This is a genomic window from Pseudomonas folii, assembly GCF_014357575.1.
In the GTDB taxonomy this organism is placed as follows: Bacteria; Pseudomonadota; Gammaproteobacteria; order Pseudomonadales; family Pseudomonadaceae; genus Aquipseudomonas; species Aquipseudomonas folii.
The window spans coordinates 1-57671 of record NZ_JACONW010000011.1; the positions used below are offsets into that span (position 1 = coordinate 1).

A 57671-nucleotide genomic window follows, 5' to 3' on the forward strand; every position below is an offset into this window, starting at 1 on the left:
ATCAATACCAGCGAGCCTCTCCGGCAGGGCGCTTCTTGAAGCGCTTCATGGTCCACATGTACTGGCTTGGATACGCCCGCACATATTTCTCCACCACCTGACTCATGGCCGCCGCCGACGTTGCAGTGTCGGTGCTGTACATGGCCTCGGGTGCAGCTTCCAGCACTACTTTGTAACCCGAACCGTCCGGCAGGCGCATGGCATGCAGGAACACGCCGACGGCTTTACCACCCGCCAGCATGTTAGGCACAAACTTGCTGGTCAGGGCTGTAGTGGCGAAGAACGGTACGAAAATCCCCGCTGATTCCGCTGGCTCTGGATCGGCCGGAATACCCACCGAGCCGCCTTTGCGCACTTCCTTGATGACGCTGAGAATGCCTTCCTTGGTGGACGCCGCCACACGGTTACCCAGTTGTACCCGCTGTTTGCGCAACAGGTCATCGACCGCCTTGAGTTTGGGCGGACGGTAGAAAATGATCGGCTTGCACTGGCTGCAGTAGAAGTGATTGAGCACTTCCCAGTTGCCCAGGTGACTGGTGATGCCAACGACGCCTTTACCGGACGCCAAGGCATCCTTGAGGACGTCGAGGCCTTCGACTTCACGCACCAGATCGATGGATTTCTGAGCAGGCCAGATCCAGGCACAGGCGCTTTCGGTGAGGGTTTTGCCGATGTCCATCAAGCTGCGGCCGACGAGACGCTCGCGCTCGGCAGGGTCCATTTCCGGAAAGCATTTAGCCAGATTGATGCGCGCAACCTCACGCGAACGGTTCGGCAGTTTCCACATCAACCAGCCGATGCCTGCACCGACCCACTGCACAACGCGCCAGGGCAACAAGGCAAACAGTCGCAATGCGCCCACCATGAGGGCACCTTTAAACTTTTCCACAGATCACTCCCCAAAACTCAAGGCGGCCATTGTAACCGTCAGCGGACCAAAACCGCGTATCGATCACAATCCACGGTATGGTCCATGACCATGCCGCTCGACTGCATGTAGGCATAACAGATGGTCGGCCCCACAAAGGTAAACCCTGCTTTCTTCAACGCCTTGCTCATGGCCTCGGCTTCTGGCGTGATGGCCGGGACTTCGCTGCGGTCCTTGCGATGGTTGATCTTCCGTTCACCGCCAACAAACGACCAGAGGAATTCAACCGGATCGTCCAGCTTCAACCACGCCTGCGCATTACGCCGGGCGGCGTTGAGCTTGAGACGGTTACGGATGATGCCCGGCTCCTGCATCAGGACGTCGATTTCAGCATCGGTCATGGCGGCAATCCGGTGCACATCAAACCCGAACATCACCTCGCGATAACGCGCGCGCTTTTTCAGAACGGTGATCCATGAAAGACCGGCCTGGAACCCTTCGAGCAAAAGCAACTCGAAGAGCTTCTGCGCGTCGCGCAACGGCACGCCCCACTCCTGATCGTGATAATCGATGTAAATCGGCTCTTCGTTGCACCAATAGCAGCGTGGCATAGGGCTTCCAAGGGTGGAGGTGCTGCTGAATCGGGTATACTCCCGCTCTTTAAATCGCAGCCCCAGTACAGGTGAATTTCGTGAGCCAGCCTACGCCAGCCGTGCGTACCTTCCAAGACTTGATCCTCGCCCTCCAGCAATACTGGGCCGAGCAAGGTTGTGTGGTACTTCAGCCCTACGATATGGAAGTAGGCGCCGGCACTTTCCACACTGCCACGTTTCTGCGCGCCGTAGGCCCGGAAACCTGGAACGCAGCCTACGTACAACCAAGCCGCCGTCCGACTGACGGCCGTTACGGTGAAAACCCGAACCGCCTGCAGCACTACTATCAGTTTCAAGTAGTTCTCAAGCCAAACCCTGATAACTTCCAGGAGTTGTATCTGGGCTCGTTGAAGCATGTCGGTCTGGACCCGCTGGTCCACGACGTGCGCTTCGTTGAAGACAACTGGGAATCGCCGACTCTGGGCGCCTGGGGTCTGGGCTGGGAAATCTGGCTCAACGGCATGGAAGTGTCGCAGTTCACTTATTTCCAGCAAGCGGGCGGCATCGAATGCTACCCCGTGACCGGTGAGATCACCTACGGCCTGGAACGTCTGGCGATGTACCTGCAGAACGTTGACTCGGTTTATGACCTGGTCTGGGCTGACGGTCCGTTCGGCCGCGTGACTTACGGCGATGTGTTCCACCAGAACGAAGTGGAGCAATCGACTTACAACTTCGAGCACGCCAACGTCGACAAACTGTTCGAACTGTTCGATTTCTACGAAAGCGAAGCCAAGCGCCTGATCGAACTGGATCAGCCGCTGCCGCTGCCGAGCTACGAAATGGTTCTGAAGGCTTCCCATACCTTCAACCTGCTGGACGCCCGTCGCGCCATCTCGGTAACTGCTCGTCAGCAGTACATCCTGCGTGTTCGTACCCTGGCTCGTTCTGTCGCTCAAGCCTATCTGATGGCTCGCGCCAAGCTGGGCTTCCCGATGGCTCCACCTGATTTACGTGACGAAGTGCTGGCCAAGCTGGAGGCGCAACAATGAGTGCTCAAGATTTCCTGGTTGAACTGGGTACCGAAGAGCTGCCACCGAAAGTGCTCAACACGTTGGCCGATGCGTTTCTGGCCGGTATCGAAAAAGGCCTGCAGTCTGCGGGGCTGACTTACAGCGCCAAGCAGGTTTATGGCGCACCGCGTCGTCTGGCCGTGTTGATTACCGACCTGTCCACGCAACAGCCGGATCGCAGCATCAACCTTGACGGCCCGCCACGTCAGGCGGCTTTCGACGCGGAAGGCAACCCGACTCAGGCGGCACTGGGCTTTGCCAAGAAGTGCGGCGTTGATCTGAGCGAAATCGATCAGAGTGGTCCCAAGCTGCGTTACAGCCAGAACATCGCTGGCAAGCCAACCGCGAGCCTGCTGCCGACTATCGTTGAAGACTCCCTGAATGACCTGCCGATTCCCAAGCGCATGCGCTGGGGTGCCCGCAAGGAAGAGTTCGTGCGTCCGACCCAATGGCTGGTCATGCTGTTTGGCGATCAGGTCATCGATTGCACAATCCTGGCCCAGACTGCTGGCCGTGAATCCCGCGGCCATCGCTTCCACCACCCGGAAAGCGTTCGCATCACCTCGCCAGCCAGCTATCTGAGCGATCTGCGCAACGCGTATGTATTGGCTGACTTCAACGAACGTCGTCAACTGATCACCAAGCGTGTCGACGAACTGGCGACCCAACACGAAGGCACTGCCATCGTGCCGCCAGGCTTGCTTGACGAAGTGACTTCGCTGGTCGAGTGGCCGGTTCCGCTGGTGTGCTCGTTTGAAGAGCGCTTCCTGGAAGTGCCGCAAGAAGCCCTGATCACCACCATGCAGGACAACCAGAAGTACTTCTGCCTGCTGGATGCCGACGGCAAGTTGCTGCCACGCTTCATCACCGTTGCGAATATCGAAAGCAAAGACCCACAGCAGATCGTCCTGGGTAACGAGAAAGTCGTTCGTCCACGTCTGACTGACGCTGAGTTCTTCTTCAAGCAGGACAAGAAGCAGAAGCTGGAAACCTTCAACGAGCGTCTGCAGAACGTCGTGTTCCAGGCTCAGTTGGGCAGCGTTTTCGACAAGGCTGAACGCGTTTCGAAACTGGCCGCATTCATCGCGCCACGTATCGGTGGCGATGCTCAACGCGCTGCGCGCGCCGGTCTGCTGTCCAAGTGCGACCTGGCCACCGAGATGGTGGGCGAATTTCCTGAAATGCAGGGTATCGCCGGTTACTACTACGCCAAGGCTGACGGCGAAACGGACGATGTAGCGCTGGCACTGAACGAGCAATACATGCCCCGCGGTGCAGGTGCTGACCTGCCGACGACCTTGACCGGTTCGGCAGTGGCCATCGCTGACAAGCTGGACACCCTGGTCGGTATCTTCGGTATCGGCATGCTGCCTACCGGCAGTAAAGACCCGTACGCATTGCGTCGTGCGGCGCTGGGTATCCTGCGCATTCTGATCGAGAAGCAACTGGACCTGGATCTGATCGAGACTGTGAAGTTTGCAGTGGGTCAGTTCGGTGCCAAGGTCAAAGCTGCCGGTCTGTCGGAACAGGTACTGGAATTCATCTTCGACCGCCTGCGTGCGCGCTACGAAGACGAAGGCGTTGAAGTGGCGGTTTACCTGTCGGTTCGAGCCCTGCAACCAGGTTCGGCGCTGGACTTCGATCAGCGTGTTCAAGCCGTTCAGGCGTTCCGCAAACTGCCGGAAGCTGCAGCACTGGCCGCGGTGAACAAGCGCGTGTCGAATCTGTTGAGCAAGGCTGAGGGCAACATTGCCCAGACCGTCGAGCCCAAGTATTTCGATAACGCTAACGAGTTCTCGCTGTACTCGGCTATCAAGCAAGCGGATCAAGATGTGCAGCCGATGGCAGAAGCGCGTCAGTACAGCGAGACCCTCGCACGTCTGGCAGCCCTTCGTGAACCGGTTGATGCGTTCTTCGAAGCCGTGATGGTCAACGCCGAGGACGCCAACGTGCGCGCCAACCGCTATGCGCTGCTGGCACGTCTGCGTGGCCTGTTCCTGGGTGTCGCTGACATCTCGCTGCTAGGCTGAAGAAGGGGCGCATTGTGAAGTTGCTGATCCTCGATCGGGATGGAGTCATCAATCACGACTCCGACGCTTACATAAAGTCGGTGGCGGAGTGGATTCCGATTACCGGCTCGATCGAGGCGATTGCGCAGCTGAGCAAGGCCGGCTGGACGGTTGCAGTCGCGACCAACCAGTCCGGCATCGCCCGAGGTTATTACGACCTCGCGACCCTGGACGCCATGCACGCGCGTTTACGTGAACTAGTGGCGGGGCAGGGTGGCGAAGTCGGTTTGATCGTCTATTGCCCACACGGGCCCGATGAAGGTTGCGATTGCCGCAAGCCGAAGCCGGGCATGCTGCAGACCATCGCCCGACACTACCAGGTGGAGCTGGCGGGAACGTGGTTTGTGGGCGACAGCAGCAGCGACCTTAAGGCCGCAATGGCCGTCGACTCACAACCGGTTTTGGTTAAAACCGGCAAAGGAGAGAAAACACTGGCAGGGTCGCTCCCCGTCAGTACGTTGGTTTTTGACGATCTCGCGGCCGTTGCCGCAGAACTTATCCACAATAGCGCTCCGCAAAACAACTAGCGGTACGCTTGATGAACGGGCACTTGCCCGCACGGTAAAAGCAACTATGTCGATCATCCAGGCAATCAGGACCGTTCTTTTCTACCTGTTGCTAGGCACCAGCTCTCTGCTGTGGTGCACGTTAAGCTTCTTCATCGCCCCGTTCCTGCCTTTCAAGGCTCGCTATCGCTTCATCAATGTCTACTGGTGCCGCTGTGCAATCTGGTTGACCCGAGTATTTCTGAATATCCGGGTTGAAGTGACCGGTGCGGAAAATGTCCCCAAGACGCCCTGCGTGATCATTTCCAACCACCAGAGCACCTGGGAAACCTTCTTCCTGTCACAGTACTTCTCACCACTGAGCCAAGTGCTCAAGCGTGAACTTCTGTATGTACCGTTCTTTGGCTGGGCGATGGCCATGCTGCGTCCTATCGCAATTGATCGTGAGAACCCCAAAGCAGCACTCAAGCAAATTGCGAAGAAGGGCGATGAGCTGCTCAAGGACGGTGTCTGGGTACTGATCTTCCCGGAAGGCACCCGGGTCCCGTTTGGCCAGGTTGGTAAGTTCTCTCGCGGGGGCACTGCCTTGGCGGTGAATGCAAACCTGCCCGTCCTGCCGATTGCGCACAACGCTGGCAAGTACTGGCCGAAGGAAGGCTGGGCGAAAAAGCCAGGGACTATTCAGGTCGTGATCGGCGAACCGATGTACGCAGAGGGCGAAGGCCCACGCGCCATTGCAGCCCTGAACGATCGGGTTCAAACCTGGAACGAAGACACTCAGAAAGCTTTGGGCTCAATCACCGTACCGGTGTCGAACAAGGAAGAAGCGGTTATCTGAGTTTTGTGGATAACCTGTGCACTGTTTTTGTTTTTTTCGTAAAAATCGGCGGCAAAGCCTTGGATTTACTGCTTATTTCCGATGCTCATTAAAGAGCCAAAAACGTGCATAAGTTTTTATGAGCGTCTAGAACCGACCTTTCGGGGTCGGTTTTTTATGTCTGGAATTTATGCGAATCCTTTATGCACATGAATAACACTATTACTGTTTAGTGCCACCCTCAGGTAACCCGGCTTTCACCTTTTCGTAGGCTTGGGTCATGACGTTCCAGGTTCTCGTATCAGCAGGGATCAGGTGCTCTATACGCAACGACTCCATGGTGACGTCTAGCGGCATACCGAATGTTGTAAACGTGGACATGAATTTCAATTCACCCTGCTTTGCGTTGATTCGGGTGAATAACAGCGGGGGTGGTTCATTGGTCAGCGCTAAAGATCCGCTTGGCACAGGCAGACCTTTCAAGAGAGCTGCCAATTTGTGATTACTCAAGCTCTCTCTTGCGGCTCTTTGCCAGGCCACTAACCTGACCTCGTCAACATTGATTAAATGGTCGCCTAACCCGCCGGGCTGCAATAGCGTTTCGAGCAGATTGAGTCCGTTGGCTGCAGCGGCATCAAGGCCTACCAGATCAAACAAAACTCCGACGCTTACATTCGCAGCCACCACATCCCACTCACTGCCCATGACAATGGCAGGGGCAGGGTTGTTGGCGTGAAGTAGATGAGTAATAGCTTCGCGAACCGCTTTCATACCCGGAGAGGTAAGGGGAGTTGCTTCGTAACGGGGCGCATAACCGGCCGCGAGAAACACTCTATTGCAATGCTCCAAGGGTGCCTCGAGCGCCGTCAGCAGGTTATGCAAAGTAGAAGGACCGGGTCTGGCACGTCCTGTCTCAATGCAACTCAGGTGGCGCTGAGACACGCCAGAAATCAAAGCCAGATCAAGTTGGCTCAATCGGGCCTGACGGCGCAATTGCCGTAACTGCTCACCGGCATCAACTGAGGGAACGGATCGAAGAAAAGGTAAGGGCTTCATTCATCGACTCTAACGGCGGGAGTTGAGGGAGTCCATGACCTGTGAGGTCATTGATCCTGTGGCGAAAATATCACTAACTTAGCTGGAAAGCTTATCGCTGATTGCTCAAGGAAGACTGATGAACAGACCCTACCTCGCATTGGCCACTTTGGTGGTTTTCTCGTTGTATACGGCGGGCACCATGTGGCTGTCTGAGCAATCACTAATCGCTTTCGGCATCGAGCTCATTTCCCGTCCAGACACTGCACAGGTGGTCGTTGACCTCTACTTGCTCGGTTTCCTTGCTTGCGTCTGGATGTATCGGGATGCACACGCTAGAGGTCATTCAACCGTATCGCTCCTTCCTTATTTTTTGATAACGGCCTTGTTCCTGTCGATCGGCCCACTGCTTTACATTGTGATCAATGGCTTCAGCAGAGCGTCGGCAGATATGGTTGATCATGGGGGAGGATCGGAAAAGGTGAGCTGAGGGGAAGGTCGATCTGTTGACGACACGAACTCATCGGTTTGCATAGCCAACGCTTCGCGAACAAGTTCCTACAGATGGAGCATCCGAGCCCTTGGAAAGTGCCATTGGACCAACCTGAGCTTCGACTCGATTCTGTTCCACGTGGAACACATATCATCTGTGGGACGTTCGCGGTGGGCTCTCGAAATCAGCGTTGTGGAATGTTGGTTAAAAAAAACCCCGGCTCAATGACCGGGGTTTTTGTTGGCTAACCGAGACAGACCTTTTAGAAGTCCAGGTTAGAAACCGCCAGAGCGTTACTCTCGATGAAGTCGCGGCGAGGTTCTACCGCGTCACCCATCAAGGTATTGAAGATCTGGTCTGCACCAATAGCGTCTTCAATGGTGACCTTGAGCATCCGGCGAACCGATGGGTCCATCGTAGTTTCCCACAACTGATCAGGGTTCATTTCACCCAGACCTTTGTATCGCTGGATGGTGTGACGCTTGGTGCTTTCTGCCATCAGCCAGGCCAAGGCTTCCTTGAACTCGGTGACTTGCTTCTTACGCTCACCACGTTGAACGTAAGCACCTTCTTCAAGCAGAGTACTGATCTGCAGGCCGAGAGCGGTTACGGTCTTGTAGTCGTTACTGCCGAAGAAGTCACGGTTGAAGGTCACGTAGTTGGACAGGCCGTGGGAGATCAGTTCGACCTCTGGCAACCAGACATTACGTTCGCGATCTTCACGCAGGCTGGCTTTGTAGACCAGACCCGACTTCTCACCTACACGCAGACGAGCGTCGAACAGCGCCAGCCAGGCTTGCATGCCTTCGTGGTCAGACAGCTGCTCCAGAGTGACAGGTGGCAGATAAACGAAGTGCTCGGTCAGCTCCTGCGGATACAAGCGCGACAGACGCTTGAGGGTCTTCATGACCATGCGGAAATCGTTGACCAGACGCTCAAGCGATTCACCGGAAATACCAGGTGCAGACTCATTCAGGTGCAGGCTCGCGTCTTCAAGAGCCGACTGGGTCATGTACTCTTCCATGGCCTCGTCGTCTTTGATGTACTGCTCTTGCTTGCCTTTCTTGACCTTATACAACGGCGGTTGAGCGATGTAGATATAGCCGCGCTCGATCAGTTCTGGCAGCTGACGGAAGAAGAAGGTCAGCAGCAGGGTACGGATGTGAGAACCGTCGACGTCAGCATCGGTCATGATGATGATATTGTGATAACGCAGCTTGTCGATGTTGTACTCATCGCGGCCGATGCCACAGCCAAGGGCGGTGATCAAAGTGCCGACTTCTTGCGACGAGATCATCTTGTCGAAACGCGCTTTCTCGACGTTAAGGATCTTACCCTTGAGAGGCAGGATCGCTTGGGTTTTACGGTTACGCCCCTGCTTGGCTGAACCGCCAGCAGAGTCACCTTCCACGAGATACAGTTCGGAAAGGGCAGGGTCTTTTTCCTGGCAGTCAGCAAGCTTGCCCGGCAGACCGGCGATGTCCAGTGCACCTTTACGACGGGTCATCTCGCGAGCCTTACGAGCCGCTTCACGCGCGCGCGCGGCATCGATCATCTTGCCGACAACTGCCTTGGCTTCGTTCGGGTTTTCCAGCAGGAAGTCAGAGAAATATTTACCCATCTCCTGCTCTACTGCGGTTTTAACCTCGGAAGAAACCAGCTTGTCTTTGGTCTGCGAGCTGAATTTCGGGTCCGGTACTTTTACCGAAATAATCGCGGTCAGACCTTCACGAGCATCGTCGCCGGTGGTCGCGACCTTGTGCTTCTTGGCCAGACCTTCCTGCTCGATATAAGCGTTAAGGTTACGCGTCAACGCAGAGCGGAAGCCCACCAGGTGAGTACCGCCGTCACGCTGTGGAATGTTGTTGGTGAAGCACAACAGGTTCTCGTTGAAGCTGTCGTTCCACTGCAAAGCGATCTCGACGCCAATGCCATCGTCACGCTGAATGTTGAAGTGGAAAACCTGATTGACCGCAGTCTTGTTGGTATTCAGGTATTCAACGAAAGCGCGCAAACCACCTTCGTACTTGAACAGCTCTTCTTTGCCGCTGCGCTCGTCACGAAGAACGATACCTACGCCAGAGTTAAGGAAGGAGAGTTCACGAATCCGCTTGGCCAGAATGTCCCAGCTGAAGTGGATGTTCTTGAAGGTCTCGGCGGAAGGTTTGAAGTGGATCTCGGTGCCGGTGGTATCGCTGTCACCCACAATACGCATGGGTTCCTGTGGAACACCATGAACGTAAGTCTGTTCCCAGATCTTGCCGCTACGACGCACAGTCAGCAGAAGCAATTCGGACAACGCGTTAACTACGGACACACCTACACCGTGCAGACCGCCAGATACTTTGTAGGAGTTGTCGTCGAACTTACCGCCAGCGTGGAGCACAGTCATGATGACCTCTGCTGCCGATACGCCTTCTTCTTTGTGCACGTCTACCGGAATGCCACGGCCGTTATCACGAACGGTAATGGATTCGTCAGGGTGGATGGTGATAGTGATGTCGTCGCAATGGCCAGCCAAAGCTTCGTCGATCGAGTTATCAACAACCTCAAACACCATGTGGTGGAGACCGCTGCCATCGTCAGTGTCACCGATGTACATTCCGGGACGCTTGCGTACGGCATCTAGCCCTTTCAGTACCTTGATACTGGAGGAGTCGTACGTTTGGTTTTCGCTCATGCAATCACTCCCGATGATCGTGGGTCTGGGTGATACGGCCTTGTTCCACGTGGAACAAAGCGACTGGCGTTTCCGTTTGCCAGCCGTCCCTCAATAATTCGTGGTCTACACAGGTAATGAAAACCTGGCAGCGTAAGTCTTCAAGCAAGCGGCAAAGCGCGCGGCGATGCTGGTCGTCCAGTTCCGAGGGCAAATCGTCGACCAGGTAAATACACTGACCGCGACGAGCCTGACTGACGAGATGGCCTTGGGCAATACGTAGCGCGCACACAACGAGTTTCTGCTGACCCCGCGACAAGATATCTGCCGCATTGTGCGCACCTAACCTGAGTCGTAAATCAGCTCGTTGTGGTCCTGCTTGCGTATGGCCCATCTGTTGATCGCGATGGAGGGAAGAGGCGAGCACAGCGCTCAAGTCTTTTTCCTTGTCCCATCCTCGGTAGTAGCTCAGGGTCAAACCCTCGAGTTCAACTAGCTCGCTGAGAGTCTGCTCGAAGACGGGTTTCAACGCTTTGATGTACGACCGCCGATACTCATCTATTTCATCGCTGGCCAGGCACAGTTCACGGTCCCAAGCCGCTTGCGAAGCGCCGTCAAGTGTACCATGCCGAAGCCACGAGTTACGCTGCTTGAGGGCCTTCTGGAGGCGCTGCCAAGTAGCCATGAAACGAGGTTCCACGTGGAACACTCCCCAATCCAGAAACTGCCTGCGGATCTTGGGCGCACCTTCGAGTAAGCGGAAGCTGTCGGGATTGATGAGTTGCAGAGGTAATGTCTCCGCGAGCTGCGCAGCGCTACGAGCATTCTGCCCATCTATGCGGATTTGAAAGTCACCCTGACGATCTCGGGAAACACCGAGATTGCTGTGCCCACCTTCAACCAGATCTACCTGGCCAAAGACCGTACAAGCCGGTTGTTCGTACTGGATCACCGGTAGCAGTCGAGCGCTACGAAACGAGCGGGCGAGGCCGAGCAAATGGATGGCTTCCAGCACGCTGGTTTTGCCACTGCCATTAGCGCCGTGAAGGATGTTGATACGGGGGGAGGGGGAGAAGGTCACCGGGTGCAGATTGCGCACCCCGGTGACCGAGACGCGACTAAGAGACATCTAGCTTCTGCTGAACATGGTTACAGGCGCATCGGCATAACTACATAAGCTGAGTCGTCGTTATCTGATTCCTGTACCAGCGCACTGCTGTTGGAGTCAGACAAAATCAGACGAACTTGCTCGGTAGTCATTACGCCCAGCACGTCGAGCAAGTAGCTGACGTTGAACCCGATCTCCAGCGAAGCGCCGTTATAGTCGACGCTGATTTCTTCTTCCGCTTCTTCCTGCTCAGGGTTGTTCGCCTGGATTTTCAGCTGACCGCTGGCCAACTGAAGACGGATACCACGGTACTTTTCATTGGACAGAATCGCCGTGCGGCTGAACGCTTCACGCAATGCCTGACGATCGCCCAACACAAGCTTGTCACCACCCTTGGGCAGCACGCGCTCGTAGTCCGGGAATTTGCCGTCAACCAGTTTGGAGGTGAACGTGAACTCGCCAGTGGTCGCACGAATGTGATGCTGACCCAGGACGATACTCACGATGCCATCTTGCTCGGTCAGCAGGCGAGCCATTTCCAGGATGCCTTTACGTGGAACAATCACCTGGTGACGATCAGCCTGTTCGATATCAGCAGTCATCGAGCACATGGCCAAACGGTGACCGTCGGTGGCAACAGCGCGAAGAATACCGGCGCTCACTTCCAGCAACATGCCGTTGAGGTAATAACGAACGTCCTGCTGAGCCATTGCAAAGCTTGTGCGCTCGATCAAACGACGCAACTTGCTCTGCACCAGGTTGAAGGTCAGCGAACCAGGACCTTCTTCAACAGTAGGGAAGTCATTGGCAGGCAACGTCGACAGCGTGAAGCGGCTACGACCAGCCTTGACGATCAACTTTGCATCATCGACCTTGATGTCGATCAGCACGTCGTTCGGCAGGCTTTTGCAAATGTCCATCAGCTTGCGGGCAGGGACAGTGATCTCGCCCGGCTCAGCAGGTTCTTCTAGCTGAACACGGCCAACGAGTTCGACTTCAAGATCAGTGCCGGTCAACGAGAGCTGCTGCCCTTCGACGACCAGAAGCACGTTGGAGAGCACCGGCAGGGTCTGGCGGCGTTCAACAACGCCGGCGACCAATTGCAGGGGTTTCAACAGGGCTTCGCGTTGAATGGTGAAATGCATGGTCTAGTCCCTTGCCTTAATAAGCTGCGCTGATGTCATCAAGTGGTCAGTGTACGCAGCAGGTTCTTGTAGTCCTCGCGAATATCCGCGTCGGATTCCTTCAATTCATTAATTTTTCGACACGCGTGCAATACAGTCGTGTGGTCGCGTCCGCCAAACACATCACCGATCTCCGGCAAACTGTGGTTGGTCAGCTCCTTGGACAATGCCATCGCCACCTGACGCGGACGGGCTACAGATCGGGAACGACGCTTGGACAACAGGTCGGAAATCTTGATCTTGTAGTACTCGGCGACAGTGCGCTGGATGTTATCCACACTCACGAGTTTGTCCTGCAGTGCCAACAGGTCCTTCAATGATTCGCGGATCAACTCGATAGTGATCTCACGGCCCATGAAGTGCGAGTGGGCAATTACACGCTTGAGTGCACCTTCAAGCTCACGCACGTTGGAACGAATGCGTTGTGCAATGAAGAAAGCCGCATCGTGAGGCAGATCTACCTTCGCCTGATCCGCTTTTTTCATCAGGATCGCGACGCGGGTTTCAAGCTCAGGAGGCTCGACAGCAACTGTCAGGCCCCAACCAAATCGCGACTTCAGGCGCTCTTCCAGCCCCTCAATCTCTTTCGGATACCGGTCGCTCGTCAGAATGACCTGCTGGCCGCCTTCAAGCAGAGCATTGAACGTGTGGAAAAACTCTTCCTGAGAACGTTCCTTGCGGGCGAAAAACTGAATATCGTCGATCAGCAATGCATCCACAGAACGATAGAAACGCTTGAACTCGTTGATCGCGTTCAACTGCAGCGCTTTGACCATGTCGGCCACGAAACGCTCCGAATGCAGGTAAACAACCTTGGCGTTCGGGTTCTTCTTGAGAAGATGATTACCCACAGCGTGCATCAAGTGAGTTTTACCCAGGCCGACGCCGCCATAAAGAAAGAGCGGGTTATAGCCATGCTTGGGGTTATCAGCCACTTGCCAGGCCGCAGCCCGGGCCAGCTGGTTCGACTTACCTTCGACGAAGTTCTCAAAAGTGAACGTGCGATTCAGATAGCTGGTGTGTTTGAGCGCACCTTCTACCTGGACCGTACGCTGTTCAGCACGAGCAGGGGCCTGTTGGGAACTGGCACCAGCCATTGGGTCGAAGCTGTCACGAGAGGGTTCGTCGTTAACCTGCGATGGCTGTACTGGTGCTGGGGCAGGGACTTGAGCGGGAGCGGGTGCCTGACTAACAGGCTGGCTCGCTGCTATTGCCTGCGAGGCCGCCGCAGCCAATGGCGCGTTCGGGGCCGCGCGAGGCGCAGAACTGCGCTTGCTGCCTATTAATAGAGAAAGCGCAGGTGCCATCCCTTGACCATGCTCCCCCAACAGTTCGAGCAAACGACCGAGGTATTTTTCGTTTACCCAATCGAGAACAAAACGGTTAGGTGCATAGACACGCAACTCGTCGCCTTCGGCTTCAACCTGTAGCGGACGGATCCAGGTGTTGAATTGCTGGGCAGGCAGCTCATCGCGCAAAAGCTCCACGCACTGCTGCCAAAGTTCCAATGACACGGACATCCCCTAGGTTAAAAGCCGGTGAGGCAAAAACAGCCGCCATTGTACCGACCGCGCTTGTACTTATCCACATGTAGGTGGCCTGTCTAACGGGATAAATCCGCAATTTATCTCGAATAAAACCGACCGACGGCTTGTGCATAAGCTCTGTGGATAACCCATCTTCAGCCCATTGCATAACTCGGGGTTGAAATCTGTGGATAAGCGACCTGTGGATAAAACGCCATTCCACACACAGGTTTTCCGACAGCGCAGCACAGGCAGAGCACCGTTTCTCGACAGTGTTGTCATCCTCTGTACAGCTTGTTTTAAAAGGGCTAAAGCAGGTTATCCACAGAGGATCGCCTGCATTGCTTTAATAAGCTCTATAAAGAAGCTTTAAATACTTTTCTTCTTTATTTCTATATCTAGGCAAGAAGCCAAACCACAGCCCCCGGGAAAAAATGATCCAGAAGCGGCCAGATAACTAAATGAAGGAAACGCTGGTTGGAAATTGACCTAGAGGCTTGCTTTCTCTAGAATCCCCGGTCTCTTAAAACGGGGGCCATTCCGGCCCGTTGTGGACGAACCAGGTAACACGCCATGAAACGTACTTTCCAACCAAGCACTATCAAACGCGCCCGCACTCACGGCTTCCGTGCTCGCATGGCCACCAAGAACGGCCGCGCCGTACTGTCGCGTCGTCGCGCCAAAGGTCGCGCGCGTCTGGCAGTTTGATAATCCGGCACTGGAGGTGAGTCAGGACTTCAGTCGGGAAAAGCGTTTGCTTACCCCCCGGCATTTCAAGGCAGTCTTTGACTCCCCTACCGGCAAGGTTCCGGGGAAAAATCTCCTGCTCCTTGCGCGCAATAACGACCTTGATCATCCCCGTCTGGGGCTGGTTATCGGTAAAAAGAGCGTCAAACTCTCCGTTGAGCGCAACCGCTTGAAACGCCTGATGCGCGAATCATTTCGCCACCACCAAGACAACTTGGTCGGGTGGGATATTGTGATTGTCGCGCGTAAAGGCTTGGGTGACGTAGAAAGCCCCGAATTGATTCAGCATTTCGGCAAGCTATGGAAGCGCCTGGCACGCAGTCGGCCGGTTCCAGAAGCAAAAACCGAAACTGTAGGGGTAGATAGTACCGATGCGTAAACTGGCGCTCGTTCCGATCCAGTTCTATCGCTATGCCATTAGCCCGCTGATGGCCAGTCACTGTCGTTTCTACCCCAGTTGCTCCTGCTACGCGTATGAAGCCATTGAAAATCATGGCCTTCTGCGCGGTGGCTGGCTGACCTTTCGTCGCTTAGGTCGCTGTCATCCGTGGAATCCCGGTGGTTATGACCCGGTTCCGCCTGTCCCTACCTCCCGTTCTTCTTCGATGGCCGAGTAATCATGGATATTAAACGCACGATCCTGATCGTCGCCCTGGCAATCGTGACCTATGTCGGGGTTCTGAAATGGAACCAAGACTACGGCCAGGCCGCCTTGCCGACTCAGAATGTTGCCGCCAGCACCCCTGCACCGGGCATTCCGGACACGGCTACTGGTGCAAAAACTTCTGCGAGTGCCGATGTTCCTAGCGCAAATGGCGAAGTAGCTGCACCGCTGGAAACTCCAGCAGCTGCCAGCAAAGACCTTATTCAGGTCAAAACCGACGTGCTCAGCCTGGAAATCGATCCAGTCGGCGGCGACGTCGTTCAGTTGAGGCTGCCTCTGTATCCACGTCGTCAGGACCATCCTGACGTGCCATTTCAGTTGTTCGATAACGGTGGCGAACGTACCTTCCTGGCGCAAAGCGGTCTGACTGGCAACAACGGTCCCGATGCCCGCCCGGCCGGTCGTCCGGTTTACTCGTCTGCACAGAAGAGCTATCAACTCGCTGATGGTCAGGAAAATCTGGTTGTCGACCTGAAGTTCACCGACAACGGTGTCAACTACATCAAGCGCTTTACCTTCAAGCGCGGTTTGTACGATCTGGTTGTGAGTTATGAAATCGACAACCAGAGCGCTCAGCCTTGGTCGGGCAACCTGTTTGCCCAACTGAAACGTGATGGCAGCGATGATCCTTCCTCCACAACTGCCACCGGTACCGCGACCTATCTGGGTGCCGCGCTGTGGACAGCCGGCGAGCCTTACAAAAAAGTGTCGATGAAAGATATCGACAAGGCTCAGCTCAAGGAAACCGTCCAGGGTGGTTGGGTTGCATGGTTGCAGCACTACTTCGTAACGGCGTGGATCCCGAGCAAGGACACTGCCAACGCAGTTCAGACGCGTAAAGATAACCAAGGCAACTACATCATCGGTTTCACTGGCCCGGCTGTAACTGTTGCACCGGGTAGTAAAGGCGAGCTGAGTGCCACGTTGTATGCGGGTCCGAAAAGTCAGGCAGTGCTGAAAGAGTTATCCCCAGGTCTGGAATTGACTGTCGACTACGGCATCCTGTGGTTTATTGCACAGCCTATCTTCTGGCTGCTGCAACACATCCACGCCATTGTGGGTAACTGGGGCTGGTCGATCATCTTCCTGACCATGCTGATCAAGGGTCTTTTCTTCCCATTGTCGGCAGCCAGCTACAAATCCATGGCTCGCATGCGCGCAGTTGCACCAAAACTTGCGATCCTGAAAGAGCAGCATGGCGACGATCGTCAGAAAATGTCGCAGGCAATGATGGAGTTGTACAAGAAAGAGAAGATCAACCCGCTGGGTGGATGTTTGCCAATTCTTGTACAAATGCCGGTGTTCCTGTCGCTGTATTGGGTTCTGCTTGAAAGCGTCGAGATGCGTCAGGCACCGTGGATTCTGTGGATAACTGACTTGTCGATCAAAGACCCGTTCTTTATTCTGCCGATCATCATGGGCGCCACCATGTTCATCCAGCAGCGTCTGAACCCGACTCCACCGGATCCGATGCAGGCCAAGGTCATGAAAATGATGCCAATCATCTTCACGTTCTTCTTCCTGTGGTTCCCTGCTGGTCTGGTTCTGTACTGGGTTGTGAACAACACCCTGTCGATCGCTCAACAGGCGTACATCACTCGCAAGATCGAAGCGGCGACCAAAAAAGCCGAAGCTTGATCTAACCTGTGAATAAGTTTTACAAGGCGCCCCCTAGTGGGGCGTTTTGCTATCCGCTATTTGTCCTGGAGCCCGCACCATGAATGCCCCACGTGAGACCATTGCAGCCATCGCCACCGCACAAGGCCGAGGCGGGGTAGGGATCGTGCGTATTTCGGGGCCCCTTGCCGCCAAGGCAGCATCAGCCATCACGGGCAGAACTCTCAAACCGCGATTTGCGCATTACGGCCCGTTTGAAGACGGTGCCGGACAGGTTATCGATGAAGGGATTGCGCTCTATTTTCCAGGCCCTAATTCGTTCACCGGCGAAGATGTTCTCGAGCTTCAGGGGCACGGTGGGCCCATTGTTCTGGATATGCTGCTGCAGCGATGTCTTGAATTGGGCAGCCGTCTGGCCAGACCCGGCGAGTTCAGCGAACGCGCTTTCCTCAATGACAAGCTGGATCTGGCCCAAGCCGAAGCCATTGCTGACTTGATTGAAGCCAGTTCTGCACAGGCGGCACGTAATGCATTACGGTCATTGCAAGGCGCTTTTTCGCGCCGTGTGGATAACTTGACCGAGAAGTTGATCAGCCTGCGTATTTATGTCGAAGCTGCAATCGACTTCCCCGAGGAGGAAATTGATTTCCTGGCCGATGGTCACGTGCTTTCGATGCTCGATGCAGTGCGCGATGAGTTATCCACAGTGATGCGTGAGGCCGGGCAGGGTGCGTTGTTAAGGGATGGCATGACCGTTGTCATCGCTGGACGCCCAAATGCAGGCAAGTCGAGTCTGCTGAATGCGCTGGCAGGCAAGGAAGCAGCTATCGTTACTGAAATCGCAGGCACGACCCGGGATATTCTTCGTGAACATATCCACATTGATGGCATGCCTCTGCACGTCGTCGATACTGCAGGGCTGCGCGATACCGAAGATCAGGTCGAGAAAATTGGAGTACAGCGTGCGCTGAAGGCTATCGGCGAGGCTGATCGCGTGCTGCTGGTGGTTGATGCGACTGCACCTGAGGCACTCGACCCTTTTGCGCTATGGCCAGAGTTTCTGGAACAACGACCGGATCCAGCCAAAGTTACCTTGATACGTAACAAAGCGGATCTGAGTGGAGACACCGTCGAGTTGCAGACCAGTGCTGATGGCCACGTCACCATTAGTTTAAGTGCCAAGTCTGCCGGTGAAGGCCTGGATTTGTTGCGCGAGCATCTCAAAGCCTGCATGGGCTATGAGCAAACCTCGGAAAGCAGCTTCAGCGCTCGCCGACGTCATTTGGAAGCGCTGCGCCATGCAGGTGATTCGCTTGAGCATGGTAGGGCTCAGCTGACATTGGCCGGAGCAGGAGAGTTGTTGGCAGAAGATTTACGCCAGGCTCAACAGTCTTTGGCGGAAATTACCGGCGCATTCAGTTCCGATGATCTGCTCGGCAGGATTTTCTCCAGCTTCTGCATCGGAAAATAGATATGGAGCGTTGGCCACTGGGGATAACTCGACAGTGGCCAACTTATCCACAACCCTACCAGTTATAACTGACGGTTCCCAACAGCGTCCGGCTGTCTCCCCAGTAACAGCGTCCCGCGTCGTTGCATCCCGACACGTATTCCTTATCGAAGAGATTCTTGGCGTTTACGTCCACTGACCAATTCTTGTCTATCTGGTAGCCAATATTGGCGTCTACCAACGTCACGTCGCCGGCATCGAGTTTTCCGTACAACGTCGCCGGGGTGTAAGAGAAGGTGCTGTCGAAATAACGGATGCCTGTCCCGACATGTAACCCGCTCAGATAGCCTTCAAGAAAACGGTATTTAGCCCACGCTGATGCCTGATTGCGCGGAACGCCAGTGATCTGGTGCCCTTCAATCAGCGAACCTGCGGCATCTTTGGTCACTCTGGCGTCGGTATAGGAATAGGATGCGGTGATGTTCAGGTTCTGGCTGACATCACTGTTGATCTCAAGCTCAACGCCCTTGGAACGACTTTCCCCAACCTGTCGGTAACTGGCACTGGTCGTATCGAGGTAGGTGTCGTCCTTCTTGCGCAGATCGTAGACGGAAGCGGTAATGGCGGTGTTCCAGCCGCGGGGCTCATATTTCAAACCCACTTCATACTGGCTACTCGTAATAGGATCCAGCGGAGCGCCGCCATTGGATATCTGTTGCACTGGAACAAAGGCAGTCGAGTAGCTGACATACGGCGTCAGGCCGTTGTCGAACTGGTACATGACCCCGCCCTGGTAAGTGAACTTCTTGTCGCTGGCGCTAAGGTCGCCAGCCGGGGCCAGCTTGTTGCGGAAGTCACTGTCGACCCAATCCTGACGGCCGCCCAAAAGGAAAATCCAGTGGTCGTATTTGCTCTGGATCTGCCCGTACAACCCCTGCATCTGTTGTTCAAGAAGCGTGTTCTGCACGGCAATGGATGTCACGGGATCACCCGAATAAACAGGATCATAGATGTTGATGCGGCCCGCAAAGCCGGCATCCCAGTCCTGGCTGAATGAGGTGCGGTCAACACTGGCACCAAACAGGACGGTGTTCTCCAGACCACCGCTGTTGAATTTACCCTCCAGTTGGTTATCCAGTGAGTAAACCATTGATTTGTTATAGCGATCATAGGCTGTGACGTTCAGCTGGGTACCAAATCCGGCGTTGTTGAGGTTACCGGGCCAGGTCTCATGCCGGGTAATGCGCGACTGCATGTATCGCGAGTTCTGCCGGAATTGCCAATCGTCGTTGAAGCTGTGGCTGAACTCATAGCCAGCACTCCACATTTCACGCTCGAAAGTGTTCCAGTCTGGAACGCCGAGCATCGTGTCCTTGTCCAGCTTGCCGTTCGGGTTGCGCAACAAAGTGCCCGCAGCAGGCAGCCCCAGTTCCATATTGGTATGGTCTTTCTGATAACTGCTCAACAGAGTCAGGCTGTTGTAATCATCAAAATTCAACGTCAGAGAGGGTGCGATGTAGAGTCGATCATCGGGTACATGATCTGTCTGTGTGTCAGCGTTACGCCCAAGCATGACCACCCGGCCCAGCACATTACCGCTTTCATTCAAAGGACCGGAGACATCCACACCCAATTGCCGACGGTTGTTGGAGCCGTAACTGAGTTGGACCTCGCCCTGGGAATTGTCGGTTGGGCGCTTGCTTACCAGATTGACCAGGCCGCCTGGGGCATTTTCGCCATAGAGAATCGACGATGGCCCGCGGAATATCTCGACTCGTTCGAGTCCATAAGGCTCAGTGGTGGTGTCGTAACGATTGCCCTGTACACGCAACCCATCGCGCATCAATCCATAGCCGTAGTCGGTGGCATTGAACCCCCGGATGAAGAACAGATCACCCGCCAGGTTATCGCCCGCAGCAAACGGAGGTGCGAAAATACCCGGCACATAACCTAACGCCTCTGTAAGGGTCTGGGTTTTCTGGTCCTTCATGCGTTGCGCGGTGACTACCGAAACCGAGCGCGGTGTTTCGGAAAGTGGTGTGCTGGTTTTGGTCCCCACCCGGCTGGTTTCAGCCTTGTAGCCACGATCCGGTAATTCATAGCTGCCGGACTGAGTGCTGTCTATATTCGTCGGCGATAAAACAATTGATCCATCCTCGGGCACGGTTTGCAGGACATAGCTGCCGGGGGCTTGCGCCACGACCTGCAACCTTGCCCCCTGCAACAGCGCTGCGAAACCTTGCTCTATCGAATAGTTACCGCGCAGGCCCGGACTCGTGCGGCCGGCGGTCTGTTGCGGAGAGAATGACAGGATCACATGGGAAGCCGACGCAAACTGATTCAAGGCGTTGTCCAGCGGGCCCGCGCTGATGTTGTAGCTCTGAACAGCAGCGGCAGCCATGACGCTGCTGGTCATCACCGCGCAACTCATGCCACCGGCTGCCAGCAGCAAGCCATAGCCGATGCATTGTCGAGAAAGGTGCTGCCGCGCATGGAACGGGAGAGGTGGGAAGCGCATTTTTATTGATGACCCCGAGGTGATGAATCGTATTTACCTGTAGGGCCGTGCCAGAACTGAAAAAGGTAACCCTCACTGACGATATTTTTCAGCGTTAGCCAATGCGCTTCACAGACACCCAATACCGAGTGAAGTAATTCACCCGAATGGGCAGCGTCGTCTGCAGATTTGCCAACACCGCCTCTGTTGCGTCCAGACGAAATGCACCGGACACCCGCAGGCTCGCCGCTTGTTCATCGCACTGCATCACACCTGAGCGATATCGGGCCAACTCCTTGATGACATCCCCCAACCGCGCATCCAGAACAACTAACTGGCCATCGACCCACGCCGCCTCGGTCTGTGGATAAATGCGGGTAGGGCTGACCCGTTCAGTGTCGAAATCCAGCCCCTGACCTACTTTTAATAGTATGGATGAAGTTAATGAACGGGCGGGCTGGATGCTGACCTGATCCTCCAGAACCCCGACCCGGGTGCCGTGTTCCAGCTGCCTGACAACGAATCGCGTGCCAAGGGCCTGCACTCTGCCGTCCCGAGTCTCGACATAGAACGGCCGGGTATCCCCTCGCTTGCCGGTGCGAATCAGAATTTCACCATCACGCAAACGAATCAGCCGCTGCTGGCTGTCAAATGAAACGTCTATCGCGGTTTCGGTGTTCAGCTCGACATGAGTACCGTCCGCCAGCTCGACATGTCGACGCTGACCTACCGGCGTGCGGTAGTCAGCCCACATATCCTTTAATGAAGTGTGCTGTTGAATATTCCAGCCGACGTAGCCGGTACCTGCGAAAGCCAGCAGTAATTTGAGCACCTGCCGACGTTGCTGCGGTGCCGATAAAACGCGGCGGGTCAGGTCGGGAGATAAGCCCCCAAGGCTCCGCTGCAGTTGTTCCATCTGTTCCCAGGCAACCTTGTGAGCGGGGTCACTTTCAAGCCAGCGGCGCCAGGCAATCTGGTCGTCCTGCGACATAGGCTCACTCTGAAATTGCACATACCAACTGGCTGTCGCCTCGAACACCTTGCGGTCAGGCATCGCACTCACGACATCTGCGCCATGAGCATCGTGCATTCAGTCAACGCACGGACCATGTGCTTTTTCACAGTCGTCAGAGAAACCTTCAATTGAGTCGCGATCTGTTGATAAGTCAGCCCATCGATCTGCGATAGAACAAATATGTGCTTGGTACGGGCTCCCAGTTCGCTCAACGCTTTATCCACAGCCATCAACGTCTCAATGATCAACGCCTTGTCTTCTTCGCTGATCACTGTCGTTTCAGGTCTGTCGGCCAATGTCTGCAGGTAAGCCAATTCGATCGCTCTGCGCCTGTAGCGATCAATCACCAAGCCGCGAGCCACCGTAGCCAGGTAATCACGTGGCTCACGTATAGGCGCGGCATTGGCTGAGCCAAGAATACGAACGAAGGTGTCCTGGGCTACATCGGCAGCATCGCACGCGTTATTCAGTCTGGCTTTGAGCCAGGCGTTCAGCCACGAATGATGTTGCTCATATATGCACTGCACGGCAACCGTATGGGAGTAGGAGGGCATGGTGATAAGGGTATGTTAATGATAATAGCTATTATTAGCTTTTGTCCGCGGAACTCACAATAGCTGCGTTTTAACCATTTTGGTTATGGCTTGGCCCATGCGTTTGTCACTTGAAACTGTCCTCGGCTCGATTGCAGAACCTTCCTGCCCTTCGATAAATGCCCTCGCACCTCTCTGATCAACGAAATTTATCGTATTAAGCTCTGTGGATAACGCCCGCTAAGGGCAGTTGATAACAGGGGTTGAAATATGAGCATAACCTCCTCTGTGGACAAGTATCGTTTTAATCCACAGGCTCAAGCCGGTTATCCAGAACCCTCCCGAACACATGGCCACAGACTTTTGATTCTCTGTACACATTGATAAATAAGGCCTGTAGCAATCTATCCACAGAAATGTGGCTCAGTATAAATAGCATTTAAAATAAGGTTTTATAAATCTTCTCTCTTTTTAATTTCTATATCTGAGACTTTTCCACAGCTGGTTAAATTTTGTGCAACGGGTTCCTTTCAGGGGGGTGAAGTCCCTATACTTGTCAGCTATCCCAATTTCCCATCTAGAACAGGCACGAGGTGCGTGGTGGATTTCCCTTCCCGTTTTGAAGTGATCGTCATCGGTGGCGGTCATGCCGGTACCGAGGCCGCACTGGCGTCGGCACGTATGGGTGTAAAAACCCTTTTGCTGACCCACAACGTGGAAACACTGGGCCAGATGAGCTGCAATCCCGCTATTGGCGGCATTGGTAAAAGTCATCTAGTCAAGGAAATCGACGCCCTGGGCGGCGCGATGGCGATGGCCACCGACAAAGGTGGTATCCAGTTCCGTGTGCTGAACAGCCGCAAAGGCCCTGCAGTCCGGGCAACTCGCGCTCAGGCAGATCGTGTTCTGTACAAAGCGGCTATCCGTGAAACCATCGAAAACCAGCCGAACCTGTGGGTATTTCAACAAGCCTGTGATGACCTGATCGTCGAGCAGGACGAGGTACGGGGCGTCGTGACCCAAATGGGCCTGCGTTTCATGGCCGATTCGGTCGTGCTGACGACCGGCACCTTCCTGGGTGGACTTATCCACATCGGAATGCAGAATTACTCGGGTGGTCGCGCCGGTGATCCGCCGTCAATCGCGCTGGCACATCGTTTACGTGAATTGCCATTACGAGTAGGTCGCCTGAAAACCGGTACGCCACCGCGCATCGATGGCCGTTCGGTGGATTTCTCGGTCATGACAGAACAGCCCGGCGATACACCCATTCCGGTTATGTCGTTCATGGGCTCCAAGGAACAGCATCCGTCGCAGGTCAGTTGCTGGATCACTCACACCAATGCCCGAACTCACGAAATCATTGCGGCCAACCTCGATCGTTCGCCCATGTATTCCGGCGTTATCGAAGGCGTGGGTCCACGCTATTGCCCGTCGATCGAAGACAAGATCCATCGGTTCGCCGACAAGGAAAGCCATCAGGTCTTCATCGAACCCGAAGGCCTGACGACGCATGAGCTTTATCCGAACGGCATTTCGACTTCGTTGCCGTTTGACGTGCAATTACAGATCGTCCGTTCGATTCGCGGTATGGAAAATGCCCACATCGTGCGTCCTGGCTACGCCATCGAATATGACTACTTCGATCCACGCGATCTGAAGTACAGCCTCGAAACCAAAGTCATCGCGGGTCTGTTCTTCGCAGGACAAATCAACGGTACGACCGGGTACGAAGAAGCCGGTGCCCAAGGTTTGCTGGCCGGGACCAACGCCGCTCTTCGCGCCCAGGGCAAGGAAAGCTGGTGTCCACGTCGCGATGAAGCGTACATCGGCGTGCTTGTGGATGACTTGATCACTCTTGGCACCCAAGAGCCGTACCGGATGTTCACGTCTCGTGCCGAATACCGCTTGATTCTGCGTGAAGACAACGCGGACTTGCGCCTGACCGAAAAAGGCCGCGATCTAGGTCTTGTTGATGATCACCGCTGGGCTGCGTTCTGCACCAAGCGTGAAAACATCGAACTGGAAGAGCAGCGCCTGAAAAGCACCTGGGTACGTCCGGGTACTGAGCAGGGCGATGCCATTGCCAGTCATTTCGGCACGCCGTTGACTCACGAATACAACCTGCTCAACCTGTTGACCCGACCGGAAATCGACTACGCCAGTCTGGTTTCCCTCACCGGCCATGGCAGCCCTGATCCGCAAGTCGCTGAACAGGTTGAAATCAAGGCGAAATACGCGGGTTACATTGACCGCCAGCAAGACGAAATTGCTCGGCTGCGTGCCAGCGAAGACACCAAGCTGCCTGAAGACATCGATTACACGACCATTTCCGGTCTGTCGAAAGAGATTCAGAGCAAGCTGGGGATAACTCGTCCAGAAACGCTGGGGCAGGCTTCACGAATCCCGGGCGTAACGCCGGCGGCGATTTCCCTGTTGATGATTCACCTGAAAAAACGCGGCGCGGGCCGTCAGTTGGAGCAAAGCGCTTGAGTTCTATGGTCACCCCGCAACATGCCGAAGAGTTATCCCGAGGCGCTCAGGAACTGGGAGTAAAACTCAGTGAAAGCCAGCACTCACAGCTGTTGGCCTATCTGGCCCTGTTGATCAAGTGGAACAAGGCCTACAACCTGACCGCTGTACGCAACCCGGACGAAATGGTTTCACGTCATCTGCTGGACAGTCTGAGCGTGGTGCCTTTTGTCGAGGGTGAACGCTGGCTGGATGTTGGAAGTGGTGGTGGCATGCCGGGCATTCCGCTAGCCATCATGTTTCCGGAGATGAAAGTGACGCTGCTGGACAGTAACGGCAAAAAGACCCGGTTCCAGACTCAGGTCAAACTTGAGCTCAAGCTCGATAACGTCGAAGTTATCCACAGCCGGGCCGAGTCCTTTCAACCGGAGCTGCCGTTCACCGGGATCGTTTCCCGTGCGTTCAGTAGCCTGGAAGACTTTACTGGGTGGACCCGTCACATGGGCGACACCAACACGCGATGGCTGGCGATGAAAGGCCTGCATCCGACCGATGAACTGGTAGCATTGCCCGCAGATTTCCGCGTGGATAGCGCACAAGCCTTGACCGTACCGGGTTGCCAAGGCCAACGCCATCTGCTGATACTGCGCCGCACGGCATGACTGGGAACACAAGCAAGCATGGCTAAGGTATTCGCGATTGCGAACCAAAAAGGTGGTGTGGGTAAAACCACCACCTGTATCAACCTCGCAGCATCGCTGGTCGCTACCAAGCGCCGCGTACTGCTGATCGATCTCGACCCTCAGGGCAATGCCACGATGGGCAGCGGTGTGGATAAACACGCCCTGGAAAACTCGGTTTATGACGTTCTGATTGGTGAATGCGATCTGGCTCAGGCCATGCAATTCTCCGAACATGGCGGCTACCAGCTACTGCCCGCAAACCGCGATCTGACGGCGGCCGAAGTTAATCTGCTCGAAATGAAGATGAAGGAGAGCCGCCTGCGCAATGCACTGGCGCCGATCCGCGAGAATTACGATTACATCTTGATCGACTGCCCACCGTCTCTGTCGATGTTGACGTTGAACGCGCTGGTCGCTTCAGACGGGGTTATTATCCCCATGCAGTGTGAATACTTTGCTCTGGAAGGTCTTAGCGACCTTGTGGATAACATCAAGCGCATTGGCGAATTGCTCAATCCAGCCCTGAAAATCGAGGGATTGCTGCGCACCATGTACGACCCGCGTCTGAGCTTGATCAACGACGTGTCTGCACAGCTCAAAGAGCATTTCGGCGAACAGCTCTACGACACCGTAATCCCGCGCAACATTCGTCTCGCCGAGGCACCGAGTTTCGGTATGCCTGTTCTGGCTTACGACAAAAGTTCTCGCGGTGCATTGGCCTACCTTGCTCTGGCAGGGGAAATGGTCCGCCGTCAACGGCGCGGTTCGCGCACAGCTCAGCCAACTTAAGGAAATCCCATGGCCGTCAAGAAAAGAGGTCTCGGACGTGGGCTGGACGCACTTCTGAGCAGTCCAACCGTCAGCTCCCTCGAAGAACAAGCCGTCAAGGCCGACCAGCGTGAGCTGCAGCACATCCCGCTGGAGCTGATTCAGCGCGGCAAGTACCAGCCACGTCGTGACATGGATCCGCAGGCGCTCGAAGAGCTCGCCCAGTCGATCAAGGCCCAGGGCGTGATGCAGCCGATTGTGGTGCGTCCGATCGGTGATAACCGTTTTGAAATCATCGCCGGTGAGCGTCGCTGGCGTGCGAGCCAGCAAGCCGCGATGGAAACCATCCCGGCGATGGTGCGCGATGTGCCGGATGAAACCGCTATCGCCATGGCGCTGATCGAGAACATTCAGCGCGAAGACCTCAATCCCATCGAAGAAGCAGTCGCGCTGCAGCGTCTGCAGCATGAATTTCAGCTCACCCAGCAGCAAGTGGCCGATGCGGTCGGCAAGTCGCGGGTCAGCGTTGCCAACCTGCTGCGTCTGATTGCGCTGCCGGATGTGATCAAAACCATGCTTTCCCACGGCGACCTGGAAATGGGTCACGCTCGCGCGTTGCTCGGTCTGCCCGAAGAACAGCAGGTGGAAGGGGCGCGACATGTTGTCGCACGTGGCCTGACGGTTCGCCAGACAGAAGCGCTCGTACGCCAGTGGTTGAGTGGAAAACCTGCGGCTGTCGAGCCGGCCAAGACCGATCCGGATATCAGTCGCCTCGAACAGCGTCTGGCCGAGCGGCTGGGCTCTGCGGTGCAAATCCGGCACGGGCAGAAGGGTAAAGGGCAATTGGTGATCCGGTATAACTCGCTGGATGAGCTCCAGGGCGTGCTCGCCCACATCCGCTGAAACAATTGCACTGTAGCGTGTAGTCGGAAATCACTACCTGAAGGTTGAATAGGGGCTGAACCGCCCCTATACTCTGCGCGCATTTTGTCGGCACAAATTATGCCAAGTTATTGATTTTGGCGGCCGACGCACGAGGAGCAGGAGTGATGGAGACACGCATGCCAAACCGCTTGCCGTTCCATCGACTGGCGGTTTTCCCGGTACTGCTGGCTCAATTTATTGTCCTGCTGCTGGCAGCCCTGGTGCTGTGGCAGTGGCACGGAGTCGTAGCCGGATATTCAGGGCTGTGCGGAGGCCTGATAGCATGGCTGCCCAATTTGTATTTTGCTCACAAGGCTTTCCGGTTTTCCGGGGCTAGAGCAGCGCAAGCCATTGTCCGGTCATTTTATGCCGGCGAGGCGGGCAAGCTGATTTTTACGGCAGTGCTTTTTGCACTGACCTTTGCAGGTGTGAAGCCATTGGCGCCGATAGCGGTATTCGGCGTGTTCATGTTGATCCAGGTGGTCAATTGGTTCGCTCCCCTGCTGATGAGAACAAGACTTTCGAGACCTTAGGGCGTTTGAGGCAAACATGGCAGAGCAAACAGCTTCGGGCTATATCCAGCACCACTTGCAGAACCTGACCTTCGGTCAGCTACCAGATGGCGGCTGGGGTTTTGCCCACACCGCTGCAGAAGCGAAGGAAATGGGCTTTTGGGCTTTCCACGTCGATACTCTCGGCTGGTCTGTTGCCCTGGGTCTGATTTTCGTTCTGATTTTCCGCATGGCGGCCAAGAAGGCAACTTCAGGGCAACCAGGCGCGCTGCAGAACTTCGTTGAAGTGCTGGTCGACTTCGTAGACGGTAGCGTGAAGGACAGCTTCCATGGTCGTAGCCCGGTAATTGCACCGTTGGCGCTGACCATTTTCGTCTGGGTGTTCCTGATGAACGCCGTCGACCTGGTTCCAGTTGACTGGATTCCTCAGTTGGCGATCCTGATTTCGGGCGATTCGCACATTCCTTTCCGCGCTGTTTCGACGACAGACCCTAACGCCACGCTTGGCATGGCTCTGTCGGTCTTCGCCCTGATCATTTTCTACAGCATCAAGGTCAAGGGCATCGGCGGCTTTATCGGCGAACTGACCCTGCACCCGTTCGGCAGCAAGAACATTTTTGTTCAGGCGCTGTTGATTCCGGTGAACTTCCTGCTTGAATTCGTGACTCTGATTGCCAAACCGATTTCGTTGGCACTGCGTCTGTTCGGCAACATGTACGCTGGCGAGCTGGTGTTTATCCTGATCGCCGTCATGTTCGGCAGCGGCCTGCTCTGGCTCAGCGGCCTGGGCGTGGTTCTGCAATGGGCGTGGGCTGTATTCCACATCCTGATCATCACCTTGCAGGCGTTCATCTTCATGATGCTGACCATCGTGTATCTGTCGATGGCTCACGAAGATAACCATTAAGACTCGCCTGGCGCGTCTGGATGTACCTCTCGCTTCGGCGAGAGGAGGCCGCAAGCGGGGAACCGCAAAGGCTGATGTAAAACGATTTGTTTTACCGCTTTAATCTAAGAAAACCTAACCAATACGACGTAAAAGTCGGGAGGAAAGATGGAAACTGTAGTTGGTCTAACCGCTATCGCTGTTGCACTGTTGATCGGCCTGGGCGCACTGGGTACTGCAATCGGCTTCGGCCTGTTGGGCGGCAAATTCCTGGAAGGCGCAGCTCGCCAGCCAGAAATGGTTCCAATGCTGCAGGTTAAAATGTTCATCGTTGCCGGTCTGCTCGACGCCGTAACCATGATCGGTGTTGGTATCGCTCTGTTCTTCACTTTTGCGAACCCCTTCGTTGGTCAACTCGCTGGCTAATCTCTCGATATTTCGAGGTGATTGGTGTGATGGACAACGAACGAGCGAGGTGTTGGCGTGAACATTAATGCAACCCTGATTGGCCAGTCCGTTGCGTTCTTCATTTTTGTGCTGTTCTGCATGAAGTACGTTTGGCCTCCGGTCATTGCGGCTTTGCACGAACGTCAGAAGAAGATCGCGGATGGACTGGACGCTGCCAGCCGAGCAGCTCGCGACCTGGAGTTGGCCCAAGAGAAAGTGGGTCATCAACTGCGCGAAGCTAAAACTCAGGCAGCCGAGATCATTGAGCAAGCCAAGAAACGCGGTACTCAGATTGTCGACGAAGCCCGTGAACAGGCCCGTGTCGAAGCTGACCGTGTGAAGGCTCAGGCTCAGGCCGAGATCGAACAGGAACTGAACGGTGTCAAAGACGCGCTGCGTGCCCAATTGGGTAGCCTGGCAGTCGGCGGCGCTGAGAAAATCCTGGGTGCCACAATCGATCAAAACGCGCACGCGGAGCTGGTTAACAAACTGGCTGCTGAAATTTAAGCGAGGGCGATCATGGCAGAACTGACCACGTTGGCCCGACCTTACGCTAAGGCAGCCTTCGAGCACGCCCAGGCCCACCAGCAACTGGCCAATTGGTCAGCCATGCTCGGCCTGGCTGCAGCGGTGTCGCAAGATGACACCATGCAGCGCGTACTCAAGGCCCCGCGACTGACGAGCGCAGACAAGGCCACCACTTTTATTGAAGTGTGTGGCGACAAGTTCGATGCCAAGGCACAGAATTTCATCCATGTCGTTGCCGAAAACGACCGTCTCCCGCTTCTGCCGGAGATCGCCGAACTGTTCGACCTGTACAAGGCCGAGCAGGAAAAATCGGTCGATGTGGATGTCACCAGTGCTTTTGCATTGAACCAAGAACAGCAAGACAAACTCGCCAAGGTTCTCAGTGCACGGCTCGGCCGGGAAGTGCGCCTGCATGCTTCGGAGGATGCCACCCTTATTGGTGGTGTCGTAATCCGAGCCGGCGACCTGGTTATCGATGGCTCAGTTCGCGGCAAACTCGCGCAACTAGCCGAAGCATTGAAATCTTGAGTTTGAAGGGGCAGCAGAGCAATGCAGCAACTCAATCCTTCCGAAATAAGTGAAATCATCAAGGGTCGCATCGACAAGCTCGATGTAACCTCCCAAGCCCGTAACGAAGGCACTGTCGTCAGCGTATCTGACGGCATCGTGCGGATTCACGGTCTGGCCGACGTAATGTACGGCGAGATGATCGAGTTTCCGGGCGGCGTCTACGGTATGGCGCTGAACCTTGAGCAAGACTCTGTAGGTGCTGTGGTACTGGGCGCCTACACGACTCTGGCTGAAGGCATGAGCGCCAAGTGCACTGGCCGCATCCTCGAAGTTCCGGTTGGTAAGGAACTGCTGGGTCGCGTAGTCGACGCACTGGGTAACCCAGTTGACGGCAAAGGTCCGCTGAACAACACCGAGACCGATGCGGTCGAGAAAGTTGCTCCAGGCGTGATCTGGCGTAAGTCGGTAGACCAGCCTGTACAGACTGGCTACAAGGCTGTCGATGCCATGATTCCAGTCGGCCGTGGCCAGCGTGAGCTGATCATCGGTGACCGTCAGATCGGTAAAACCGCTCTGGCCATCGACGCGATCATCAACCAGAAAGACAGCGGCATCTTCTGCGTATACGTAGCAATCGGTCAGAAACAATCGACCATCGCCAACGTTGTTCGCAAGCTCGAAGAAAACGGCGCACTGGCTAACACCATCGTCGTGGCTGCAAGTGCTTCTGAATCCGCTGCGTTGCAATTCCTTGCACCGTACTCGGGTTGCACCATGGGTGAATTCTTCCGCGACCGCGGTGAAGACGCGCTGATCGTTTATGACGATCTGTCCAAGCAAGCAGTGGCTTACCGCCAGATTTCCCTGCTGCTGCGCCGTCCACCAGGTCGTGAAGCTTACCCAGGCGACGTGTTCTATCTCCACTCCCGTCTGCTGGAGCGCGCATCGCGTGTTTCCGAAGAGTACGTAGAGAAGTTCACCAACGGCGCAGTGACCGGCAAAACCGGTTCCCTGACCGCACTGCCGATCATCGAAACTCAGGCTGGCGACGTTTCCGCGTTCGTTCCGACCAACGTGATTTCCATCACCGACGGTCAGATCTTCCTGGAATCGGCCATGTTCAACTCTGGCATCCGTCCAGCAGTGAACGCCGGTGTTTCGGTATCCCGTGTGGGTGGTGCCGCTCAGACCAAGATCATCAAGAAGCTCTCCGGTGGTATCCGTACCGCTCTGGCTCAGTACCGTGAACTGGCCGCATTCGCCCAGTTTGCTTCTGACCTGGACGAAGCGACCCGTAAGCAACTTGAGCATGGTCAGCGCGTTACCGAGCTGATGAAGCAGAAGCAATACGCACCAATGTCGATCGCTGACATGGCGCTGTCGCTGTATGCCGCTGAGCGTGGGTTCCTGACCGACATCGAAATCGCCAAGATTGGCAGCTTTGAACAAGCGCTGATTGCTTACTTCAACCGCGATCACGCCGATTTGATGGCGAAGATCAACGTGAAGGGTGACTTCAATGACGAAATCGACGCTGGCATGAAAGCCGGTATCGAGAAGTTCAAGGCCACCCAAACCTGGTAAGCCGCAGCGGGGGCCGAAAGGCTCCCGCTTGCTAACCTGATAGGTGTTACATGGCAGGCGCAAAAGAGATTCGCAGCAAGATTGCGAGCATCAAAAGCACGCAAAAGATCACCAGCGCCATGGAAAAAGTGGCGGTCAGCAAAATGCGCAAGGCTCAAATGCGCATGGCTGCTAGCCGTCCTTACGCGGAGCGCATCCGCCAGGTGATTGGTCATCTGGCCAACGCTAACCCGGAATACCGCCATCCGTTCATGGTCGAGCGCGCTGTAAAGCGTGTCGGTTATGTCGTGGTGAGCAGTGACCGTGGTCTGTGCGGTGGCTTGAATACCAACCTGTTCAAGGCTCTGGTCAAGGACATGGCGGTAAACCGTGAAAACGGCGTAGAGATCGATCTGTGCGTGGTTGGCAGCAAAGGTGCGGCATTCTTCCGCAACTTCGGCGGTAACGTCGTCGCTGCGATCAGCCACTTGGGCGAAGAGCCGTCGATCAATGATTTGATCGGCAGCGTCAAGGTGATGCTGGATGCCTACCTGGATGGCCGTATTGATCGCCTGTCCGTGGTATCCAACAAGTTCATCAACACCATGACCCAGCAGCCAACGGTGGAGCAATTGATTCCGCTGGTGGCGACCCCGGATCAGAAACTCAAGCACCACTGGGACTATCTCTACGAACCCGATGCCAAAGAGCTGCTTGACGGCTTGATGGTTCGCTACGTTGAGTCGCAGGTGTACCAGGCGGTGGTCGAGAACAACGCAGCTGAACAAGCAGCGCGGATGATCGCGATGAAGAACGCCACAGACAACGCCGGTGATTTGATCAGTGATTTGCAGCTGATCTACAACAAGGCGCGTCAGGCAGCGATCACCCAAGAGATCTCGGAAATCGTCGGCGGCGCTGCCGCGGTTTAACGGTTCAAATATTAGAGGAACCAGCTAATGAGTAGCGGACGTATCGTTCAAATCATCGGCGCCGTGATCGACGTGGAATTCCCACGCGATAGCGTACCGAGCATCTACAACGCGCTGGAAGTCAAAAGCGCGGCAGGGACCACCCTGGAAGTTCAGCAGCAGCTGGGCGACGGCGTGGTTCGTACCATTGCGATGGGCTCCACCGAGGGCTTGAAGCGTGGTCTGGAAGTTTCAGACTCTGGCAAAGCCATCTCCGTACCAGTCGGTAAAGCGACTCTGGGCCGGATCATGGACGTGCTGGGCAACCCGATCGACGAAGCTGGCCCGATCGACACCGAAGAACGCTGGGGCATTCACCGTCCTGCGCCGTCCTTCGCTGAACAGGCTGGTGGCAACGATCTGCTGGAAACAGGCATCAAGGTTATCGACCTGGTTTGCCCGTTCGCCAAGGGTGGTAAAGTCGGTCTGTTCGGTGGTGCCGGTGTAGGCAAAACCGTAAACATGATGGAACTGATCCGTAACATCGCCATCGAGCACAGCGGTTATTCCGTGTTCGCCGGTGTGGGTGAGCGTACTCGTGAGGGTAACGACTTCTACCACGAGATGAAGGATTCCAACGTTCTGGACAAAGTGGCACTGGTTTACGGTCAGATGAACGAGCCGCCGGGTAACCGTCTGCGCGTCGCACTGACCGGCCTGACCATGGCCGAGAAATTCCGTGACGAAGGTAACGACGTTCTGCTGTTCGTCGACAACATCTACCGTTACACACTGGCCGGTACTGAAGTATCCGCACTGCTGGGCCGTATGCCTTCCGCAGTAGGTTACCAGCCGACCCTGGCTGAAGAGATGGGCACTCTGCAAGAGCGCATCACTTCCACCAAAAACGGTTCGATCACTTCCATCCAGGCCGTATACGTACCAGCGGATGACTTGACTGACCCGTCGCCAGCGACCACGTTTGCCCACTTGGACGCAACCGTCGTACTGTCCCGTGACATCGCTTCCCTGGGTATCTACCCAGCGGTAGATCCACTGGATTCGACTTCGCGCCAGCTGGACCCGAACGTTATCGGCCAGGAACACTACGACACCGCTCGCGGCGTACAGTACGTGTTGCAGCGCTACAAAGAACTGAAGGACATCATTGCGATCCTGGGTATGGACGAGCTGTCGGAGACCGACAAACAGTTGGTTAACCGTGCTCGTAAGATCCAGCGCTTCCTGTCGCAACCGTTCTTCGTGGCTGAAGTCTTCACTGGTGCATCGGGTAAATACGTTTCCCTGAAAGACACCATTGCTGGCTTCAAAGGCATCCTCAACGGTGACTACGACCACCTGCCAGAACAAGCGTTCTACATGGTCGGCGGCATCGAAGAAGCGATCGAGAAAGCCAAGAAACTGTAATCCCAGCGCCCGGAAACGGGCGCTAATCAGGTCGAGGCAAGCAAATGGCTATAACAGTCCATTGCGATATCGTCAGCGCGGAAGGAGAAATTTTCTCCGGTCTGGTCGAGATGGTGATTGCGCACGGCAACCTGGGTGATATTGGTATCGCTCCAGGCCACGCGCCGCTGATCACTGATCTGAAACCAGGTCCGATCCGCTTGATCAAGCAGGGCGGAGCAGCCGAGGTGTTTTACATCTCCGGTGGTTTCCTCGAGGTTCAACCGAACATGGTCAAGGTGCTTGCCGACACTGTGCAACGTGCTGATGACCTGGACGAAGCCTCTGCTCAGGCAGCCGTAAAGGCAGCCGAGAAAGCCCTGAACGAAAAAGGCGCAGATTTCGATTATGGATCTGCAACTGCTCGTCTGGCCGAGGCCGCAGCCCAGCTGCGTACCGTTCAGCAAATTCGCAAGAAGTTCGGCGGCTAAGCCCGTCGTCTTCTGCGCGATTGAGAAAAAGGGTAGCCTCGGCTACCCTTTTTCTTTTTTCAGGATCAGCCGACGCTTGTGGATAAGTGACGCGGCGCGCCTCAGTTGGAAATCCCATGTCTCTTGATATCGTTATTCTCGCGGCAGGCCAAGGCACTCGCATGCGCTCGGCACTCCCGAAAGTTCTGCACCCTGTTGCCGGTGACTCTATGCTCGGCCATGTTATCCACAGCGCTCGGCAATTATCGCCGCAGCGGATCCACGTGGTGATTGGTCATGGTGCGGATATCGTCCGTGAGCGTTTGGCCGCCGACGATTTGAATTTCGTCATGCAGGACAAGCAACTGGGGACCGGACACGCTGTGGCCCAGGCATTGCCGGAACTGACGGCCGAGACCGTGCTGATCCTCTATGGCGATGTACCGCTCATTGAAGTTGAAACCCTTAAGCGTTTGCTGAAACAGGTCAATGCCGAGCAACTGGGTCTGTTGACCGTCAATCTCGATGATCCAACCGGTTACGGCCGTATCGTGCGTGACGAGCAGAACCTTGTGCGAGCCATTGTCGAGCACAAGGACGCGACAGAAGCCCAGAAGGCTATCACCGAAGGCAACACTGGCATTCTCGCCGTCCCGGGCAAGCGTCTGGCGGACTGGCTGGGACGGCTATCAAACAACAACGCTCAAGGCGAGTATTACCTGACTGACGTGATTGCCATGGCCGTCAACGATGGTCTGGTGGTCGCCACTGAGCAGCCCCACGACGCCATGGAAGTTCAAGGCGCCAACGACCGCAAACAACTCGCCGAGCTGGAGCGTCACTATCAGTTGCGCGAAGCTCGCCGCTTGATGGCGCTGGGCGTAACGTTGCGCGATCCAGCTCGTTTCGATGTACGAGGTGACGTGACAGTGGGGCGCGATGTGCTCATCGACATCAACGTCATCCTTGAAGGCCGGGTCATCATTGAAGACGACGTGGTCATCGGCCCGAACTGCGTGATCAAAGACAGCACCTTGCGCAAAGGTGTGGTGGTTAAGGCAAACAGTCATCTCGACGGCGCGATCATGGGCGAGGGAAGTGACGCAGGTCCATTCGCTCGCTTGCGTCCGGGCAGCGTGCTGGGTGCCAAAGCGCATGTGGGTAACTTCGTCGAGTTGAAGAATGCGCGTCTTGGCGAAGGTGCCAAAGCCGGGCATCTGACCTATCTGGGCGATGCTGAAATAGGTGCGCGCACTAACATCGGTGCCGGCACGATCACCTGCAACTATGACGGCGCGAACAAGCACAAGACCGTGTTGGGTGAGGACGTCTTCATCGGCTCCAATAACTCGTTGGTTGCCCCTGTGGATATCTTGTCAGGGGCTACCACCGCTGCAGGCTCGACCATCACTCAAACTGTACCGGCGGAGCAGCTAGGCGTCGCCCGAGCGCGCCAACGCAATATCGAAGGCTGGAAGCGCCCGGTTAAAATCAAAAAAGACTGAAGTTATCCACAGGGTAGCTTTTCGTTCTCTGTCGGTGGGGCCACAGTGTATTTGAAATCGCACGGTCCTTGATGGATTGAGGGTTTCTGTTGGAGCGAGGCTTGCCCGCGAATCAATCGACTCGGTGGATCAGGCACATCGCGTTATCGTTCTTTCGCGGGCAAGCCTCGCTCCAACAGATTCCGCGTTCGTTGTGCGACAGCGCGGTGTCAGCGAAAAAGGGCGACCGCCTACAGAATCTGCATTCCAAATCCATGATCGGCCCTCAGAGTCATCACATCAGGCTTGACGCCTTACTTCGAATAGGTTTTGATTGCCTTCGTTATCTTACGAATCGAAACTTAAGCAGATCATGTCGAAACGCAATACACCTCAAAGACGTCACAACATCCTTGCGTTGCTCAGCGAGCAGGGCGAGGTGAGTGTGGACGAATTGGCGAAGCGCTTCGAAACTTCCGAAGTTACGGTTCGCAAGGATCTGGCTGCACTCGAAAGCAATGGTCTGCTGTTACGTCGCTATGGCGGTGCGGTCACGTTGCCTCAAGAGCTGATCAGCGAAAGCTCACAGCCTGTTTCCAAGTACAAGCAAGCCATCGCCAGAGCTGCGGTGAAGCGAATTCGCGAGCACGCGCGCATCATCGTCGACAGCGGCAGCACTACTGCAGCGCTGATTCCCGAACTGGGCCAGCAACCTGGCCTGGTGGTGATGACCAACTCCCTGCACGTTGCCAGTGCACTGAGCGAACTTGAGCATGAGCCTGTTCTGTTGATGACCGGTGGTACCTGGGACCCGCATTCGGAGTCCTTCCAGGGCCAGGTCGCGGAGCAGGTGCTGCGCTCATATGATTTTGATCAGTTGTTTATCGGTGCCGACGGCATCGATCTGGCTCGCGGCACCACCACCTTCAACGAATTACTGGGCCTGAGCCGCGTCATGGCTGAAGTCGCCCGCGAGGTAGTGGTGATGGTCGAGGCGGACAAAGTGGGTCGCAAGATTCCTAATCTGGAGCTGCCCTGGAGCAGTATCCACACCCTTATTACTGATGATCGCCTGCCACCCGAGGCACGCGAACAGATACAAGCCCGCGGCATAACCTTGATTTGCGCCGCTGCCAGCTAGGAGAAAACTTATGTGTGGAATCGTCGGCGCAGTCGCTGAACGCAACATCACCGCCATCCTGATCGAAGGCCTCAAGCGCCTGGAATACCGTGGATACGATAGCGCTGGCGTTGCGGTGTTCAGCAATGCCGGTGTGCTCGATCGTCGCCGTCGTTCCGGCAAGGTCAGCGAACTGGAGCAGGCGTTGGCAGGCGAGCCACTGCTGGGCCGTCTGGGTATCGCCCACACCCGTTGGGCGACCCACGGCGCACCCTGTGAGCGTAATGCCCACCCGCATTTTTCTGGCGATGAACTGGCGGTTGTCCACAACGGCATCATCGAGAACCATGAACCCCTGCGCGAGCGCCTCAAAGGCTTGGGCTATGTATTTGTGTCCGATACGGACACTGAAGTCATCGTCCACTTGCTGCACCATAAGCTCAAGGACACACCTGACCTGACAGTTGCGCTTAAAGCTGCCGTCAAAGAGCTGCACGGCGCATACGGTCTGGCAGTGATCAGTGCCAAACAGCCAGACCGACTGGTCGCCGCCCGCAGCGGCAGTCCGCTGGTAGTGGGGCTGGGCCTTGGAGAGAACTTCCTCGCGTCCGACCAAATGGCGCTGCGTCAGGTCACCGATCGCTTCATGTACCTGGAAGAGGGCGATATCGCCGAGATTCGTCGTGAAAGCGTGCAGATCTGGTCGTTGGATGGCTTGCCGGTTGAACGTGAAGTCGTGCAATACCGTGAAGGCGCAGAAGCGGCCGACAAAGGCGAGTTCCGCCACTTCATGCTCAAGGAAATCCACGAGCAACCAAAAGTAGTGCAGCGCACGCTTGAAGGCCGTCTCGGCCAGCAGCAGGTTCTGGTGCAAGCGTTTGGTCCGCAAGCAGCCGAGTTGTTCGCCAAAGTGCGCAATGTGCAGATCGTTGCCTGCGGTACCAGCTACCACGCCGGCATGGTCGCGCGTTACTGGCTGGAAGGGCTGGCAGGTATTCCATGTCAGGTGGAAGTTGCCAGTGAGTTCCGTTATCGCAAAGTCGTGGTACAGCCGGACACGTTGTTTGTCTCGATTTCCCAGTCCGGCGAAACCGCTGACACCCTGGCCGCATTACGCAACGCCAAAGAGCTGGGCTTTCTCGCCAGCCTCGCCATCTGCAACGTCAGCATCAGCTCGCTGGTTCGCGAGTCCGACCTGACGTTGCTGACCCAGGCCGGTCCTGAAATCGGTGTGGCGTCCACCAAAGCCTTCACCACTCAACTGGTCGCGCTGCTGTTACTGACCCTGTCTCTGGGCCAGGTTCAGCGCACATTGGAAGAGGGGGTTGAAGCCGAGCTGGTTGAAGAACTGCGTCGTCTGCCGACTCGTCTGGGTGAAGCGTTGGCCATGGATAGCACCGTCGAGAAAGTCGCCGAGCTGTTCGCCGAAAAGAACCACACCCTGTTCCTGGGGCGTGGGGCTCAGTTCCCGGTAGCTATGGAGGGTGCGCTCAAGCTCAAAGAGATCTCCTACATCCACGCCGAAGCCTATCCGGCGGGTGAGCTCAAGCATGGTCCTTTGGCGCTGGTCGACAGCGACATGCCGGTCGTGACCGTTGCGCCCAACAACGAGCTGCTGGAAAAGCTGAAGTCCAACCTGCAGGAAGTCCGCGCCCGCGGCGGTGAATTGATCGTCTTCGCTGACGAACAAGCTGGTATGAGCAACGGCGAAGGCACACACGTCATCGCCATGCCGCACATCATCGATGCGCTGGCACCGATCCTCTACACCATTCCGCTGCAGCTGCTTTCGTACTACGTGGCGGTGTTGAAGGGCACGGATGTGGATCAGCCGCGTAATCTGGCGAAGTCGGTGACGGTGGAATGATTAGCCAAGGCTAAGGCGTGATTGGTCCTAGGTATTAAAAACTGTCGCAGATTGCTGGACTAGCGACACTATTGCTGATGACCCTTGGGGATTAAATCTGTCGCAGCTTTCTCGCGGGGGCGTAGCTGCAATGGTGGGCCCACAGGCGGTACCATTGGTACGCCGAGTTTTGTGAGGAAATTGTGTATAACCTGCTACGTGATGATATTGATCTTGAGTCCTTGGATTTATTTCCCAAGGGAGAGTCAGATGAAACGTTCAGATCAATAATTGCGAGATACTCAATCTTAAACTGTGATGGGTGATGCTTCGCTTGGAGTAGTGGCAGGGTTGGCACAGTTTGCCGCAGCACAGGGGCCGGGACAGCCTGCTCGACATACTTACGAAGGTGCGGACAAAGGGCTGAGCATTGAAGAAATCCTGTGTTGTGACTAGCGTATGCCACCCGCCGAAGCGCAGGCCGTTTTCTGCAAGCTACTCCACCACTCCACTCGCCCCAAGGCATTCGCACATCTCACCGAACAGCCGGTCACAGTCACTAAACCCGTAGAGCTTGGCCAGGAGATACAGCGCGTCATGGATGGCGCCAGCCAGGAGGGTTATGGAGGGCGGCGCCGAATTACCCCATTTGCCGACGCAAGACTGGTCTACTTCCAAACCGGCACAACCCCAGCATAGGCAATGGTTCGCCCGGAATCAGACTATGTCTCAGAGATCTCGGCGAGTGGGTCAATCCTACATTGGCCCCAACACCGCTACGGGTCCGTATCCACGCGTGCAGATTTAGACATCCGCGTTCCGGCCCTATGCTGTGCGACGGATGCTCGAAGCCTGGCGGGCTTAGATGCACTCCTCAGCAGGTAAAGCGTTGCGTTCATAGAGTTGGAATCTTCAAGAGGCAGCAATACTACGTGGTGACCTTCATTGTCATAAGGGAAACCACTTCCTGAATCTTTGTTACGCTCATCTAAATTATACCATGATATAAAAATCCGATTCTAATGCTGCAATCATTAATTTACAGGGGCATCTTCGCAGCGACAGCTGTGGCTACAAGAACGAACAGCAAATGAACGAAGCTCTCGTGCTAGGCAAATCCAATTAGTCGGTGCGATGATGAGCTGTCAGCGCCGACATATGGGGCGCAATCAATTTTTTCACCTTCTCATTCCGGATTTACCTATGAGTGTTCCTATAGATGTAGCTGTGCCTTTTTCCAATAAATACATGACTTATCTGCATCGAGTTGTCTTTTGGGCGTTGTTGCTATTAGCGCTGGGGTGGTGTCTCTACGCCTTGCGAGCCAACCTATTTAAAATGCTTGTGAATTTTGAATTCTTCGGGGCGCTCAAAACCCTTTATATCATTGGTTTTACTGCGAGCTTTTGGCCGCTGGTTTACATGGAGACGGTGGAATACATCTACTCCCGTATGGGAAAGAATGGCCGCCAGAGCTTGGAATATGCCAAATCACTCCAGAAAGACCTGGTGGTCACAACGCTTACTGCGCTAGCGTTAGCTTGTATTTACTGGCTCGACTCAGCTAGCTATGGGCTTTCAGGGATTGATATCGCTTTCGTTGGATTCCCATTGCTGATCAGTTCTTTGTACACGATGATTCAGTGCACGAAGGTTAAGATCGCTGGCAAATATGTGCGAAGGGGAGCGATCGCGTTTAATTTCTTCAAAACCCTGGCGTTCACTTCCGTAGCATTTTGGCTGCTGATTAAAAACTCGTCTGGGGAGCTGAAGACTGATCAAGCCCTTTATCTTCAAATTTCGGTGCTGTTGATCGGGCTGCATTTCTTTCTGACGAACAATCTCGTTTACTTGATGTTTAAGCAAGGCCGGGTCGAACCTTCTGCGTTCAGGCATTATTTTGTGCACCATGTGATCAGGTCTAAGCACGGGCTATACAACATGATGGAAGCCGAGATGGCTCCACTGAATCGCCGGTTGCAGGCGGAAAAAGCCAAGCATGCGCAAGAGGTACGCAAACGTCAGAAGAAAAACCCGCGCTGAATTGAAGCATCGAACGTTAAAGTCTGGACATCCATTCTCTGAACTGTTGAAAGGCACGCAAAAAAGCCCGGAAAGCTCCAGCGGTCAAGCTAGCCGTCAATGCTTGGCAAAAGGCGCTGAGCAGCTATGTGCCGGTATTGATCCAGTTCAAGACCGACCCTAACGCGGTGCCACTGCCACCGCATATCAAGCTCGGCCAGGCGAAAAAATTTGCCAGTACGTTGCCTGAGGGCGATCCGGACGAGGCAGGCGTTCTCAAGCAGACGGAGAAGCAGATCCTGAGCAGCATTCTGCCAGGAAAGGGCAAGGACGCATGAATGCCTCGGCGCCGACGACGCTGCCGAACGGTTCGGTCAGGGTGAAGCGTTGACAGGGGAAACCGATGGGCCAGCCATTGAGCCGCGTAATCAGGAATCCGGGATGCCGATACTGTTAACCGAAGCAGAACGCAATACTGAGCATGGCGTTATACGCCAGTCATGCTCTGATCCCGCGCGGTCGGAGACCCTGTGCACGTCGGGAAGTCCTCCGCACAGAAACTGGGAGATCTCGGCAATTCCCGGTGCGCAAGCACCGGGCGGAGCAGGAAAGGCCAAAAGCCGTAGACATCGAAAGATTTTTCGTCGATGGGATTCAGAAAGACCCAATGCAGCGATGGATTGAGCGACACAGCTAAGACCCGAGATTGCGATGAGACTTACTCCTCGCCTACTCAAAGCTGCTTTCGGCGGGGAAAGCCACTTAGCCATGCTTACGCGTCGGTCCGTTATTTTTCGCTCTACTTGATCTTCCCAATCTGAATGGATAGTTTGGTGCCGTCCTACCTGCGACTGGGCGAGTAGCTAACCGGGACACGACCGCTGCTTTACCAAACCTGCATCTTGGCTTTCTAAATCAAGGCTGACAGTAAATATAAAATCTTGCCTGCGTGTAGCACGCTGACTGTCTCCTGACTTAAGGAAGCTTCGCCATGCCCGATGTTATTGACCAAGCTGTAGCGTTTTTGCGTGCGTATTATGCCGAGCAAGGCATTCTCATCCGCTCTGCTCATGCGCACGCAGCGGTGGCAAATTATCTTGGCTTCAATTCCAAAATTGCACTCAAGAGTGATCACGATTTTGACTCGCACGATCAGAACCTGATCGCCTACCGCAACACGACACTGAAACTCCTCCACCAGCACATTCCCAAGATGAAGCCCACGCCACTCCAGTCATTGGACGTAACTGAGCTTGGGCTATTCATCCGTGCCGGGTTGATGCCCCCTTGCCAGGCTTGTGCGGTTAGGGCACCCACTGTGCGGCACTTTGTCGGTGGTGCCGATCATCCGCATGGCTGGCTTTGCCACCAGTGTTCTGACGGTTTTGAAATCAACTTCACATTCAAATGGTTGGAGCATGCGCCAGCGTTTCCTGAACGCGTAGCGCATGTGAAGATTAGCGTTACACCTCCGCGCAATTTGCCCGAAGAAACCCTCCAGCGCATGGTGTTTGTGCTTCCAGAGTTCTTCGAAACTCCGCCAGATGGCTATGAATCCGAATCTATGCGTGTCGACTCGGCCTATTTCAATCGTGTCACTGCAGTTGGACAAGTGGTCGATAGACGCAACAGCCAGCGTCATGTACTGAGCTATCACCTCGTACAGAACGCATGGCTGGGTACCGTTTTCCACTACTGCGGCACTGTCGATCGGCAACAGTACGAGGCAAAGATCAAGGCAAAAATGCGCGAAAACATCATTGGTACCGTGGTGCGTTATTTGGCTGGCAGCCTGCCTGACTCTCGCTTGCTCAGCAAAGAAACACACCGTCATTATGTAGACTCTCTGCCTACTCATATCCCCGAAATCTGAATGTAGATTCAGTTAACCAAGTGCCTGCGAGGATGGGAGGTACAGCATTCATCTCCAACCACTCAGCCACAGCTACCTAGCCCTAATGGCCAGGTAGCTGCGTGAGCGCTCGGATCGTTCTCGCACTCAAGCGAAGCGGTCGACGGCGTTATCTGAGTGAAGGGTGAGAGCGAGTGTTGACGCCGATGTTGAATTGACCCAGTTGCCGAGATTTCACTGACCTAGGCTGATTCGTCGCGAACTATTGACTATGGCGGGTTTTTGCCTATTTGGAGGTGGGTCAGTCTTGCGTCGGCATATAGTTCGATTCGGTATCGGCCTCAACAATTATGGGCTCGAAATACTTTAGAGAGCTAAGGGCTTTACCAAAGGAGGTTAAAAGCGTGCGGACGTGGGCACAACAGCAGCTTGCCCGAAAAATGCTCCCCACGCTCAATTGAATTGACATTGAGTTCTGGTATTTGCTTTGCAGCTGGTCGGTCGATAGTAATCCGCCGCTGGCTATGGCTGGCGGCATACCATGGTGTTATTTAATAAAGGCCCGGCCGACCAAGTTTCGAGTTTTTGCTATGACATCGTATTCTGGTCTATCGTTGGAGTAGTAAGTCATATATTCGTCAAACATATGGTCGAACGCAAAATTAAGTGGCATGATATCACATCCTAATTTAAGATATTCGCTGAGCGCGGCTTTGTCGGCCGGTTCCAAGATAATATCTTTCTTTGAAATGTGTTGCTTTCCATTGATTGAACAATACTCATCCTTGAATTTTGAGCTTAAATTATATGGAATTCGCGACGATGACTTTGTCTGCTTCCAAGCGACCTTTGTTAGCAAGTGGGAATGTAGGTTCGCTAATTGAATGCATTGTTTGACAAAGCCGCCGAGCGATGTAATCGAACTCTTTAGTTCTTCATCATTTTCAAATGGCGAGTTAAGTGGCATTCTATATGAATAATACTCGCGTAAAAACCTTAGATTTTCCACCTTTTTTTTAGCGTCGGCGTGAATGATACTGTTGTGGCTGTGCGCATAGGTTGAGTAAAAAACGTTTAGCATTTTGCTGTGACTTATATCGTAAACGTTTTTTGTGGTTTGTTGCGGATTGAGATATATCACAGACCACATAGCATGAAGCGCAGAATAATATCCGAGATAATATGCGGCTGCCATGACACCTTCTTTTTCTGCCTTCTTTGACTCAAGGGCAAAATTGGTTGCGCTGAAACATAGTTTTAACGATTGACGAGCGCGCACTGACCATATCGCAGTTTCGTAGTCGTTCCAAGTGCCTACTAATGCGTGATACTTTCTCATCCAGGTATCGTGATACTCCTGCCTGGCACTGTTTGTGCGTAAATTCATGTCCAGATGATGAAAGCTGCAAATATATTCAAAATACGTTGATAGCGGTTTCCAGTTAGCTTCGATGGCCATTGATCTCTTCTTGGGCGATTGTTTTTTTGAGGTGGTGGATAGTGCTGATGTGGATGCATGTCTTTATAACACAACCTGATATATCTCTACCTCTGATGCTCATCGGTGGCGTAGGGTATGAAACACGTCAAGCGCTGCCGAGGTTTTCCAGCGGCAAAAATTTGCGATTGACGAATTGGTGTTCGATCGGGTGCTCAGTAGATGGAACTGATACGGTGATCAATTATGTAGCGAGAGGCTGATCATATTAAACCCGGGGTGGAAAAACACTGAGTAACACAGTATTTTCTAGTCACGTAGCCGCTTACAGGGTCGGTTGAGCTAGTTCGTTGAATGCTTTTAGGTGCCAGCGATACCAGGGTGTGTAATCGTCTACGCCGATGGTAATGACTTCCAGCTAGCACCGCTCGACTCCGTCGGCCTGGATGTGTCGGCCGAAGACAATGCAAGTGTTAATAGCTCGGATACGGTCGATCACGCTTAGAAATAGCATCGTGGAAACCCTGGTGCTTTTTGGGAGATAAAGATGATTTACGTCGACCGTTCCCGTATACCCATGCCGGAAAAACTCGGAGCCTCAAGCACTGGTGGAACCGAATTGCGACAGGCGAAGGAATTCTTCCGAGATAAGAAGAACGCTCAGCGCCGCTTCGAGTTCCGCGTTATGCACCTTCGCGAGGTACGTACTGCGCTTAGGGAATTGTTTTTCAATAAATGTGCTTATTGTGAGAGCTTTCTCCAGGTCGTCGCAGGCGAAGTGGACATGTATCGGCCAAAGGGTGGCGTGTCAGAAAATGCATTGCACCCAGGTTATTGGTGGTTGGCTGCTGAATGGAACAATTTGCTGATCGCCTGCCCCGACTGCAATCGCCAGCGCAGCCACGGCCTTGCCGATGATCACAAGGGGGTCAGCGGCAAGGGCAACAGATTCCCATTGTTAGATGAGTCAGCGCGATGCTTTGGCCCGCAAGACGACATATCTCTAGAGCAGCCATTGCTGTTGAACCCATGCGCTGACGATCCTGACGAGCACTTGGTGTTCGATTGGAATGGCCTAGTAACCAGCGATACTCTTCGCGGACAAACAACTATTACCGTCTTGGGCCTGAACCGCCCGGCGATTGTAGAAGCGCGGGCTCGAGAGGCTGAGATGTTTCGCTTCATGCTTAGCCAAGCAAACCTCTCCGTCGCGGGGGCGTCATCAACCACGACATTAGCATCTATCCTGAATGCTGTGGCGTTAGGAGTCGCTCCATACGCAGGTATGAAACGGCAGTTGCTCCGTAGAGCGCGGACCGAGCTCAAATATGTAGGGGGGCGTGACAAGGCTCCTATCAGCGCTGCACGACAGAAGCGAGCTAAGCGTGCTCTACAACAATTCGAGGCTGAGCAGTCTACTTACACTCTCGCTGACGAAGCAGGGCGCAGGATTGCACGGTCTCAGCAGCGCGCGATCGAGCGCATTTCGCTGCAAAACTTCAAAGGTTTGCGAGATGTTAAAATTGAGGTAGCAAAAAATGGAAATGGCGCTGGGTGGCTAATGCTGCTTGGTGAGAACAGCACGGGAAAGAGTTCAATTCTCCAGGCTATCGCTCTATGCCTAGCCGGAGCCGACTACTTCGCGACACTTGTGAACGACGGCAGAATAGTTCCGCGGGAACTCATTAATTCACGTACTCGGCGATGCACGATCAGCATCAAGCTGTCAGGATTTGTTGCTCCCCACCGGATGACCATAACTGCATCCGGAACGACCTTCGAGAGCCCATCTGGGAAATCCGCTGAGGTAACGGTATCCAAGCGCGAGGTTGTGGTATCAGGTGATAGCGAAGCTCGCTCGGCGCAGCTGGTACTGCTCGCCTATGGCGCTACTCGTCTGCTGCCACACAAGAGTCCAGCGCGATATGGCCTTGAGTTTGCGCGCATCGATAATCTCTTCGATCCTTTCCTCCCTTTGTTCGATGCCAACGAATGGCTTCTAAAACTCAATAGCAGAACATTCGCTAATGTTGCACTGATCCTCAAAGATCTGATGTCACTCGACGATGCCGCCCTATTGCATCGGCAAAAATCCCGCGTGTATGTTCACAGCCATGGAGACAACGCACCCATCCAACGGTTAAGCGATGGATTCCAATCCGTGGTCGCTATGAGCGTGGATATCTTGGAAGCTGCAATGCGTCTTTGGGGCAATTCCGAGACCGCCGAAGGTATTGTGTTGCTGGACGAAATCGGAGCTCATCTGCACCCGTCTTGGAAAATGAAGATCGTTTCCAGCCTGCGTCGCGCCTTTCCCGGCATCCAGTTCATCGTCACAACGCATGACCCATTATGTCTGCGTGGGCTGACCGAGGGGGAGGTGGTGGTAATGCGTCGTGACGAAGAGGGGCAGGTTGAGCCAGTTGCGGACCTCCCCTCACCTGGTGACTTCCGCGTCGATCAACTGCTCACGTCCGAGTTTTTTGGGCTTAACAGCACTGTGGATCCTGAAACTGAAGCTCTCTTTGATCGCTACTATGCGTTATTGGCCCTCAATCAACGCACTGCAGAGCACGAACAGGAGCTGGACCGACTTCAAAAAGTCCTGCGCGACCGCCGCTACGTTGGTGACACTGTGCGTGAACAGCTCATGTTCGAAGCTGTTGATAAAGTCCTCGCACAGCACCTCGTTGCAGGCAACTTCTCGATGCCGGAAATGAAGCAGGAGGCCGCCAAGGAGCTGGCTGAGATGTGGGATTCGACTGTGTCCGGCCTTGATGAGACCTCCCCATGATTCGCATTGAGAAAAACGCACAGACTCCAGCGCTGGATGTTTTCACGCATGCGTCGGTAGGTCCCAAAAACCAGAAGAAAACCCGTGCTGCAGCCGAGCTTGAAAGAGCGATAGCTTTTTTTACCAACCCTTCGAATTTCGCTAATGAGGAGAAGCTTTGTAAAAAGTCCTTCAATTTCGCCGTATACAAAGACAAGACGTTGGCTGAAAAGCTGGCGGGTATATTTGGCCGGAAATGCGCTTACTGTGAGAGCCGGGTGGCCCATGTAATGCCGAGGGAGATTGAACACTTTCGGCCCAAATCGGCGGTAGAGAACCCTACTCAGCCCGCGTTGCGTCCCGGCTACTACTGGCTAGGTGGCGACTGGACCAACCTATTGGTTGCATGCGTGGACTGCAACCGGGCACGAAACCATACGGTGCCAGGTCAGTCGGCTTCTGTGCGACTCGGGAAACATGCGCAGTTCCCTCTGGCGTTAGAGAATCAGAGGGTGCGTTTGCACGGGAGCGACATCTCTGCAGAAGAGCCCCATCGTTTGCTGATCCATCCATGCATAGATCAGCCTGAGGAGAGGTTCAAGTACGATGACGACGGACTGATCCTACCCAGAGATCCTCAAGATCTGCAGGCGACTACCTCCATCACGGTTTATGCATTGCAGCGCAAGTATCTGGTTGAGGAACGCAAGCGCGTACAGAACGATCTAGTGTTTAAGTTGGAGCTATTGAAATCCCTAGGCGCTGAATTCAACAGCATGCACGGTAGGGCGTCCCGCGCCGACCTTGATGAAAAGCGTCGTCAGCTGAACCTTCAAATGAGTTCGATTCGGCAGATGTTTGAGCCGGACGCCCCGTTTCTCGGTATGGTGAGGGACTATGTGCGTCGTCATGTAGCGGCAGGCCACTACAATGATCTTCTCCGCGCTGGACTTGATCTGCGTCGACTTGTGCCATAACGGCCCTGTATCAACCGACACAGCACTGGGCGTCCTCTGGATGTTGGTCGGGCTGGCGCACCGACACGACGCGCTGGCCAAGATCTAGGTTAGTGTCAAATGAGTGAAAAGGGCCAAGCGACTCTCAAATATCATGAGGCTGACGACCGCCGCGGACTTCTTCATCGAACTTCTTCGGGATGTTCTGTTGAAGCAATGAACATCAGCAGTGGTGATTCGCAGGGTGTCGAGTTGGTTAACCGCACCTTAGTGCTCACACCTGCTCGCGACGCAGATCCCAATTCTGAGTCAACTATCATTCAGGGTGAGTCGAGAAAGGCGTGCGATGTCGAGATATAAATTCTCCAGCGAGCAACGGTACGCAATATTTCTAGCCCACGGTATGAAATGCTACCTGTGCAAGGCCCCAGTCGATCTTATTTCAATGGTCGTCGACCATGTTCTGCCAGAGCACCTCCTCGACATCCCCTCGTTACTCCACTCCGCTAAGTCGAATCTCGGGCTATCCGCATCGTTCGATCTAAATTCGTTCGAAAATTGGATGCCGGCATGCAGTTCATGCAATGGGACGAAGTCATCAGTCCAATTTGAGCCTACTCCGCTTGTCCAGATACTCCTGCAAAAACTTGCAAAAAAGGCCGACGAAGCACGTAGGCTTTGCGCAGAGGTCGTTAGCAACAGACAGGTGTCTGTCGCCCTCAACGTGTTGGAACGAGCGCAGGGGAGTGACTGGAAGTTTGAGGGGACGGCACGAGGACGGTTGCAGGCCCTTTTGCGATTTGCCTCATTGCGCGCGCTTGTGCCTAGCGGCCAGCCACTTCGTTTGACGCCCTCGTTTCAGCTAGTGACCACCTCGATCAAGGATGCAGCACGTTGGGGAGCGAGTCATTGGTCGATCCCCCCTCGAGATCAGGGAGAGCCATCACTGGTTGTGCTGTTCCGGGCGGAACGAGGCGAGTGCGTTGAGTGTGGCTTGATCCAGCGGGTGTACCAGCCTATCAATCAGGAGGGTGGCAGTGACCCGATCTGCGGCGTGTGCCTGTCGAATCTCGACTGGATGGATCCTGTGGCCTTGGGAGAATTGCCAACTCACATAACCGGGGAATTTTGAGCGAAGAATTCGCCTGACCCTAGAGCGGGTAATTCATTCGCATTAGGTTCGGGAGCCCGAGCAGGAAACAGCTCCTGAGCACCTCCTCGTGGCTGCCAATCGGGAAGATCTGCAAGAGGACATTGTTTGGCAGGCTAGATTTGTGACGCTGCAACAACCGGCTTCTGCGCTGATGGCGGCACTGAGGCCTTGCTTTGCCAATGTCTGAACGTACATGCCGCACGTACGCAAGGGACCTTCGAAGATGTTCATCGGGGGAGTGACCTGCCTGGCGGCTGGTCACTCAACGGCGTTCACTCAGGAAAGGTCCCAATTTACGTTATCGAAGAAATTCATACTCACTTCGATCTGTAGCGAGCCGTGTTGATCGAGGAGCTTTGTTCGCAGAGGCTGTGTAGCCACTCCCTCGAAGTCGAGGACGTAGTAATACGTCATCGAACCATCGTCAGAGGTCATTGCCTCTGGCTCTACGTCTATCAGGGTCTCCGCCTCCTCGACGGTAATCCCTAGCTCGTTTGAAAGAGCATTTTCGAGCGAGGTGAGGGGAGGTCGTGAAAGCACTACGTCCCAATCTGAGTGCCGCTGGTTTCGAAGATCCGTCTAGAGCAATGCCACACTTCTAGGAGCCGTATATGGCGAGGCAAAGTGTCCAAGACAGTGCAGAGTGGGAGACTGGCGAGATCCAGGGCACTTCGCTCCAACTATCCGGCCCGGTCGAACTCTTGTTTTAATTCAGAAATTCGATCGGGATAGGAGGCATTTGAGGAGAATGGCTACGGGCTGCGACAGTCCAGACCCAGCCTGCTACTTCCCGAACCTGAAGATATGCGGTTCTGACGGCGGGTAAGTCTGGCGTCCGCGGATGGGGCGATATGGCTTAAGCGCGAACACGAGGCTTGCTGAATTAGCCAAATCCTAAGTTGATAAGAGAGGCTAGGCCCCGCGGGCCTACCTCTCCCCCCTCAGTGTTTTATTACTGGAAGAAGTTGATGATGATTTTCATTAAAAAACCTATTACGGCACTCCGCAATGCAGGCAATACCCACCTCCACTGAAGCTTATTCAAGGGTGGGGTAATATTTATGGTCACGTTATTATGCTGGCCAGACAGCACCAAGATAAAAACTTGGGGCCTAGAATTTCCAATGCCAGTGGAATTCTTGCTCGAATTTCGATCATTGAATTGCATAAAAATGCCTTTGAAAAGTTGAGAGAGGGTCAACAGGTCAAAAGGCAGAGCGGAGCCTATGGCGATCAATACTCAACTCGGCATCGTAGGCAAAAAGAGGGGTACGCAAAAAAGCGTTCAGTGCAGCTGAAGCGCGTGCACAGTTAATTGCAGAAAGTAGGAACGCAGCGAAAAGAATTACGATTCGGTTGAAAATATCGCGAAGTGCAGATTGGCGGAAATGATCCTGACGAAAATCGTAAAATCCATAAACGCCGTAACTGAGGTCTTCGGTAAAGGTAACTAGAGTGCCATTTCTACGTATGCAACGGAGGCTCTCCGGTTCCTCCGTAATGTCTAGCAGGTCCAGGGCGGCTTTGGCGCGTGCTACCGCTGCTGAATCTCGATTAGGATCAATTGCAAAGTCGCGAACATATTTATCCGCTCGGCGATATGTCGCCGAGTAATTTTCAGACTCCTCCTCCAGTTCACGGTCAAACTCATCCCAGCTCAACATAAGTGATCACCCGTAACGGTTGCTCCATCGTGGTTTCAGACTCCCATACCTTACCCTCGTATGGCCTTCACGCCAATCCTACCGATGTAACAAAACGAGTCTTTACTGGTGAATGCAAATCCGGCTCAAGGGCATCCGCTTTCGACCGTACTTTACCGAGTGTGGCGCTCTGTAGGCTTTGCTACTCTTATTGCTTTGCATTCACCCTTGATGGGTGGCAGGCGTCCTCGGAGGATTTGTGCGTCATTTGAGGAGTGCAACTGGATGACGTAGGTAGTAACTCACCTACTCAACGCCGTTTTCAGTGCAGTAGTAGCCGGTCTCGGAGTTGTGTTTTGCCTAAATATCCAAAGTCGAGTCTGGAAAAGCGACACACAGCCGTTTTGTGTTTTACCTTAATTCGATGGCGGATCTGCACGCATCGCTGAGAGCTCCGAAATTCGCGTATCACTGTGTTGTACGTTTTTATCCATGAACAATAGCAGTTCCTGGCCCAGCCCCGGATAATCAGGGTAAAAAGCATCCTATGCCCCACCACCCCATATCATCCAGACAATAGAGCGATGCCTGAACCCCATGAGAAAAACCACTCAGCAGTTAATGGTTCAGAACATTGCCGACTGGCAGCATCGAGGTTTGATCGACCAGCAAACCCAAGAGCGGCTGAGCGCGCCTTATCAGCGTCCTGACCAATTGTTATCCACGGTGCTGCAATGGCTAGGCATCGGTGCGGTGTTATTGATTGGTATGGCAATCCTGGGGGGTGTGAGTTATCTCAGCGAGTCGGTCACCCTCGGCGTTGTGCTGTTTTCTATCGCCGGTGTGGCATTGTGGTGGGTCGGGGTACGCCTGGCGCGTGATCCAGCCGGGCGTATGCCGGTGGCTGGTGTTGCCATTTTGACCATCGGCCTGATGCTGATCGGCGGTAGCCTGTTACTCAGTGGAGTTGACTCCGACGTGGGCGGGTATGATCGGATCCCTCTGGCACTGCTGGTCACCGCCTTGCTGAGTGTGGCCACTGCCTATCGTTACCACCTGCGCTGGCCATTGTTTCTTGGGCTGCTGTGCGCCTTTCACGGCTTTGGCTCCTGGGAGAGTTATGCCGGTAGCGGGTCATATGTGTTCGATATTCAGGACCCGCGAGCCATGGCAGTGATTGCCGGATTGGCAGCGCTGCTGGGGCTTTGGCACCAGCAGGCTGAAGAAAGGCCGCTCCGCCACTTCAGCGGTTTCGGGCGTTTGTATGTGATTTTCGGACTGCTCTACTTCAACTGCTCGCTGTGGTTTCTCAGCCTGGACAATTACCACTCGTCCCAATCAGGGCTCTCGATACTGCTATTCACCGTAGGGGCCATCAGCCAGTTGGTGATCGGTGCTCGTTTCAAACACCCTAGCTTCACCGGGTTTGGTGTGGTGTTTCTGGGTATCAACCTCTACACGCGCTTTTACGAACACGCCTGGGACCGCCTAAGTGTCGCGGCTTTTTTCGCGGCGGCCGGTGTTGTGGGTGTTTTGTTGGGCTGGTTGTTTGAGCGCGCGGCGCTACGTGCCAAGGAGGATCGGCCATGAGCATGGATCGCCGCAATCGACAGGTCCGTGATGCCCTTGATCAATGGCTGCGCGAGGGGCAGATCGATCCTGTTGCTCACAGCCGTATCGGTGAACTGTATCCCTTGACCCGATGGGACTGGCGCTCACTCGGGCGTTGGTTTCTGACGTTCGGTGCGATCAGCCTGGCGGCCGGTCTGGTGTTATTTCTGCGTGAGCACCTGACGTTCACCCTGCCCAAATCGGCGATCAGCTTGTCAGTGCTGACCTTGGGCCTGTTCGTCGTCGGGCGCTGGTTGCCCGGTAAAGGCTTGAGGATGCTTGGCAGCACCGCCGAACTGCTGGGCGGCTTCGCCCTGATCGGCGTGAGTTTTGTGGTGGGGATGATCTATTCGGACGGCTCCGGTAACTGGCCGGCGCTGCTCCTGATCGACCTCCTGATCCTGCTGGTGCTCAGCTATGCCTTGGGCAATGTGTTACTGCTGACATTGTGCAGTGTGTTGTTCTTCGTCTGGTTCGGTGGTCGCAGCGGATATGAGTCCGGCTGGGGCGCCTACTGGTTTGGCATGAACTATCCGCTGCGGTTTCTCGGTGCTGCGGCGGTGCTTGTGGCTGCGGGGGCTTTGCATCTGCGCTGTGAGGCCGGATTGCTTGCCCGCTACAACGGGTTTGCCAAGGTATGGATTTCCTGTGGCCTGTTTGTGGGCGAAATGTCCTTGTGGCTGTTGTCTCTGTTCGGCAGTTACGACTTGATCGACGGCCCGTGGCATTTTGCCGAGGATCGCGAGCTGCTGATGTTCAACGTGCTTTGGGCGTTGGTTAGCCTCGGCGTGTTAACGGTGGGACTGCGCCAGCGGTTCGGCATGTTGGTGGGGTATGGCTCAACGTTTTTAATAATCCAGTTGTACACCCTGTTCTTTACCCAACTGGCCGAAACCCTGGGTTGGCTGCTCAGCTTGCTGATCGCCGGCGCTAGTTTGCTGGTGCTGGTGATCTGGCTGGAGTCGCAGCGCCAGAAGCGTCGGGCGGCGATTTCAGAAGCTTGAGCCTGACCCAAACACCAAGGTCGAATAATCACGGAATTCAAATGATTCTATTGTTTGCCCAGATTGTGCGGTTCTTTATTGCCCTGATGGCGGGAAGAGCTTGCGCCGCCAGCGGAGGTTCAGGCTGTACTGCCATCTTCCCGTTTCAGGCCGGATGCGTCGTCATACCATGTCACCCTTCGGAGATACCCTATGTCTTCTTCGCCGGTACTTCCGACCAATCCTGATGAGCAATCGGTGCCGGTATTGCACAGCTTCGAGATTGAGCGCCAGAACCACTCGAACCTGAAAGGTCATCGCTCGCTGCTGTTGTGGTTCACCGGAATGTCTGGCGCAGGCAAGTCGTCCATTGCCAATCGGGTTCAGGCCAACCTGCATGAGCATCGCCTGCATACCTGCCTGCTGGACGGCGACCAGCTTCGTCGAGGTTTGTCCGTCGACCTGGGTTTTTCCGATGCCGACCGCAGGGAAAATATCCGGCGTACGGCTGAGGTGGGCAAATTGATGGTGGACGCAGGCGTAATCACATTGGTCTGCCTGATCTCGCCATTTGAGCAGGAACGCCGCATGGCCAGGGCTCTGTTCGCCCCTGACGATTTCATTGAGATATTTGTTGATGCGCCCCTGCATGTGCTGGAACAACGCGACCCCAAGGGGTTGTACGCCAAGGCGCGGCAAGGCTTGATCAAGAATTTCACGGGAATCGATTCACCGTATGAGCGCCCCGTATCACCCGACATCGTGATCGATAGCGCGACGTGCTCTATCGATCAAGCGGCGCAGATTGTAGAGGCGTTCTTACAGAACCGTTTCGCTGCTTCTTAGGTTACGCATAGCCTAAGCCTGATAAAGCATAACGTCTATCCAGGTCCTATTTACCTGGCAGTGGGTGGTAGATACAGAGGTTTGAAGTCTTTTCGTGAGGTCATCGCTCTCTCGGCAAAGATAATGGCTATTGGCTTGACGCTTCTCATGGCTGTCGTAGACTGGCTCCATCCGACAAGGAGTCTCCGGTATGCGGTGTTTGCAGGGATTGTTTTTCTTTTTACTCGGGGCGACGTGTTCCGCTCAGGCGCAGACTCCGGCTGAAGCCGATGCGTTGTTGGATAACGCTGCTTCTGCAGGTGCGCAGGTTGCTTCTTCCAGTGAAGCGCGAGGTGTGTTGCGGGCCCAGGATCAGGCGGTGCTTGCCAGTGAGTTGGCCGGGCGTATTGTCGATCTGCCGCTGCGCGAAGGTGAAACCTTCAAGAAGGGCGATACGCTGGCGCGTTTTGACTGTTCAGCCTATCAGGCGCAGCTCAACGCCTCTCAGGCTGCCAGTCGCGGGGCCAGTGAAGAGCTGGCGCATAACCGGCAGTTGGCGTCGCTCAATTCTGTAGGTCGTTTCGAAGTTGCTCGTGCTGAGGCCCGGGTGGCTGAGACTCAGGCGCAATCAAGTGTCTTTCAGGTTCAAGTCAAACGCTGCAGCGTGATCGCGCCTTATGACGGTCAGGTCGTGGAGCGCAAGGTTCAGCGTTATGAAAGCGTTTCCGCTGGCACGCCGCTGCTTGAGATCGTCGATAACCGTACTCTGGAAATTCACCTTCTGGTGCCCTCCCGCTGGATGGGCAAGCTCAAGGCCGGGCAGACGTTCAGTTTTGTGCCTGACGAAACCGGCAAATCACTGACCGCCACTATCAAGCGTTTCGGTGCGCGGATCGATGAAGGCAGCCAGACATTGTTACTGGTGGCCGGTTTGCCAAAGTCTGATGACCTCTTGGCTGGCATGAGCGGAACGGCGCGTTTTCCGGAGCTCAAGTGAACGCGCCTGTACCCGGAGTGGTAGAGCGGGTCTTTGCCCAGTTCCTCGACCTTGAACGTCTTACCCGCGCCGCCCGCACGACCGATCAACTGGCGTACAGCCTGGTGAATGACGGGCAGCCGCTGTTTGGTTTTCGTCATGCTGCGCTGGTGATTGCCGGTAAGGTGCGGGCAGTGACGGGTGTCAGCGTGATTGATCCCAATGCGCCGTTTGTCGCGTTCGTCGAGCATGCGGTGGCTCAGTTGTTCAAGCTGGAGAAAGCCAGGCCAGCCAGTGTCGTTGCGATGGATAAACTCAGCGCTTCGGTGCGCGAAGACTGGCAAAGCCTGTCGGCGCCCCATGTGTTCTGGCTGCCGTTGCTGGATCATAAAGGTGAAGTGTTCGGTGGTTTGTGGTTGGCCCGTGACAAACCCTGGGCTGCGCCCGAGCAGGTTTTACTTTCGCATCTCGGTGATACCTACAGTCATGCATGGCTGGCATTGCAGCCGCGTAAGCCCTGGCGCCTGCGTTGGAGTCGCAAGCGTCAGGTCGGGTTAGTGGCTGTTGCTTTGTTGAGCTTGCTGATCCCGGTTCGCCAGTCGGTTCTGGCCCCTGCCGAAGTCGTGCCGTTGGCTGGCCGCGTGGTGGCTGCGCCACTGGATGGTGTGATTGCCGAATTTCTGATCAAGCCCAACCAGCCAGTCAAGACCGGTGACTTGTTGGTGCGTTTTGAAAACACCACCCTCAAGGCTCAGGCCGATGTCGCCGAGCGTACGCTGGGTGTCGCGGAGGCGGAACTCAAAGCCAACTCGCAACGCGCTTTTGCCGATGCCGAATCAAGCTCTAAGGTCGACCTGCTGGCCGCTCGCGTCGAGCAAAAGCGTGCAGAGCGCGATTACGCACGTGAGTTGCTCAAGCGCAGCGAAGTTCGTGCCGAGCGCAACGGTATCGCAGTCTTTGCCGATGCCCAGCGCTGGACGGGGAAACCGGTCCAGACTGGCGAGCGCTTGCTGGAAATCGCTGATCCTGCCCAGGCCGAACTGCGCATCGAACTGGCGGTTGGCGACGCCATCGCTCTGGAGCCGGACGCTGAAATCGCGCTGTTCCTCGACAGTGATCCCTTGCATCGCCATTCTGCCCGCCTGGAGCGCGCAGCTTATGAAGCGCAACCGACTCCGGGTGGGCAATTGGCTTATCGCCTGGATGCCAGCTTTATTGATTCTCCGCCGCGTATCGGGTTGCGTGGCACCGCGAAGGTCTTTGGCGAGCGAGCGCCGTTGGCGTTGTATATCTTGCGCAGACCTTTGGCAGGTTTGCGTCAAAGCGTAGGCCTGTAAATGGTACTGCCCAGCCTGCGGGCGGATCTGCACCTTTCTTCGGCCGCACCTGCACTTGACGGGTCGCCGCGCTGGACTCTGGCTGATCCGGTGCGAGGTCGCTATTTCAAGCTGGGCGCTCAGGCTATTCGTCTGTTGCGGCATTGGTCGCTGGGCGAACCCTCTCAGGTACTACAGGCCGCGAACCGTGAGCCAGGTCTCCCGCTGGGCGATAACGAAGTGCAGGAGCTGCTGATCTTTCTTCGCAGCCATGACCTGATCGCTTCGACCGACCCCGACCAGCGCGCCAGCTATGCCTACAAGGCTGCAGCTTCGCGTCACGGCGTGTGGCAGATGCTGTTGCATCAATACCTGTTTTTCCGCATTCCGTTGTGGCGCCCGGATGCTTTTCTCAATCGAGCATGGCCTTGGCTAAAGCGCTTTGGTCCCGCCATCCTGCGTTACGGTTTGCCAGCTACGCTGGGACTCGGAGTGTTTCTGGTCGCGCGGGACTGGCAGCGCTTCATCGGCACTTTTCCGCACCTGTTCAGCCTTGGCGGGGCGTTGGCGTTTGGTACGGCGTTGTTTTTCGCCAAGCTTTGTCATGAGTTCGGTCATGCCTTCATGGCCAAGCGTGCTGGTTGTCGTGTGCAGAGCATGGGCGTGGCCTTCATGGTGCTGTTGCCATTGTTCTACACCGATGTCAGCGATGCCTGGCGAGTGAATGACCGGCGCGCCCGTTTGCTGATCGGCGCAGGAGGTGTCCTCGCCGAAATGCTGTTGGCCTGTATCGCTTTGCTGGCCTGGTCGCTGCTGCCCGACGGGCCTGCACGTACGGCAGCATTCATGCTTGCCAGTGCGACCTGGTTGACCACGGTGGTGGTTAACCTCAATCCATTCATGCGTTTCGATGGTTACTTTCTGATCAGTGATCTGTGGGAGGTGGATAACCTTCAAGGCCGGGCATTTGCCTTGTGTCGCTGGCGGTTGCGTGAGGCCTTGTTCGGTTACGGCCTGCCTGCGCCCGAGCCCTGGACGCCGGTCATGCAGCGTCGCCTGTTGTGGTGGGGGTATTTGTCCTGGCTATGGCGGGCGGCACTGTTTTTCGGGATTGCGCTTGCTGTTTATCACCTGTTTT

The 57671-nt window shown here is 55.0% G+C and carries 48 protein-coding genes and 1 pseudogene (1 of these 49 running past the window's edge); 37 read left to right on the forward strand and 12 right to left on the reverse strand.

Annotated elements, in window-relative coordinates:
- Position 1: 1 nt before the first annotated feature.
- Positions 2–889, reverse strand: a complete 888-nt coding sequence (locus H8S59_RS04255; protein ID WP_087269473.1) for a lysophospholipid acyltransferase — start codon at positions 887–889, stop codon at positions 2–4.
- Positions 890–927: 38 nt separating this feature from the next.
- The gene (locus H8S59_RS04260; protein ID WP_187520609.1) at positions 928–1479 is read right to left on the reverse strand and encodes a DNA-3-methyladenine glycosylase I; all 552 of its coding nucleotides are present in this window, start codon (positions 1477–1479) and stop codon (positions 928–930) included.
- Between the two features lie 80 nt (positions 1480–1559).
- Here H8S59_RS04260 and glyQ point away from each other — a divergent pair, with 80 nt between their 5' ends.
- From glyQ to H8S59_RS04280, 4 genes are read left to right on the forward strand one after another with little or no spacing between them, the layout of a single operon-like run.
- Positions 1560–2513, forward strand: coding sequence for a glycine--tRNA ligase subunit alpha (gene glyQ / locus H8S59_RS04265; protein WP_020292021.1), 954 nt, complete (start codon positions 1560–1562; stop codon positions 2511–2513).
- Complete coding sequence (gene glyS / locus H8S59_RS04270; RefSeq protein ID WP_187520610.1) at positions 2510–4564, forward strand: glycine--tRNA ligase subunit beta; 2055 nt, start codon at positions 2510–2512, stop codon at positions 4562–4564. Before glyQ ends, glyS begins: the two co-directional genes overlap by 4 nt.
- Before the next feature lie 14 nt (positions 4565–4578).
- Positions 4579–5130, forward strand: coding sequence for a D-glycero-beta-D-manno-heptose 1,7-bisphosphate 7-phosphatase (gene gmhB / locus H8S59_RS04275; RefSeq protein ID WP_187520611.1), 552 nt, complete (start codon positions 4579–4581; stop codon positions 5128–5130).
- A gap of 46 nt (positions 5131–5176) precedes the next feature.
- Positions 5177–5947 carry a lysophospholipid acyltransferase family protein gene (locus H8S59_RS04280; protein WP_095093135.1) on the forward strand — a complete coding sequence of 257 codons (771 nt, stop codon included), beginning with the start codon at positions 5177–5179 and terminating at the stop codon, positions 5945–5947.
- A gap of 201 nt (positions 5948–6148) precedes the next feature.
- Here the strand turns inward: H8S59_RS04280 and H8S59_RS04285 are convergent, their stop codons facing one another.
- On the reverse strand, positions 6149–6982 hold the full coding sequence (locus tag H8S59_RS04285) for a helix-turn-helix domain-containing protein (protein ID WP_187520612.1): 834 nt from the start codon (positions 6980–6982) through the stop codon (positions 6149–6151).
- A 118-nt stretch (positions 6983–7100) separates the two neighbouring features.
- Between H8S59_RS04285 and H8S59_RS04290 the strand changes: the two genes are divergently transcribed.
- On the forward strand, positions 7101–7451 hold the full coding sequence (locus H8S59_RS04290; protein WP_095093133.1) for a DUF2834 domain-containing protein: 351 nt from the start codon (positions 7101–7103) through the stop codon (positions 7449–7451).
- 265 nt (positions 7452–7716) lie between these two features.
- Here the strand turns inward: H8S59_RS04290 and gyrB are convergent, their stop codons facing one another.
- The 4 genes from gyrB to dnaA are packed head-to-tail and all read right to left on the reverse strand — an operon-like array spanning position 7717 to position 13919.
- Positions 7717–10134: a DNA topoisomerase (ATP-hydrolyzing) subunit B gene (gene gyrB / locus H8S59_RS04295; RefSeq protein ID WP_027901575.1), complete on the reverse strand. Its 2418-nt coding sequence runs from the start codon at positions 10132–10134 to the stop codon at positions 7717–7719.
- Between the two features lie 4 nt (positions 10135–10138).
- Positions 10139–11242, reverse strand: coding sequence for a DNA replication/repair protein RecF (recF, locus tag H8S59_RS04300; protein ID WP_095093132.1), 1104 nt, complete (start codon positions 11240–11242; stop codon positions 10139–10141).
- 20 nt (positions 11243–11262) lie between these two features.
- A complete protein-coding gene (dnaN, locus tag H8S59_RS04305; protein ID WP_095093131.1) occupies positions 11263–12366 on the reverse strand; it encodes a DNA polymerase III subunit beta in 1104 nt (367 codons plus the stop codon).
- Positions 12367–12404: 38 nt separating this feature from the next.
- Positions 12405–13919, reverse strand: a complete 1515-nt coding sequence (gene dnaA, locus H8S59_RS04310; RefSeq protein ID WP_095093278.1) for a chromosomal replication initiator protein DnaA — start codon at positions 13917–13919, stop codon at positions 12405–12407.
- 585 nt (positions 13920–14504) lie between these two features.
- On the opposite strand from dnaA, the gene rpmH reads away from it, so the two are divergent.
- From rpmH to mnmE, 5 genes are all read left to right on the forward strand, one after another.
- Positions 14505–14639, forward strand: a complete 135-nt coding sequence (rpmH, locus tag H8S59_RS04315; RefSeq protein ID WP_003213577.1) for a 50S ribosomal protein L34 — start codon at positions 14505–14507, stop codon at positions 14637–14639.
- A 16-nt stretch (positions 14640–14655) separates the two neighbouring features.
- A complete protein-coding gene (rnpA, locus tag H8S59_RS04320; RefSeq protein ID WP_095093130.1) occupies positions 14656–15057 on the forward strand; it encodes a ribonuclease P protein component in 402 nt (133 codons plus the stop codon).
- On the forward strand, positions 15050–15295 hold the full coding sequence (yidD, locus tag H8S59_RS04325; RefSeq protein WP_027901580.1) for a membrane protein insertion efficiency factor YidD: 246 nt from the start codon (positions 15050–15052) through the stop codon (positions 15293–15295). The genes rnpA and yidD overlap by 8 nt, the downstream gene beginning before the upstream one ends.
- Before the next feature lie 2 nt (positions 15296–15297).
- Entirely contained in the window at positions 15298–16980 is a 1683-nt protein-coding gene (gene yidC, locus H8S59_RS04330) for a membrane protein insertase YidC (protein ID WP_187520613.1), read from the forward strand.
- 79 nt (positions 16981–17059) lie between these two features.
- Positions 17060–18430 carry a tRNA uridine-5-carboxymethylaminomethyl(34) synthesis GTPase MnmE gene (gene mnmE, locus H8S59_RS04335; protein WP_187520614.1) on the forward strand — a complete coding sequence of 457 codons (1371 nt, stop codon included), beginning with the start codon at positions 17060–17062 and terminating at the stop codon, positions 18428–18430.
- 55 nt (positions 18431–18485) lie between these two features.
- Here the strand turns inward: mnmE and H8S59_RS04340 are convergent, their stop codons facing one another.
- The 3 genes from H8S59_RS04340 to H8S59_RS04350 all read right to left on the reverse strand — a co-directional run bounded on the left by H8S59_RS04340 (position 18486) and on the right by H8S59_RS04350 (position 22475).
- Positions 18486–20927, reverse strand: a complete 2442-nt coding sequence (locus tag H8S59_RS04340; RefSeq protein ID WP_187520615.1) for a TonB-dependent siderophore receptor — start codon at positions 20925–20927, stop codon at positions 18486–18488.
- A 94-nt stretch (positions 20928–21021) separates the two neighbouring features.
- Positions 21022–21960, reverse strand: a complete 939-nt coding sequence (locus tag H8S59_RS04345; RefSeq protein ID WP_246475076.1) for a FecR domain-containing protein — start codon at positions 21958–21960, stop codon at positions 21022–21024.
- Positions 21961–21965: 5 nt separating this feature from the next.
- Complete coding sequence (locus tag H8S59_RS04350; protein ID WP_095093125.1) at positions 21966–22475, reverse strand: sigma-70 family RNA polymerase sigma factor; 510 nt, start codon at positions 22473–22475, stop codon at positions 21966–21968.
- A 579-nt stretch (positions 22476–23054) separates the two neighbouring features.
- On the opposite strand from H8S59_RS04350, the gene mnmG reads away from it, so the two are divergent.
- From mnmG to H8S59_RS04445, 19 genes and pseudogenes are all read left to right on the forward strand, one after another.
- Positions 23055–24947: a tRNA uridine-5-carboxymethylaminomethyl(34) synthesis enzyme MnmG gene (mnmG, locus tag H8S59_RS04355; RefSeq protein WP_187520617.1), complete on the forward strand. Its 1893-nt coding sequence runs from the start codon at positions 23055–23057 to the stop codon at positions 24945–24947.
- Between the two features lie 5 nt (positions 24948–24952).
- Entirely contained in the window at positions 24953–25588 is a 636-nt protein-coding gene (gene rsmG / locus H8S59_RS04360) for a 16S rRNA (guanine(527)-N(7))-methyltransferase RsmG (RefSeq protein WP_187520632.1), read from the forward strand.
- Between the two features lie 18 nt (positions 25589–25606).
- Positions 25607–26398 (forward strand): ParA family protein, encoded by a 792-nt coding sequence (locus H8S59_RS04365; RefSeq protein ID WP_027901588.1) that lies wholly within the window; start codon positions 25607–25609, stop codon positions 26396–26398.
- A 9-nt stretch (positions 26399–26407) separates the two neighbouring features.
- Positions 26408–27280 (forward strand): ParB/RepB/Spo0J family partition protein, encoded by an 873-nt coding sequence (locus tag H8S59_RS04370; protein WP_095093123.1) that lies wholly within the window; start codon positions 26408–26410, stop codon positions 27278–27280.
- A 146-nt stretch (positions 27281–27426) separates the two neighbouring features.
- On the forward strand, positions 27427–27834 hold the full coding sequence (locus H8S59_RS04375) for a F0F1 ATP synthase subunit I (RefSeq protein WP_027901590.1): 408 nt from the start codon (positions 27427–27429) through the stop codon (positions 27832–27834).
- Positions 27835–27850: 16 nt separating this feature from the next.
- Positions 27851–28720: a F0F1 ATP synthase subunit A gene (gene atpB / locus H8S59_RS04380; RefSeq protein ID WP_027901591.1), complete on the forward strand. Its 870-nt coding sequence runs from the start codon at positions 27851–27853 to the stop codon at positions 28718–28720.
- Positions 28721–28867: 147 nt separating this feature from the next.
- The gene (gene atpE / locus H8S59_RS04385) at positions 28868–29125 is read left to right on the forward strand and encodes a F0F1 ATP synthase subunit C (protein WP_002555987.1); all 258 of its coding nucleotides are present in this window, start codon (positions 28868–28870) and stop codon (positions 29123–29125) included.
- 57 nt (positions 29126–29182) lie between these two features.
- Positions 29183–29653 (forward strand): F0F1 ATP synthase subunit B, encoded by a 471-nt coding sequence (locus H8S59_RS04390; RefSeq protein WP_027901592.1) that lies wholly within the window; start codon positions 29183–29185, stop codon positions 29651–29653.
- Positions 29654–29665: 12 nt separating this feature from the next.
- The gene (locus tag H8S59_RS04395) at positions 29666–30202 is read left to right on the forward strand and encodes a F0F1 ATP synthase subunit delta (RefSeq protein WP_095093122.1); all 537 of its coding nucleotides are present in this window, start codon (positions 29666–29668) and stop codon (positions 30200–30202) included.
- A gap of 21 nt (positions 30203–30223) precedes the next feature.
- Positions 30224–31768: a F0F1 ATP synthase subunit alpha gene (atpA, locus tag H8S59_RS04400; RefSeq protein ID WP_032628510.1), complete on the forward strand. Its 1545-nt coding sequence runs from the start codon at positions 30224–30226 to the stop codon at positions 31766–31768.
- 50 nt (positions 31769–31818) lie between these two features.
- Positions 31819–32679 (forward strand): F0F1 ATP synthase subunit gamma, encoded by an 861-nt coding sequence (atpG, locus tag H8S59_RS04405; protein ID WP_087269415.1) that lies wholly within the window; start codon positions 31819–31821, stop codon positions 32677–32679.
- A gap of 27 nt (positions 32680–32706) precedes the next feature.
- Positions 32707–34086: a F0F1 ATP synthase subunit beta gene (gene atpD, locus H8S59_RS04410; RefSeq protein WP_027901596.1), complete on the forward strand. Its 1380-nt coding sequence runs from the start codon at positions 32707–32709 to the stop codon at positions 34084–34086.
- A gap of 44 nt (positions 34087–34130) precedes the next feature.
- On the forward strand, positions 34131–34556 hold the full coding sequence (locus H8S59_RS04415) for a F0F1 ATP synthase subunit epsilon (protein WP_027901597.1): 426 nt from the start codon (positions 34131–34133) through the stop codon (positions 34554–34556).
- A gap of 116 nt (positions 34557–34672) precedes the next feature.
- Positions 34673–36040: a bifunctional UDP-N-acetylglucosamine diphosphorylase/glucosamine-1-phosphate N-acetyltransferase GlmU gene (gene glmU / locus H8S59_RS04420; RefSeq protein WP_187520618.1), complete on the forward strand. Its 1368-nt coding sequence runs from the start codon at positions 34673–34675 to the stop codon at positions 36038–36040.
- A 349-nt stretch (positions 36041–36389) separates the two neighbouring features.
- Entirely contained in the window at positions 36390–37160 is a 771-nt protein-coding gene (locus H8S59_RS04425; RefSeq protein WP_187520633.1) for a DeoR family transcriptional regulator, read from the forward strand.
- 10 nt (positions 37161–37170) lie between these two features.
- The gene (gene glmS, locus H8S59_RS04430) at positions 37171–39006 is read left to right on the forward strand and encodes a glutamine--fructose-6-phosphate transaminase (isomerizing) (RefSeq protein WP_187520619.1); all 1836 of its coding nucleotides are present in this window, start codon (positions 37171–37173) and stop codon (positions 39004–39006) included.
- 1182 nt (positions 39007–40188) lie between these two features.
- On the forward strand, positions 40189–41028 hold the full coding sequence (locus H8S59_RS04435) for a hypothetical protein (RefSeq protein ID WP_187520620.1): 840 nt from the start codon (positions 40189–40191) through the stop codon (positions 41026–41028).
- Between the two features lie 101 nt (positions 41029–41129).
- Positions 41130–41345: pseudogene (locus H8S59_RS04440) on the forward strand (thiamine pyrophosphate-requiring protein); the annotation flags it as partial.
- 653 nt (positions 41346–41998) lie between these two features.
- A complete protein-coding gene (locus H8S59_RS04445) occupies positions 41999–42880 on the forward strand; it encodes a hypothetical protein (protein WP_187520621.1) in 882 nt (293 codons plus the stop codon).
- A 526-nt stretch (positions 42881–43406) separates the two neighbouring features.
- Here the strand turns inward: H8S59_RS04445 and H8S59_RS04450 are convergent.
- On the reverse strand, positions 43407–44318 hold the full coding sequence (locus H8S59_RS04450) for a hypothetical protein (protein ID WP_187520622.1): 912 nt from the start codon (positions 44316–44318) through the stop codon (positions 43407–43409).
- A gap of 526 nt (positions 44319–44844) precedes the next feature.
- Here H8S59_RS04450 and H8S59_RS04455 point away from each other — a divergent pair.
- Together H8S59_RS04455 and H8S59_RS04460 are read left to right on the forward strand one after the other, a co-directional pair.
- Positions 44845–47091 carry an AAA family ATPase gene (locus H8S59_RS04455; RefSeq protein ID WP_187520623.1) on the forward strand — a complete coding sequence of 749 codons (2247 nt, stop codon included), beginning with the start codon at positions 44845–44847 and terminating at the stop codon, positions 47089–47091.
- Positions 47088–48047, forward strand: a complete 960-nt coding sequence (locus tag H8S59_RS04460; RefSeq protein ID WP_187520624.1) for an HNH endonuclease family protein — start codon at positions 47088–47090, stop codon at positions 48045–48047. The genes H8S59_RS04455 and H8S59_RS04460 overlap by 4 nt, the downstream gene beginning before the upstream one ends.
- Positions 48048–50384: 2337 nt before the next feature.
- Here H8S59_RS04460 and H8S59_RS04465 read toward each other — a convergent pair.
- Positions 50385–50843 (reverse strand): hypothetical protein, encoded by a 459-nt coding sequence (locus H8S59_RS04465; RefSeq protein ID WP_187520625.1) that lies wholly within the window; start codon positions 50841–50843, stop codon positions 50385–50387.
- A 576-nt stretch (positions 50844–51419) separates the two neighbouring features.
- Between H8S59_RS04465 and H8S59_RS04470 the strand changes: the two genes are divergently transcribed.
- The 6 genes from H8S59_RS04470 to H8S59_RS04495 form a co-directional block, all read left to right on the forward strand.
- Positions 51420–52412, forward strand: a complete 993-nt coding sequence (locus H8S59_RS04470) for a hypothetical protein (protein ID WP_187520626.1) — start codon at positions 51420–51422, stop codon at positions 52410–52412.
- Entirely contained in the window at positions 52409–53437 is a 1029-nt protein-coding gene (locus H8S59_RS04475) for a hypothetical protein (protein WP_187520627.1), read from the forward strand. The genes H8S59_RS04470 and H8S59_RS04475 overlap by 4 nt, the downstream gene beginning before the upstream one ends.
- Before the next feature lie 192 nt (positions 53438–53629).
- Positions 53630–54262, forward strand: a complete 633-nt coding sequence (gene cysC / locus H8S59_RS04480) for an adenylyl-sulfate kinase (RefSeq protein WP_095093114.1) — start codon at positions 53630–53632, stop codon at positions 54260–54262.
- A 190-nt stretch (positions 54263–54452) separates the two neighbouring features.
- Positions 54453–55238 (forward strand): efflux RND transporter periplasmic adaptor subunit, encoded by a 786-nt coding sequence (locus H8S59_RS04485; RefSeq protein WP_187520628.1) that lies wholly within the window; start codon positions 54453–54455, stop codon positions 55236–55238.
- Positions 55235–56554, forward strand: a complete 1320-nt coding sequence (locus H8S59_RS04490) for an efflux RND transporter periplasmic adaptor subunit (RefSeq protein WP_187520629.1) — start codon at positions 55235–55237, stop codon at positions 56552–56554. Before H8S59_RS04485 ends, H8S59_RS04490 begins: the two co-directional genes overlap by 4 nt.
- Positions 56555–57671 carry the 5' portion of a site-2 protease family protein gene (locus tag H8S59_RS04495; protein WP_027901608.1) on the forward strand. 980 nt of this gene lie beyond the right edge of the window, so 1117 of the gene's 2097 nt are visible here — the first part of the coding sequence; the start codon lies at positions 56555–56557; its stop codon lies off the right edge, out of view.

Bases quoted from the DNA above. Each gene is read 5' to 3' on its own strand.
- H8S59_RS04260 (WP_187520609.1), bottom strand. From the start codon at position 1,479: ATGCCACGCTGCTATTGGTGCAACGAAGAGCCGATTTACATCGATTAT.
- glyS (WP_187520610.1), top strand. From the start codon at position 2,510: ATGAGTGCTCAAGATTTCCTGGTTGAACTGGGTACCGAAGAGCTGCCA.
- H8S59_RS04280 (WP_095093135.1), top strand. From the start codon at position 5,177: ATGTCGATCATCCAGGCAATCAGGACCGTTCTTTTCTACCTGTTGCTA.
- H8S59_RS04285 (WP_187520612.1), bottom strand. From the start codon at position 6,982: ATGAAGCCCTTACCTTTTCTTCGATCCGTTCCCTCAGTTGATGCCGGT.
- H8S59_RS04290 (WP_095093133.1), top strand. From the start codon at position 7,101: ATGAACAGACCCTACCTCGCATTGGCCACTTTGGTGGTTTTCTCGTTG.
- gyrB (WP_027901575.1), bottom strand. From the start codon at position 10,134: ATGAGCGAAAACCAAACGTACGACTCCTCCAGTATCAAGGTACTGAAA.
- recF (WP_095093132.1), bottom strand. From the start codon at position 11,242: ATGTCTCTTAGTCGCGTCTCGGTCACCGGGGTGCGCAATCTGCACCCG.
- dnaN (WP_095093131.1), bottom strand. From the start codon at position 12,366: ATGCATTTCACCATTCAACGCGAAGCCCTGTTGAAACCCCTGCAATTG.
- rpmH (WP_003213577.1), top strand. From the start codon at position 14,505: ATGAAACGTACTTTCCAACCAAGCACTATCAAACGCGCCCGCACTCAC.
- yidD (WP_027901580.1), top strand. From the start codon at position 15,050: ATGCGTAAACTGGCGCTCGTTCCGATCCAGTTCTATCGCTATGCCATT.
- yidC (WP_187520613.1), top strand. From the start codon at position 15,298: ATGGATATTAAACGCACGATCCTGATCGTCGCCCTGGCAATCGTGACC.
- mnmE (WP_187520614.1), top strand. From the start codon at position 17,060: ATGAATGCCCCACGTGAGACCATTGCAGCCATCGCCACCGCACAAGGC.
- H8S59_RS04340 (WP_187520615.1), bottom strand. From the start codon at position 20,927: ATGCGCTTCCCACCTCTCCCGTTCCATGCGCGGCAGCACCTTTCTCGA.
- H8S59_RS04345 (WP_246475076.1), bottom strand. From the start codon at position 21,960: ATGCCTGACCGCAAGGTGTTCGAGGCGACAGCCAGTTGGTATGTGCAA.
- H8S59_RS04350 (WP_095093125.1), bottom strand. From the start codon at position 22,475: ATGCCCTCCTACTCCCATACGGTTGCCGTGCAGTGCATATATGAGCAA.
- rsmG (WP_187520632.1), top strand. From the start codon at position 24,953: ATGGTCACCCCGCAACATGCCGAAGAGTTATCCCGAGGCGCTCAGGAA.
- H8S59_RS04365 (WP_027901588.1), top strand. From the start codon at position 25,607: ATGGCTAAGGTATTCGCGATTGCGAACCAAAAAGGTGGTGTGGGTAAA.
- H8S59_RS04370 (WP_095093123.1), top strand. From the start codon at position 26,408: ATGGCCGTCAAGAAAAGAGGTCTCGGACGTGGGCTGGACGCACTTCTG.
- H8S59_RS04375 (WP_027901590.1), top strand. From the start codon at position 27,427: ATGGAGACACGCATGCCAAACCGCTTGCCGTTCCATCGACTGGCGGTT.
- atpB (WP_027901591.1), top strand. From the start codon at position 27,851: ATGGCAGAGCAAACAGCTTCGGGCTATATCCAGCACCACTTGCAGAAC.
- atpE (WP_002555987.1), top strand. From the start codon at position 28,868: ATGGAAACTGTAGTTGGTCTAACCGCTATCGCTGTTGCACTGTTGATC.
- H8S59_RS04395 (WP_095093122.1), top strand. From the start codon at position 29,666: ATGGCAGAACTGACCACGTTGGCCCGACCTTACGCTAAGGCAGCCTTC.
- atpA (WP_032628510.1), top strand. From the start codon at position 30,224: ATGCAGCAACTCAATCCTTCCGAAATAAGTGAAATCATCAAGGGTCGC.
- atpG (WP_087269415.1), top strand. From the start codon at position 31,819: ATGGCAGGCGCAAAAGAGATTCGCAGCAAGATTGCGAGCATCAAAAGC.
- atpD (WP_027901596.1), top strand. From the start codon at position 32,707: ATGAGTAGCGGACGTATCGTTCAAATCATCGGCGCCGTGATCGACGTG.
- H8S59_RS04415 (WP_027901597.1), top strand. From the start codon at position 34,131: ATGGCTATAACAGTCCATTGCGATATCGTCAGCGCGGAAGGAGAAATT.
- glmU (WP_187520618.1), top strand. From the start codon at position 34,673: ATGTCTCTTGATATCGTTATTCTCGCGGCAGGCCAAGGCACTCGCATG.
- glmS (WP_187520619.1), top strand. From the start codon at position 37,171: ATGTGTGGAATCGTCGGCGCAGTCGCTGAACGCAACATCACCGCCATC.
- H8S59_RS04435 (WP_187520620.1), top strand. From the start codon at position 40,189: ATGAGTGTTCCTATAGATGTAGCTGTGCCTTTTTCCAATAAATACATG.
- H8S59_RS04445 (WP_187520621.1), top strand. From the start codon at position 41,999: ATGCCCGATGTTATTGACCAAGCTGTAGCGTTTTTGCGTGCGTATTAT.
- H8S59_RS04450 (WP_187520622.1), bottom strand. From the start codon at position 44,318: ATGGCCATCGAAGCTAACTGGAAACCGCTATCAACGTATTTTGAATAT.
- H8S59_RS04455 (WP_187520623.1), top strand. From the start codon at position 44,845: ATGATTTACGTCGACCGTTCCCGTATACCCATGCCGGAAAAACTCGGA.
- H8S59_RS04460 (WP_187520624.1), top strand. From the start codon at position 47,088: ATGATTCGCATTGAGAAAAACGCACAGACTCCAGCGCTGGATGTTTTC.
- H8S59_RS04465 (WP_187520625.1), bottom strand. From the start codon at position 50,843: ATGTTGAGCTGGGATGAGTTTGACCGTGAACTGGAGGAGGAGTCTGAA.
- H8S59_RS04470 (WP_187520626.1), top strand. From the start codon at position 51,420: ATGAGAAAAACCACTCAGCAGTTAATGGTTCAGAACATTGCCGACTGG.
- H8S59_RS04475 (WP_187520627.1), top strand. From the start codon at position 52,409: ATGAGCATGGATCGCCGCAATCGACAGGTCCGTGATGCCCTTGATCAA.
- cysC (WP_095093114.1), top strand. From the start codon at position 53,630: ATGTCTTCTTCGCCGGTACTTCCGACCAATCCTGATGAGCAATCGGTG.
- H8S59_RS04485 (WP_187520628.1), top strand. From the start codon at position 54,453: ATGCGGTGTTTGCAGGGATTGTTTTTCTTTTTACTCGGGGCGACGTGT.